A 57,671-nucleotide genomic window follows, 5' to 3' on the forward strand; every position below is an offset into this window, starting at 1 on the left:
GGGCGTCTTCTCGCCGAACGTGCTCGCGCTCCACGACGGCTGGGAGCGTTTCGAACAGGTCGCCGTCACCCTGCGGCGTACGCCGCTGCCCCGCGACCGGACGGCGTGAGGTTCGGGCATGCCTGATCTTCTCTGTTGGCGAACTCTCTGCTGGCGGACGTCCCGGGCCGCCTGCCCGCTCGCGGGATGTCCGCGGCGCCACTCAGGTACGCCTGCCGGCGACGCCTCGCCGATCCCCTCGGGTGCGCCGTGGTGATCGCCCCGGCCGTGCCGGGTGGGAGGGTTGCCCACGCCGTCCGCCGTCCGCCGCTGCTGTGGCTGATGATCGTGATGGTCGGCGTGGTGCCGTGGTTCGTCGAGGCGCTCCGGCTGCCGTCCGAGCCCGACCGGGTGGTCCTGCGCTCGGTGGCGTTCACGTTCGAATGCCTCGCCGCGCTGCTCCTGGTCGGTGCGCGAGCGGGGCGTGGTTACGGGCTGGGGTTGTTCCGTCTCGGCCCCTGGTACCTGCTGTGGACCGGGATGTCGTTCGGGCTGGTGTCACTGGTCTGGCACACCCCCCAGCTGGACACTCCGCAGATCCATCTCGACGGCGTGCTGCGGGCACTCGCCCTGGCGAGCCTCGCCCTGCCGCTGTGGACCTGCGGATACCTGCTCGGCCCGGGCCGGCTGGTGACGCGCGCGGCCACCCGGTTTGCCACCGCGGCGGCGCCCGGGACCGGTACCCGGCTGCGCGACCGGAGCGTGCTGTGGATCCTGTGCGGGATCTCGGTGGCGGCCCGGGTCCTGCAGATTCTCCTGGGCCAGTATGCCTACCTGGGCGACGCGTCCCAGAAGGTCTCCGAGGCGAGTGCCTACGCCCAGCCGCTCACCCTGCTCGGCGGCCTCGGGATGTCCGCCCTGCTCATCGCCGCCGTCGATCTGGCCCGGGGCAGGGAAGACGGGGGCGGGGGGCGTCGGCGGACCTTCGTCGCCCTGCTGTCCGTCGAGATCCTCTTCGCTGTCGCCAGCGGGATGAAGGGGGTGTTCGCGACCAGCGTGTGGGGAGTGCTGATCGCGTTCTCCGTCGCCCGCGGCCGGCTTCCGATGCGGTGGATCGTCGCGGCCGCCGCCATCTTCGTCCTCGTGCTGATTCCCTACAACGCCTCCTACCGGGCCCAGGTACGCGGCCAGAGCCACACCATGGACGCTCGGTCGGCGGTGTCCATGGCGCCGACCGTGCTGGGCCGGACGCTGTCCGGGGACGCCCCCGCGGGGGAAGGCCCCGGGGAGTCACCGTTGGAGTACCTGACCTCGCGGATGCGAGGCATCGACAGTCTGGCCATCGTCGTCCAGCTGTCTCCCGACATCGTTCCCTACCGGGACATCAACGAGCTGTTCCTGGCTCCCGTCCTGACCGCCGTGCCCCGGGCGGTCTGGCCCGACAAACCGATCAGGGCCACCGGCTACGAGTTCAAACAGCAGTACCTCTCGGGGAACGCCCGGATCTACTCCGCGGCCGCTGTCTCCCCCCAGGCCGACCTCTATCTGCACGGGGGCTTGCTTCCCCTGCTGGTCGGCATGGCACTACTGGGCGCCGGTTTCCGACTGATCGACGAGGCGTGGGACCCGATGAAGGATCTACGCTACATCGTGATCTTCGTTCCGCTCTTCCTCCAACTGGTCAACTCCGAGAGCAGCGTGGGGGACCTCCTCGCGGCGTTGCCCATCCAGCTGGCCGTGCTGTTCCTGACGGCACGCTTCGCCTACGGTGGCGCCCGGCCCGCAACGAAGGGAAAAAATCTTGCTTATGGACGCCAGTGATGTTCTTTACCGAACCAAGATCTCGATCGCCGGTGCCCTGACGTCCCCGGCGGTGGGAACGGTCATCGCGGCGGCCACCCGCAACCGGGTCCCCAACCACGGGCTGCGTTTCGACGTGGCTGACCGCGACTTCACCCCGCAGGCGCGGGCGGCGCTGTTCTGGCGGCTGTACGAAGGGGCCGAGATCCGGATGATCCGCCGTCATCTCACGACCTCGGGCACCGTCGTGGAACTTGGTGCGAGTCTGGGCATCACCAGCGCGCATATCGCCTCGCGGCTGGCACCCGGCTCGCGGCTGGTGTGTGTGGAGGCCAATCCCCACCTCATCGAGGGCCTCACGCGACGCCTGGCCGCGTACGCCGGGCACATCACCCTGGACGTGGAGAACAGGGCGATCACGCAGGCCGTGGGTCCGGTGGCGTTCGCCCTCGTCGGGAACAACCTCGGTTCCCGGTTGTGGGACGACGCGTCACGGCGGACCGTCACCATTCCGGCGGCCACGCTTCGGGACCTGCTGGTACGCAAGAGGATCGCTGAGTTCGACCTCGTCAGCGACATCGAGGGTGCGGAGGCGTCGTTTCTGCTGGGGGATCCGGGCGCGCTGGACCGGTGCCGTCGAGCGGTGTTCGAGATGCACGACACGACCTTCGAGGGACGGCCCGTCACCGCGGCGGACCTGCTCGACGCCGCGCGTGGACTGGGCTTCCAGGTGGTCGACCGCCACGGAGTGGTGGTCACGCTCAGCCGGGACGGGTGAGCTCCCCCGTGCCGGCAGCCTTCTCCCGCCGGTCGACTCCCCCCGCGGGGTCCGACGGACCGATCGGCCGGTCCTGGGCCGGGCGAGGACGCGGGACGGAGCGGGCCTCGCGTGTCCACGTACTCCACCGGGACGCCCGGGGTTCCCCGGGCAGGGTCTGGTCGATGTCGGGGATGCGGGCGAGACCGTCCACGACGCCGCGCAGGCCGCAGTGGACGCGGACGATTCCGCGCCGGCGCACCAGCTCGGACACGGCGACCCGGGGCAGCACCGCCAGGAGCAGCCAGGCGGTCACCAGCGCCACCTGCCGCGGGCGGCCGTGGATGCGGGCGAACCACAGCCGGTTGCGCACCGTGTAGTAGGTGTAGCCGTTGCCGGGTACCGTCCCCCCACCGGTGTGCCAGGCCTGGGCCGGACTGACGAGGACACGCCACCCGGCCGCCCGAGCGCGCTGGCAGAGATCCACGTCCTCGTAGTACAGGAAGTACCGAACGGCCATCGGCACCTGCCGATGACACTCGGCCTTGACAAAGGTGATCGCGCCGGTGACCCACGGCACGTCATCGGCGTGGTCCGTGGGGGTCCGGCGGGCGCGCGGCACGGTGAAGACGCGGGTGAGCCCGGCGAAGCCCGGATGCAGACCGTCGGCGTTGACCAGAGTGGGTCCGACGATGCCCACGCCCGGGCGGGACAGTAGTTCCAGACAGGCGTCGACGGTGGCCGGCACGAGCTGGACGTCATTGTTGAGCAGGAGATAGCAGTCGGTGGCCGGATAGGCGTCACACGCGTGCCGGAAGCCGCCGCCGAAACCGAGGTTGCCGGGGGGGACGAGCCAGGCCGTCTCTTCCCCGAGGCCGTCGGGTCGTCCTCGCAGGTCGTTCGCCACCACGACGACCTCGCTGATCTGAGGCATCGCCGCCAGCTGCGCGGCCAGATCCATCGTCGGCCCGGTCGGCCCCCAGTGGACGATGACCGCCGTGGTCCTCATGCGCGCACCAGGGGCTCGGGAACCTGCCCGGACGCGGGTCGCGGGGTGGAGGGCGGGACGTCTGGCACGGCCAACGTGGACCAGGGTGCCGCCGTCAGGGGCCGCCGGGCCGGCGGCGGAACCTCCGCGTCGACGATGCGGTACCCGTGCCCGCGCAGCAGGTCGCCGACGGCCTCGGCGTTGCGTCCGGTGACCTCGCAGATCACGGTCGGGCGGATGTCGCCCAGAAGCCGGCGCCCACCGCTGAGGACCGCGTGCTCGGCCCCCTCCACGTCGATTTTCACGACGTCCGGTGCCGGGAAATGGGTGAGCAGGCCGTCCAGGGTGAAGGTCGGCACGAGCTGTGCCGCGCGGGTGCCGCCGGTCTGGCTGCTGCCGAATCCGTCCAGATGGCTGGTCGCGCGGTTGCGACTCGCGATGTGGAACGTGCTGATCCCCGGGGCCGCACCGACCGCGGCGGGCAGGATCTTCACCGTGGCGCGGCCATCGGTGGCCGATGATCCGCCGTGGCGTGGTGACCGTGTCTGCGACCGGCGCAACATCCCGACCAGCCAGGTGTCGGGCTCGACCGCGACGACTGTGCCGGACGACGTCGCGGCGGACGCGGCGGCGAAGGCGAACAGTCCCACGTTCGCGCCGATGTCCCAGACCACGTGGCCGGGGCGCACGACCTCGCCGACCAGGTCGGTCAGGACCGGATCGACGGCGGCGAGACTGGGGCGCAGATACTTCAGACCCGCCTCGGAAGAGACGTAGATGCGCGTCGCCTGGAAGGGAGGCGGCAGGCGGCGGGCCACCACCAGATGGTGGGTGAGCCGTTCCGCGAGAGGGCGTAGGACGGACAGGGTCGGCACGGTGTTCTCCCGTCGGGAAGTTTGTTCGGTTTCGTGGTGATTCGGTGCGACCGGGGCGGGTCAGGTCCGGGTGTGCGTCAGAGGCGGGCGGGCGACGATTCCGTGTCGCCGGAGCGCAGGTTGCCGGAGCGCGGGCCGCCGGAGCGGACTTCGTGGACGACCGTGGTGCGTACCGCGACAGGCAGCTCGGCATCGATCACGTACGCGGCGGTGTACGCCGGCACCGTACGGCTCCATCCGACCGCCCGGCGGGTGGAGCGCACCACCCACCGCCCCGGTCCGCCGGCCCGCAGGACCAGCCGCCCCTGGGAGGTGGTCACCGTGAGCGCATCCGTGGCCCCGCTCCGGGTGGCCGCGTTCCGGCTGGTCCCGATCGAGGTGGTCCCGATCGAGGTGGTACTGGTTCGCCTGGTATCGGCCGCCGCGGCGGTGACGGACACCCCGGGGGCGAAGTGGAACAGCACCTCGACGTGGTGGCGGCCCTCCCCGGTGATCCGATCGTCGACGGACAACCCACTCGGGTCGAGTCGCCACGTCCGCCAGTGCACGGGTCGCCCGGGAAGGTGGCGGTAGCCGTCATGGCCGGCGGCCAACGTCGCCACGTTTTCGTGGTGGCACATCGTGACAAGAGTGGGACGGGCCCGGCGGCCCGCCCGGAACGCGCCCCAGACCTCGGTCGAGTCGGCGTGATCGACGATGACGGTCGAGTGGGCGGCGGTACCGCGTTCGGCGTCCCGATCCGGTCCGGGGGCGTAGGTCGAGGTCCCGGTATCCACCAGGAGCGGCCGGCCGTCGTGCCAGAGCAGAAACGCGAGGGTGTCGGCGTGGGCGTGGGCCGGAAGGTCCTCGGGACAGGGCAGGCCCACGTCGGCGAGCAGATGCCACGGTCCAGCCGTCAGCACGGCGAGACCGCTGTCGACCAGCAGAAGGGCGTCGGCCCGGTCAGATGCGGGCGTCCGCGGACGGGGCACGGTCCCCACGGTCGACTGCGACGTCGAGGTGGGCATCTCGGCCAGGCGCGGTGCCGGGATCGGAACGGGACCCGGACCCTGGACTGCGATCGGCGTCGGTCTTACCGGAGCCGGGAGAAGCAGCCGCAGGGCCTCGGCGGGCACCGCGAACCCGTCGTTGAGCGTGGGAACCACGCCGTCCGGTCCGAGTACGGCCGTCAGCCAGGACCGCATCCTGCCGGCCGCGTCGAGCAGGGCGCCGGACACCACGTGGCCCGCCGCGGTGAGCAGCCCGGCGACGTCGTCGAGGTCGGCCAGCACCTGACAGTGATAGGTGGGGGAGCGCTCGTAGTGTCCACCGTCGCTGAGGACCTGCCGATCGAGCTCGCGCAGCAGCGCGTCGACCCATCGTCGGCGGCCGCGGGCGTCGTCATCGGCGACCGCCAGCCCGATCAGCGCCTTGTAGTTCTTCAGCAGGTGGTTCCCGCCGACGTCGGTCTCCAGATGAGTGCGCAGGAAGGACCGGCAGACGCCGAGGTCGGCGAGGACCGCCATCTCGGCGGGCGTTCCCCGCGCGAGCCGGGGCCACAAGGCACACAGCGTCCAGGCCCGGAGTGACACGACGTAGGGCGACCAGGCAACCGGATCGCCCAGGGCCACCGAGGTCCGCCAGGCCAGATACAGCCGGGCGAACATCGCGGGCCCCTGGACAGCCTCGGTGGTGAATGCCCATGCCCAGTCCCAGTAGTGCAGATGGTAGCGCCACAGCAGCGGAGCGTCGGCCTGCCTCCAGTCCCATCGGGCGGGGGCCGCGGCGGCGCCGGCCCCCGCGGGGGTGCCGGTCGTGGGGGTGGGGGGTACGGGGGTTCCAGTAGCGGGAGTGTTGGAGTCCCGGGGACACAGATCGCGGGAGTGACCGAGCAGGGTTAGGCGGCCCGCGACGATCTCGTCGAACATCGGCCGAGCCGGCGGGCATCTGCCGTCGAACGGCAGGAACCCGATCGGCCAGGATTCCGCTGGCGGCCTGCCGCGCAGCAGCATCTCGCCCAGGCCCGGGTGGCGACTCAGGACGGCCCGTTGCCCGCGCAGCCGGACACGGGCACCGAGCTGGACCGGTCGCAGTCCCGCGGTGGTGCGCAGGTAGCGACCGAGCGGAACCGACGCGGTCACCGGTGAACGGACCGAGTCAGTGCGCCGATCGTGAGCTCATACCAGGCGTAGTAGAGACAGAACAGCAGCCCCTGCCGCCCATCCCGCCATCCGCTCCGTAGCAGGTACATGTAGCAGAAGAGGACCGCCGGCTTGGCCGGAACCAGCGGGAAGATCACGTCCCTCGCGATGGTCCGGGTGAGCGGTCGGGTCGACCCGGTGGGCCGGCGCACCTCCTCGCGGACCCGCGCCAACCGCTCCCGGACAGCGGGCTGCGTCACGCGGCGCGCCGCCTCCAGTTCGGCGTAGCGCACGTGCTTGCGTAGCCAGGCGGCGAGTCCCTTGTGGTCCTCGTCGATCAGGTCGGCGGACAGCCGTCCGACCTCACCAGTGACCACGGCCCGTTCGCTGTAGGTGACGGCGGCGTCGAAGTACGCCACCCGCCGATCGAGCAGCCGCGCCTGCCAGCTGTTCGCGTACCACCCGCAATGCGCGATCCAGCGGCCTTCGAACACCAGCCGGCGTCGTTGGCTGTAGGCCGCGCAGTCCGCCGTCCCCAGCCGGGCGGCGATCTCGGCGGCGAGCGCGGTCGACACCCATTCGTCGCTGTCGAGGAAGTACACCCAGTCGTGGGCGATCCCCGGGTTGGTCATCGCCCACTGCCGCTGGCCGGCGAACCCACGCCAGGGCTCGTGCCAGACGGTCGCACCGATGGCGCGGGCCAGATCCGCGGTGCCGTCGGTGGAACCCGAGTCCACGACGACGACCTGTCGACACCAACCGGCGGACCTGATCGCCCGGACGATGTTTGGTGCCTCGTTGTGGGCGAGGATGATCGCGGTGACGGGAACCGATCCCGGCGCCGGCTGTGGCTGTGTCGATCCGGCGGGGGCGGCGGTGTCATAGGGGGTCGGCCAGTTCGCTCGGCGCGGGGTTCGCGTCGTTGCTGGTTCTGGCGCGGCTGGTTCTGGCGCGGCCGGTGCTGGCGTTGCCGGTTCTGGTGCGGCCGGTGGTGCCGCGGGGAACGACGGGCCCTGGCGCGGCGGGATTCGGTGGGTCTGCGTCGTCACGGTGAGCTCTCTCCTGCGTCGAGCAACCAGTCGAAGTAACGCGTCGGATCGAAGGGGTTTCCCGTCTCGGGCCGTGGTGTGAACGTGAGCGCCGTGCGCAGCGCCACGGCGAGATCATCCGCCGACTCCCGGGAGTACGGCACCAGAACCGGGCCGGCCACCTCGCGGTTGTGTGAGGTGTCGCGGGCGATGACGGGTATCCCGGCGAGCCGTGCCTCGGCGAGCGGGTAGCCGAAGGACTCCATCGTCGTCGGCTGCAGCAACGCGCCGGCATCGCGTTGGTGGGCCCGCAGCTCGGCCGGCGTCAGCCGGCCCACGAACCGCAGCGTCCGACAGTGGGACAGGCCGTGTTCGTGGGCCTCGCGATCGGTCGCGGTGACCGTGATCGCGAGGTGGGCTCCGATCTCCTCCTGAAGCCGGGTCGCGGCGGCATCGACCATGCGGAGCAAGTGCCCCATCGGTTTGAACGGCGCGAACAACACGGGACACAGAAACCGGCCCGGCGTACGGGCCTGGGGAGGGGTCGGATCGGGGGACAGCGGATGGGGCCGGACCACCAGCCTGGCGGACAGGCTAGGAAGTATGGTGAGAACCCGGTCCGCCATCGTGGTCGTCGGTACGACGACCACGTCCGCACGACGGGCGAACAGCCGCACGAGACGTGCTGTCCGTGCCACGCCGTCGGGCAGGCCGCCGGGTAGCCGCCGGGCCTCCTCCGCCGGCAGGAAGTGCAGCACGTTGCGCAGCAGGACCCACCGTTCGCCGCGGGTCGCGAGGAAGCCGACGTTGTTGAGGGCGATCGCGCGCGCGTACCGCCCAGGCCGCTCCCGGCGGGCGAGCCAGCCCGGTCCGATCCGGCGATCTCGGCCGACCAGATGGACCTGCAGGCCCGGCCGAAAACTCAGGTAACCGTCCAGTTCGGTCAGGAACCGCAATGCCCCGCCCATCCGGGCACCGGCACAGTCGACCAGGATCGGGTGGGTGCTGGACATCGGCCTCACGCCGAGACACCCCGCGGTGCGGGGTCGTCGACGAAACCGGGCTCGGATGACGGGCGGCTGCCGGGTACCGACACCGGGCGACCGTCGGGCTGCGCGGACCCGCGGATGGCCCGGGTCGTCGATCGGGTCCGGCGGGCGTAGAGGTAGCCCGACGCCGCGTCGCCCAGATGGGCAGTCGGCACCAGGTCGTTACCGAGCAGAGTGACCTCGAAGCCGTGCCGGACCAGCAGGTCGTCGAGCGTACGGGGATCGCCGAACCCGGTGTGCACCTCCATCACGATCCGACCAACCGCGTCCAGCCATCCAGGCTCGTCGAACAGGGCGAACTCGGAGCCTTCGATGTCCAGCTTGACGAGGTCGACCTGGTCGACCCCGCCAGCCTCGAACACCTCTGCCATGGTGAGGACGTCGACGTCCCCGTCCCAGTGTGTCGCGTTCCGGCGGGCCCGCGGATCGGCGAACACGCCGGCGGTCGGACCGACCAGGGCGTGGAGCAGCTGGATGTGGTTCGACACACCGTTGCCGGCGGCATGGTTGATGAAGGCGGGGGCGAACCCGCGCTGCGCCTCGACGGCAATCACATCGGCGCCCGCTCGCGCCGCGAGCACCGAGAACAGGCCCTGGTTTGCGCCGAGGTCGACGACGACCTCGCCGGCCGCCGGCGCGTACCCGGGGAGGGCGTGGTAGACCCCGCGGCAGTACATCTCGCGCGCGCCGCCGAACGCGGTGCCGGGCAACATGACCGTCACCCCGGGCAGCGGCCGGTAGGTGTGGCCGCCGGTGGCCATCGCCCGGTCGGCGGCATCCAGGTTGCCCGCCCGGCGGATGGTCGGAGCATGCCGGGCCACGGCGGCACCGAAGCGCAGCGCCGTCGGGGGACCAGCCACCCTGGCGATCCGTTGGAGGTCCTGGAGCAGCTGGGTGGCCTGGTCGATCCGGAACATCCGGGTCTCCGTTCGGTCGGGAGAGCGGCTTGGGGTCACCCGATAGGGTGATGAGGTGGCCTGCGCCGCGATACCGGCCGCGAACGGCCGCGGACGATGGTCCAGGTCGCGGCGGGCCGCGTCGATCGCGAACGCCTTGTCCTCGATGAGCCGGGCGATCTGTTCGGCCTTCAACCTTGGCGAGGACACCCGCCGCTCGTAGGCGCGGGTCACGGCGATGACGGGGCGGACCGGCACGGGCACGCAGATCACCCGCCGGCCGACGGCGGCGCCGGCCGTGATCACGACCTGCCGGAACGTCAATGCCTCCGGCCCGGCGACGTCATAGGCGCGTCCGATCGCCGCCGCGGTCGTCGTTGCGCGCAGCACGGTGCGGGCCAGGTCCTCGACGTGCACCGGCTGCTGCAGATGATGCCCCCCGCCGGGGACCGGCAGCACCGGAACGCGCCGGAGCAGCGCCAGCAGCCGGGCCATGTTCCGGTCGTCGGGACCCCCGTAGATCATCGTCGGTCGGATGATCGTCCAGTCCAGCCCGCTCGCCGCGATGGTCCCCTCGGCCGCTACCCGGATCCGCTTCGAGGGTGGATCGAGCGTGGTGAAGATCCCGGTGGTGGAAAGGAAGACGGCCCGGCGAATGCCGGCCGCACGGGCGGCGGTCACGATCGTCTCCGCATGGCCGAACCCGAGTGAGGCGATGTTGATCAGCGCCTCGCAGTTCGCCTCGCGGAACGCCGGGAGCAACGTCGCCGGATCGTCGAGGTCACCGCGCACAGTCCCCGCGCCGTGTCGGCGCAGCTTCGTCGCCGCCGCGTCGCTGCGCGCCAGCCCGACGACCCGGTGTCCGTCCGCGAGCGCCCGGTCGACCACCCGGCTTCCGAGGAAACCGGTGCCACCGGTGATGAGGAACCTCATGCGACCACGTCCGGTGCAGGTACCGGTGCAGGTACCTGCACCGGTGGGGAAAGGGTCGTCGGTGGAGGCGGCGCCGGGAACGGTGCGTTGTCGAACAGCAGCGTCTGGTACCGGCGGGCCAGATCGTCGCGATCGTAGTGGGCCTCGACGTGCGCCCGCCCGCCGCGGGCCATCCGCGCCCGGCGGTCCGGGTCCGCCGCCAGGACCAGGATCGCCTCCGCCAGCGCGGCCGAGTCCTCGGGGGGCACGACCATCTGCCCGGCGGCAAGGAGGATCCGGGCCGCCTCGCCGCGGACCGCCCCGATCACCGGGCGGCCCGCGGCGAGGAACTCGAACATCTTCGATGGGATGAACGTGTCGAACATCGGCACGTCCCGCAGTGGGACAACGCAGATGTCGGCGGTCGCGACGACGGCGGGTACCTCCTCGCGGGCAACCCCGTCGCGCAGCACCGTGTTGGCCAGTCCCAGGCTCTCGACGTGCCCGACGAGCCTGCGTTTCTCGGCCCCCTCACCGACGAAGGCGAACCGGATCGGCCGGCCGGTCACCCGGGCGGCCGCGTCGGCGATCGAGGTCAGTCCGTGCGAGATGCCGTGGGCGCCGAGGTAGAGCACGAGGGTGTCGCCGTCGGTGGCGCCCAGCCAGGCCCGGATGTCGGCCGAGGCCGCGGTCGTCGGGTGGAACCGGCGGAGGTCCACGCCGTTGGGAATCACGTGCACCTTGCGCGGCGCGATGCCTCGTCGCACGATGTCCTCCCGGAACCCCTCCGTCACCGTGACAACGGCGTCGGCGGCCCGGTAGGCGGCGAGTTCGAGGCGTTCGAGAACGCCGAGGACCCGCCGGTCGGTGAGGACGCCGAGGTGCTCGAAGATGGCCGGCCACAGGTCGCGGACCTCCACAACCAGCCGGGCGCCGCGCAGCCTGGCGAGCAGCCAGGCCGAGCCGAGGGGAAAGAAGGTCGGCGAGGACACCACCACCACGTCGGCCGGGCCGGCGGGCCGGCCGCCGAGCAGGACGCTGGTGACCATGAACGACAGATGACCGAGGGTCTTGCGGGCGATCCCCTCGTTGGGAGTGGCATAGAGCCAGGTGCGTACGACGCGGTACCCGTCGACCCGCTCGGTCCGCAGCCAGGCGCCGCGATAGGCGGCAGGGATCTTGCCCGTCGGGTGGTTCGGCATGCCGGTGAGTACGGTGACGTCGAGCCCGTTCGCCGCCCACGCGCGTGCCGTCTCCGACAACCGGGACTGGGGAGCTCCGGTCTCCGGGGGGAAGTAGTGCGTCACCAGCAGGACGCGCGACCGGACAGGAGAGGGGACCACCGACCTCGACCTCCAGTCGCCCTTTACATACTTCACCATGAGTAATGTATTGTATTCTGTGAGTGACTAAACGTAGGCGATGTCGCATCGCGTGTGTCGCGCTTCGTATCGATCTCATTGCCATCCGTCGTCGTTGTCGGCCGCCTGGCGGTCGCGGGGTACGAGCCGATCAGTGGCTTCGACCGGCATCCCCCAGTGGCCGGGTCCCGTCGGTCCGGTCTGTCCTGTCCGGGTTCGTCGGCCGGCGTTGCGACGGGATCGCCGCGACTCCGGACGCGGCCGGTGTGGGGGACGCGGCCGGTGTGGGGGACGCGGCCGGTGTGGGGGACGCGGCCGGCATGGGGGACGCGGCCGGCATGGGGGACGGGTGCGGGCGGGCGGGAACGGCGCGCGAGTGGCGGGCGGAGTCCCGTCCCGCCGCGACGCGCTGTGGAGCGTTCAGGTACCCGAGGAGCACCAGCCCGGCCGCCGTGTCGGCGAGCAGGCGAACGGGCAGTGGTCCGTCCGCGGCGAATCCCAAGGCGACGAGGACCGCCGTCAGGACGCCAACCAGCCCGGTCACCCGGGTGTGTGACCACCCGGCGGTGGTGAGTCGCTGGTAGGCATGGGTGCGGTGGGGCAGGTACCACTGTTCCTTCGCCCGCACCCGGCGTAGCAGAGTCCAGGCGGTGTCGGCCAGGTACAGCGCCGTCGGTGCCAAGGCGGTCTCCACCGGTATTCCCGCCAGGACCGCCCGCACCGCCAGGAGCGCGATCGCGGCTCCCAGCGAATAGCTGCCCACGTCCCCGAGGAAGATGCGGGCCCGAGGAAAGTTGAACGGGCCGAAACCGAGCGCCGCGGCCGCCGTGAGAGCACCGCCGGTCGTGATCGCGTCCACGTGTTGGACGGCTCCGAGCACCGTGAACGCCGCCCCGGCCAGGACCGCCGTCGTCACCGAGATGCCGTTGATGCCGTCCATGAAGTTGAAGACGTTGACGAACGCGGTGATCCAGACCGGTGCGATGATCGTGACGAGCAGGACGGTTGTGCCGCTCGGAACCGGGTCGTCGAGCACCGCCCCGCGCACCGCCGTCACCGCGACGACGGCCGCGGTGACGTGCAGGGCCAGCCGGCGCGGCGGAGCGATGCCGCTGAGGTCCTCGACGAGTCCGATCAGGCCGAACGGGGCGATGCCGATGGTCAACGACAGCAGGTCGCGGGCGTCGCCGGGCCCAGGGATGCACACCGCCAGGCCGATGCCCGCGAACAGCCCGAGGACGACTGCGATACCGCCGCCACGCGGGGTCGGGACCTGGTGCGAGGACCGCGCGGTGACCTCGTCGATCGCCGCCATCCGACGCATGCCGACGATGACGATCGGGGTCGCCGCGAGGGTGACGATGCACGCGGCGGCCGACGCTTCGAGCATGCCGTTCCTCCGGGTCTGACACTTCGAATGGGCGAGGCCGATGTTCATCGCTGAATGTAATGCATCAACTACACTGCGCAGCATGATGCGAGCGTGGGCGCCCCCGACGCCCTCACTTCCCCCGGTCGTACCGAAGACTCGGGCCGACACGCCGGTACGGGTCCGCGCGTGGGTGCGGGTCCACCTGCCGGCGCCGACCGTCGGCCGGCGCGGCGGCGCCCTGGTGGCGTGGTGAAGCAGGTGGCGTGGTGAAGCAGGTGGCGTGGTGAAGCAGGTGGTACAGGCGGCGTCCGGCGGGGCGGTGCGCGTCGTCGACGTTCCCGTGCCGGTCATCGGTCCGACCGAGGTGCTGGTGGCGACCGTTGCGACGATCGTGTCCGCCGGCACGGAACGTGCCGTTACCACGCTCGCCCGCTCCGGGCTGCTGACCAAGGCGCGGGCCCGCCCGGACCTTGTCCGCAAGGTCGCGGAGAAGGCGAGGACCGACGGTCTCATCCCGGCCGCGCGTTCGGTCCGGGACCGGCTCGGCGCCGACGTTCCCCTCGGCTACAGCGGATGTGGTCGCGTCGTCGAGGTGGGCTCCGCGGTTGACCGCATCCGCCCCGGTGACCTCGTCGCCACGGGTGGGGCCGGGCGCGCCAACCACGCCGAGTTCCAGGCCGTTCCCGGGTTGCTCTGCGCCCGGGTGCCGGGCGGGGTCGACCCGGGGGCGGCGGCGTTCGCCACGATCGGCTCTATCGCCCTGCACGGGCTGCGCCTGGCGGAGGTGGGCCCCGGGGCGAAGGTGGTGGTCGTCGGGCTGGGGCTGGTCGGTCAGCTCGCAGCCCGGCTCGCGCTCGCCAGCGGATGTGACGTCGCCGGCATCGACCTTGCCGATCTGCCGCTGGTCACCGCCGAGGCGAGCGGTGTCCGTGCGCTGCGGGAGTCCGGCGAGGCCACCACCGCCGCGGTCCGCGCATGGAGCCGGGGCCGTGGTGCCGACGCGGTCCTCATCTGCGCCGCTGGTCGCTCGGCGGAACCGGTCATGCGGGCCACCGCGCTGGCCCGGGACCGGGCGCAGTTGGTCGTGGTGGGTGACGTCGGACTGGGCCTGCTTCGCGCGCCGTTCTACGACAAGGAGCTGACGCTGCGCTTCGCCCGCTCCTACGGACCGGGCCGGTACGAGCGTGGCTACGAGGAGTGGGGGGTTGACTACCCGGCCGGGCAGGTCCGCTGGACCGAGGGACGCAACCAGGAGGCCGTGCTCGACCTGCTCGCGGCCGACCGGCTGCGAGTTGATGATCTTGTCACCCACGCCTTTCCGATCGACGCGGCGCCGCGTGCCTACGAGATCGTCGCCACCCGCAGCGAGCCGTACCTGGGGATCCGTTTCGACTACCCGGCGTCGGCTGCCTCCGAACGGGTCGGGTCCGAACGGGTCGGGTCCGAACGGGTCGGGTCCGCGGTGGCCGGGGCTGCACTGGCGCACAGCGCGGGCCCGACCCGGGACCGGTCGGTCAGCCCGCGGCCGCGGGTGCCCCGCCAGCGATCCGCCCCAGCGGGACGTCGGGGCAGCCGGGTCGGCTGGATCGGGGCCGGGACGTTCTCCGGATCGGTTCTGCTGCCCGCCTTCCGGGCGGCCGGGTTTGACCAGTTGGTCACGGTGGCCTCCGCCGGTGGCCGGTCGGCCAGGGCCTTCGCGGACCGGCACGGGTTCGCCGGGGCGGTGGCCGGCGCCGACGCCGTGCTGGACGACGACGACGTCGACGTGGTCGTCATCGCGACGCCGCATGCGACGCATGCCGACCTCGCCGCCCGGGCCCTGGAACGCGGTCGGCACGTATGGTGCGAGAAGCCGCTCGCGCTGAGCCTCGACGAGCTCAACCGGGTGGAGAAGGCGGCGGCGACCGGCGGCGGGGTGCTTGTCGTCGGATACAACCGGCGTTTTTCCCCGGCGGTCACCGCAGCTCGCGCGGCGCTGGCCGACCGGGATGGTCCTCTCACGTTGAGCTATCGGATCGCCGCCGGGCCGGTGCCGGCCGACCACTGGTACAACGACCGGGTCCAGGGTGGCCGGCTGCTCGGTGAGGTCTGCCATTTCGTCGACACCTGTGCCGCGCTCGCCGGCAGCGAGGTGGACACGGTGACGGCGCTCGCCGGGCGGGAGGCCGAGCTGTTGCTTGCTCCCGATGTGGCGGTCACGCTCCGGCATGCCGACGGTTCCCTGTCTGCCATCTCCTACAGTTCCGCCCGTCCCCGCGGAGTGCGTAAGGAGCACCTCGAGGCGCTGGCGGGCAGCCGGCACGTCCGCATCGACGACTACCGCGAACTGGTGATCGATGGACGTTCCACCTGGAAGGGGCCGCAGGACAAGGGGCATCACGCCGCCGCGGCGGCCTTCCTGCGGATGTGCCGCGGCAGCGACACCGGTGTCACCGCGGAGCTGCTCGCCTCGAGCCGGGCGACCCTCGCGGCCGCTGACGCGCTCGGTGCCGAGGTACCGCGAAGCCCGGCCCGGCTGGGTTCCTGAATAGCTGGGAACCCGGCCGAAGATTTTTTCGACGAAAGGATTCGACGTGCCTCGCGCGCTGATTACCGGGATTACCGGTCAGGACGGGTTGTATCTGGGTGAGTTGCTGACCGCGAAGGGTTATGAGGTGTTCGGGTTGGTGCGGGGGCAGTCGAACCCGAAGGTGGCGACGGTGGAGCGGCTGGTGCCGGGGGTGGTGTTGTTGGAGGGGGATCTGACGGATCTTCCGTCGTTGATCGGGGCGGTGGAGATCTCGCAGCCGGACGAGGTGTACAACCTGGGGGCGATCTCGTTCGTGGGGTTGTCGTGGAAGCAGGCGGAGCTGACCGGGGAGACGACGGGGATGGGGGTGCTGCGGGTTCTGGAGGCGTTGCGGATCGCGGGTGGTAACGACATGTCGGGGGTGCGGTTCTATCAGGCGTCGTCGTCGGAGATGTTCGGGAAGGTGCGGGAGACGCCGCAGCGGGAGTCGACGCCGTTTCATCCGCGGTCGCCGTACGGGGTGGCGAAGACGTTTGGTCACTATCTGACGGTGAATTATCGGGAGTCGTACGGGGCGTTCGCGTGTTCGGGGTTGTTGTTTAATCACGAGTCGCCGCGGCGGGGGATCGAGTTCGTGACCCGGAAGATCTCGCGGGCGGTGGCGCGGATTTCGTTGGGGTTGCAGGACTCGTTGTCGTTGGGGAATCTGGAGTCGCGGCGGGACTGGGGTTTCGCGGGGGATTACGTGGAGGCGATGTGGCGGATGCTGCAGCAGGACGCGCCGGACGATTATGTGGTGGCGACCGGGGAGACGCACAGTATCCGGGAGTTGTTGGATGTGGCGTTCGGGCGGGTGGGGATCTCGGACTGGTCGGGGTTCGTGCGGCAGGATCCCCGGTTTTTCCGGCCGGCTGAGGTGGATGTGCTGGTGGGGGATTCGTCGAAGGCGCGGGAGGTGTTGGGGTGGAAGCCGCGGGTGGGGTTCGAGGAGTTGGTGGCGATGATGGTGGACGCCGACGTCGCCACCGAGACGGAATCGGCCGCGCGCGACGGGCTCGCGGCCCCCGCCGGGCGGGCTGGGGCGGCCCGTCCCGCCGGGCCTACCGTCGTCGACCAGCCGCGCGGCGGATCGGATCGTTCCGGGGTCCGCTCGTGACCGGCGTACCTGCGGGTGGTGAGCCCGTCGCCGGTGTACCGGTGGATGGTCTGCCCGCGCCGCGGGCTCCACTCGCGGCCGCGCGCCGCCGGTCCGGACCGGTCCCGATGCTCGCCGAGTCCGGGCTCGCGCCGAGGCCGCACGCGGTGGTCGTGGCCGGGGCGCGGCCGAACTTCATCAAGATCAAGCCGATTCTGGACGCCCTCGACGCGGAGGGTTTCCGGACCACGCTCGTGCACACCGGACAGCACTATGACGAGGCGATGAGCGAGGTGTTCTTCGCCGATCTCGGGCTGCGCCCCCCTGACCATCACCTCGCGGCCGGATCGGGCTCCCACGCCGTGCAGACGGCCGCGGTCATGACGTCGTTCGAGCCGTTGCTCGACCGGCTTGCCCCGGAGATCGTCGTCGTGGTCGGCGATGTCAACTCAACTCTGGCCTGTGCGCTCGTCGCGGCGAAGGCGGGCGTGCCCGTTGCCCACGTGGAGGCGGGACTGCGTAGCGGTGACCGGTCCATGCCCGAGGAGATCAACCGTGTTGTCACCGACCACGTGTGCGACCAGCTGTTCGCGACCTCACCGGACGCGGTGGAGCATCTGTACCGGGAGGGCCTGCCCCCCCGGGCGGTCCATCTCGTCGGCAACGTCATGGTGGACACCCTCCTGGCGTGCCGGGACGAGGCGCTGGGCCGGCCGACGCTGACCGAGCTCGGCCTGCACCCGGGCGGGTACGGCCTGGTGACCATGCACCGGCCCGCCAACGTCGACGATCCGGACGTGCTCGCCGGGCTGCTCGGGGCGCTCGGGGAGATCGCGGTGCGCTGCCCGCTGGTCTTCCCGGCGCATCCCCGTACGGCGGCGCGGCTGGCCGGGATGCTCCCTCCGGGGGTTCGGCTGCTCGGACCCGTGGGCTATCTCGACTCCCTGGCGTTGCAGGCCGGGGCGCGTCTCGTGCTCACCGATTCCGGCGGCGTGCAGGAGGAGTCCACCGTGCTGGGAGTACCATGCCTGACGCTCCGTGACTCGACGGAACGTCCATTGACTGTTACCGAGGGTACCAACCGGGTGGTGGGTCGGGACCGGAGGGTGGTGGTCACGGCCGCGTTCGACACCCTGGAGCGGCCGCCTGCGCCCCGGCGTCCGGCCTTGTGGGACGGCCACGCCGCCCGCCGCATCGCGCGAATTCTGGCCCGGGTGGTCGCCCCCCCGCCGGAACCGGGCCGTCCGGGCGCACCGGATCCGGCGATCCGTCCGCCGACCCAGGACACAGCTAGCCACCTACCTCTCTCTATGTAAACAATCTGACACACTATGTGTATGACTTCGAAGAAGCTGGTGGTCGTCGGGCAGGGATACGTCGGTCTCCCGCTCGCGATGCGGGCGGTCGATGTGGGTTGGCGGGTCGTCGGGGTGGACGTGGACGAGAGCCGTGTCGCCCGGCTGGCCGCCGCGCGGTCCTACGTCGAGGACATCCCCGACAGGCAGCTCGTGGCAGCGTTGGGGTCGGGCCGGTACGAGCCGACGTCGGACTACGCCCGCGCCGCGGCGTTCGACGTCGCGGTGATCACTGTCCCTACCCCGTTGCGGGAGGGGGCTCCCGACCTGTCCTACATCGTGGGCGCGGCGCGCAGCCTCGCGCCGCTGGTCCGGCCGGGCGTGACCGTGATCCTGGAGTCGACGACCTATCCGGGGACGACCGAGGAGCTGTTCGCCCCGCTGCTCACCGAGGGTTCCGGTCTGCACCCTGGTATCGACTTCCATCTCGGCTACTCGCCGGAGCGGATCGATCCGGGTAACCGGGTGTGGAACCTGGTGAACACCCCCAAGGTCGTCTCCGGGGTGCACGAGGACTCCCTGGCGGCCGTGAGCGCCTTCTACGACACCGTGGTCGAGCGGACGGTTCCGGTCGGCTCGACCCGGACCGCCGAACTCACCAAACTGCTGGAGAACACCTTCCGGCATGTCAACATCGCGCTGGTGAACGAACTGGCGATGTTCGCGCACGAACTCGGCGTCGACGTGTGGGAGGCGATCGACGCGGCCTCCACCAAGCCGTTCGGGTATCTGCGGTTCACTCCCGGCCCGGGGGTCGGCGGCCACTGCCTGCCCATCGACCCGTCGTACCTGTCCTGGCGGGTGCGCCGCAGCCTCGGCCGCAGCTTCCGATTCGTCGAGCTCGCCAACGACATCAACGACCACATGCCTGACCACGTGGTGCGGCGGGTCACCGAGATGCTCAACACCCGGCGACGGTCGGTCGCGGGCAGCCGCATCCTGCTGCTGGGACTCGCCTACAAGAAGAACACCGGGGATGCGCGCGAGTCGCCCGCGACGCGGGTGGCCACCCTGCTCGCCGACCTCGGTGCCCACGTGCGAGCGGCGGACCCGCACGTCGACGCGGCCCGGCTGCCGCCCCGGGTGACCCTGGTGGAGGTGGATGCGGGAGAGCTTGCGGCCGCGGATCTGGTGGTGCTCCTGGTCGACCACGACGCCTTCGACCGTGACCAGGTGGCACGGCATGCCTGTGCGGTCCTCGACACCCGGCACTGGCTGCCCACGCACGACCGGGGCCGCCGGCCGGTGGCGGCAGGCGGGGGACACCCGCTGATACCGGCGCAGGTCGCGCGGCACGACGAGCTTGCGTTCGCCGTGGAACCCCTGTGACCCCCTCCCACCTTCTGACGCCATCCCACCCTCGCGGCGTCCCGCATCTTCCCGTATCTTCTCGTATCTTTATGTAGTTGAATGATAACTGAAAATTATCGTCATCGAGAGGGTGCGGGCGGAGGGGCGGGTGCCATGCGGGTCGTCGCCACCGACGCGTGGTTCCATCACCGGCCGAGTGGGTGGCGGCGCCGGGGCCCGATAACGGTGCTGAAGGTGCTGAACCGGATGGAGCGCTCCGGCATTCATCCGGGGGCCGTGAACCTGCTCCGCCGCCTCGACCAGGACGAGTTCCGGCTGTTGTTCGCGGTGACGTCCGGCGCGGCAGGAGCGTTCGACGGTGAGATCCGGGCGCTCGGCGGCGAGGTGTACCACTGCCGGGCCGACTGGCGCTTTCCATGGTCCTTCCTGAGGCTGCTGCGCCAGGTACGCCCGGACGTGGTGCAGGCGGAGGTGGTGCAGGCGGACGTGACGATCCTCTCCGGGGTGGTCCTCGCGCTGGCCCGGCTCGGGGGGGTTCGGCGCCGCGTCGCCTACCTCGCCGATGCCCCGGACCGGCACGGCGACAGCCTGGGCGGCCGGGTGCGGCGGATCGTCGGCCGGTTGCTGCTCGACCGGTTCGCCACCCATCTGGTCGCGGTGAGCGAGGCGGTGATGCGGGGTCTGTGGCGGGAGAACTGGCGGCTCGACTCCCGTTGCCGCGTCATCTACCACGGCGTCGAGCTGGAACCGGTCGGCGTCGCCATCGCGGCCCGCCGCCGCGCGGAGGAACTCGCCGAGGACGATCAGGAGCTTGTCACCATCGTCCACGTTGCCTGCCCGGATTCGGCGAAGAGCCGGGACCGGGCCGTGGAGATTCTCGCGGCGCTGCGGGGGCGGTCTGTGAACGCCCGGCTCCTCTTCGTGGGTCGTCAGGATGCCGCCGAGACGGCCCGGCTGGTCGCGCTGGCGTCTCGACGTGGCGTCGCTGACCACGTCGAGTTCATCGGCGAGGTTCTTGAGATCCCACGCCTGCTGGTCGCGGCCTCGCTGCTGCTGGTCACCTCCCGCCACGAGGGCCTGACCGGCATCGTGCTCGAGGCCTGCGCGGTCGGGACGCCCGTGCTCTGCGCGGACCTGCCCGGGGTCGACGAGATCGCCCGGCTGCTCCCCGGCGTGACGATCCTGCCGCTGCGTATCTCCGACGCGGTCTGGGCCGACACCGCCGAGATGCTCACCGCCGTTCCCCCGACCATTGATCAGCGCCGGGAGGCGATGCGTCTGCTGCGCCGGTCCCCGTTCACGATGGAGCACTGGCAACGCGACATCACGGCGGTGTGGTCGTAGCCGGCGTCCCCGCCCGTCCGGGTACCGCCACCGTCCGGCCACGACCAGGAAGGACGACCGCCCACGATGAAGATAGTCACCTTGCTCGAGGCGGGGGACGGCCCGCGGTGGCCCGTCGCGCACGCCGTAGCCGAAAGGGAGAGCGGGGACCGCGTCATCGTCCTGATGCCCCCGCCCGACCACGTCGACAGTCCACTGGCCCGGGAGTTGACCGCGGGCGGCGTGGAGGTCGTCGCGAGCCCCGTGCCGCACCGGGGAGCGTCGATCCGCCGTCAGGCCGGTGGGATTCTCCGGCTGCGGGCGGAGCTGGCCGCGCTCGGGGCGGACGTCGTCCACTACCACCACTACGCCTCGGCGGTGGCCGCCCGCCTCGCCACCGTGGGCACCACGATCACCCGCGTGTACATGGTCGCGAACCCTCTGCACCTGGACCACCCGCTGATCCGGCCGGTCGAGCGGGTGCTCTGTCGGCTCGATCACCTGCTGATCGCGCCGACCTCCGACGTCCGGTGCCGCTACGCCGCGCTCGGCCAGCCGGTGCGCCGCCTGCGCACCGTGTCCTACGGCGTGGATCTGGACCGGTTCACGCCGGCGGACGACCGGGAGCGCCGGGCGGTCCGGACGGATCTCGATCTGCCCGAGAACGGGTTCGTGGCGGTGCGGGTGGCGCACTTCCACCCGCCCGGTCGTCTTGTCCATCCGGGCCGGGGGGTGGCGGGCCACGAGGTACTGCTGGCGGCCTGGTCGCGGTTCGTCGAGCTGGGCGGTCGCGGCACCCTGATCCTCGTTGACGGGGCTCCCGAGGGCGGGGAGGACGTCGCCGGTCGGCGCAACGAGGCCGCGGTCCGTTACCGCGAGCGGGTCCGGGTCTGGGCCGGGGCGCTTCCCGGCGCGGCGGCGGTGCGCTGGGTGCACGGTGTCCGCGACGTGCGGCCGTACTACGCCGCCGCCGATGTGAACGTGGTGTCCTCCTGGGTGGAGGACTACGGCGCCATCGGGGTGGCGTCGGCCTGCGGGGTACCGACCGTGGCGACGCGGGTCGGGGCGATCAGCGAGCTGGTGGACGACGAGACCGGCTGGCTGGTGGCACCCGGCGACGCGGTGGCGGTGGCGGAGTGTCTCACCGACGCCGCGGCCGGCCGGCGGACACCCGCCGCGCGCGACCGAGGCTTCGCCGCGCGGGCACGGGCCGAGAAGCTGCTGGATCGCCGGTCGTTGAGCCAGGACGTCGTCGCTGCCCTGCACGAGGCCGTGCGCGGCGCGCGGTCGTGGCACGCGTGCTCCGGCCCGGGCCGGAGCGTGCCGGGATGCACCGGGGACCGAAAGAACGAGTTCACCCGCAGGTGGGGTGATTATTGCCGAACATTCCGCCGTTGTGGGCAGGGGCCGCCGGCAGCTTCCGCTACTGTTAGCAGTGTTAAGTAATTGCTGGAGTCGGGCGTGACGACCTTGTTCGGGAGGCCCTGGCGGTTCCCGCCGACCCGGAGGGTCGGCGGGGTCACAGCGTCGCGGGCGCGGTGCGAGACGCGCCGGAATGCCAGGATGGGACGGAGCTGGCCGAGGCAGGCAGGCGCCGGATGCGTGCCCACCCGGGGCCGTGGGTCCGGTGTCACCATGGTGCGGCCAGCCGGGCGGGGCCATGGGAGCGAGCCCCGCCGCTCGCGGGTGGCGGGCGGCGGGCGACGAGGAGGAGAACGATGGACACCTTCGGCAGTACCGGATCGCTCGTGGTGGGTGATCGCACCTACACGATCAGGCGGCTGGACGCGGTGCCCGGGGCCGATCGACTCCCCTACAGCCTCAAGGTGCTGTTGGAGAACCTTCTGCGTACCGAGGACGGCGCGAACATCACCGCGGACCACGTCCGGGCGCTGGCGAACTGGGATCCCTCGGCCGCCCCCAGCCAGGAGATCCAGTTCACGCCCGCCCGCGTCATCATGCAGGACTTCACCGGTGTGCCGTGTGTGGTGGACCTTGCCGCCATGCGGGAGGCGATGGCCGCCCTCGGCGGCGACCCATCGAAGATCAATCCGCTGGCCCCCGCCGAGCTCGTGATCGACCACTCGATCATCGCCGACCACTTCGGCCGGCCGGACGCGTTCGAGCTCAACGCGGCGCTGGAGTTCGGCCGCAACCGGGAGCGTTACCAGTTCCTGCGCTGGGGTCAGGAGGCGTTCGACAACTTCACCGTCGTCCCGCCGAACACCGGCATCGTGCACCAGGTCAACCTGGAGCACCTCGCCCGGGTCGTCTTCACGAAGCAGACGGCCGATGGGACGCTGGCCTACCCCGACACCCTCGTGGGCACGGACAGCCACACCACGATGATCAACGGTCTCGGCGTGCTCGGCTGGGGCGTCGGCGGCATCGAGGCCGAGGCCGCCATGCTCGGCCAGCCGGTGAGCATGCTTATCCCCACTGTGGTGGGCTTCAAGCTGACCGGCGAGCTGCCGACGGGCACCACCGCGACCGACATGGTGCTCGTCATTACCGAGATGCTGCGTCGGCACGGCGTCGTCGGCCGGTTCGTCGAGTTCTACGGCGACGGCGTGACGAACGTCCCGCTGGCGAACCGGGCGACCATCGGCAATATGAGCCCCGAGTACGGCTCCACCTGCGCGATCTTCCCGATCGACGCGGAGACACTGAACTACCTCAGGCTGACCGGCCGTCCCGCGGAGCTGGTGGCGTTGGTCGAGGCGTACGCCAAGGAGCAGGGCCTCTGGCACGACCCGAGCCGCGAGGCCGCTTACACGACCACCCTTGAGCTGGACCTGTCCACCGTCGAGCCGTCGCTTGCCGGGCCCAAGCGCCCGCAGGACCGGGTGCCGCTGGCGAGCGCGAAGCAGGCCTTCCGGGCGGCGTTGGTCGACTACGCCCAGCCCCTGGTGCTCACGAACGGCGGCGCGGACGAGGCGGATGCCGAGTCCTTCCCGGCCTCCGACCCGGCGGCCGCATTCGCCGACAAGCCCTCCGACGCCCCGATCTCGGTGAACGCCGTGGTCGGGGACGTCGCCGCCCGCCCGTCCAACCCGACGGCGGTCACCCTCGCCGACGGCACGGGCGTCGAGATCGACCACGGCGCCGTCGCCGTCGCGGCCATCACCTCCTGCACCAACACGTCCAACCCGCAGGTCATGATCGGCGCTGCCCTGCTGGCCCGCAACGCCGTCGAGAAGGGGCTCACCCGCAAGCCGTGGGTGAAGACCACCCTCGCGCCGGGCTCGAAGGTGGTCATGGACTACTACGAGCGGGCGGGGCTCGTGCCCTACCTGGACAAGGTCGGCTTCAACCTGGTCGGGTTCGGCTGCACCACCTGCATCGGTAACTCCGGGCCGCTGCCGGAGGAGATCAGTGCCGCGGTGAACGACGCGGACCTGGCGGTGGTCAGCGTGCTGTCGGGCAACCGCAACTTCGAGGGCCGGATCAACCCCGACATCAAGATGAACTACCTGGCGTCCCCGCCGCTGGTGGTCGCCTACGCGCTGGCCGGCACCATGGACATCAACCTCGACACCGACCCGCTGGGCACCGGCACCGGCGGGGAGCCCGTCTACCTGCGTGACATCTGGCCGAGCGAGGCCGAGGTCGCCGCGGTCGTCGGCGACGCCATCCAGTCCGAGATGTACGAGTCCGACTACGCCGACCTGTCCGGTGACGAGCGCTGGCGTTCGCTGCCGCTCGGTGATGGCGGGGAGGTGTCGCGGACGTTCGCCTGGGCGCCCGACTCCACCTACGTCCGGCACCCTCCGTACTTCGAGGGGATGGCGGCGAAGCCGGAGGCCCGGACCGACATCATCGACGCCCGGGTGCTGGCGGTGCTCGGCGACTCGGTCACCACCGACCACATCTCCCCGGCTGGTTCGATCAAGAAGGACTCGCCTGCCGGCCGCTACCTCACCGAGCACGGGGTCGCGCCCGCCGACTTCAACTCCTACGGGTCGCGGCGCGGCAACCACGAGGTGATGATCCGCGGCACGTTCGCCAACATCCGGTTGCGCAACCGGCTGGCGCCGGGCACCGAGGGCGGCGTCACCCGGCACCTGCCAGACGGCGAGCAGCTGGCCATCTACGACGCCGCGCAGAAATACGCCGCCGAGGGTGTGCCGCTGGTGATCCTGGCTGGTAAGGAGTACGGCTCGGGTTCCTCCCGGGACTGGGCGGCGAAGGGTACCTCGCTGCTCGGCGTGCGGGCGGTCATCGCCGAGTCCTACGAGCGCATCCACCGGTCGAATCTGATCGGTATGGGCGTGCTGCCGCTGCAGTTCCCCGCCGGCGAGTCGGTGGAGTCGCTCGGCCTGACCGGGGAGGAGACGTTCACCATCACGGGCCTCGCCGAGGTGGACGAGAGGACCCCGCCCATCACGGTACGTGCCGGCGACAAGACCTTCGAGGCGGTCGTGCGGATCGACACCCCCGGCGAGGCGGAGTACTACCGCCACGGCGGGATCCTGCTGTACGTCCTGCGCTCGTTGCTGTAGCCCACGACCAATGATCCGGGGCCGGCGGGTTCGCTCCCTGCCGGCCCCGCCCGCCGGTCCGCATGCCGCGCGCCCCCGTTCCCGTTTCCCGGACTGAGAAGCGACACGCCGTCAGCGGTATCAGTTGGGGAGGAACACCGTCATGCCCGGACAGTGGGACGCCACCGTCAAGTCGGTCTACGCCGTCGACAGTGGTACCTCGGGATCCGCTCCCGCGGCGGTCTCAGTCGGGCGCTCGTCGCAGCCGGAATCGACGACGTCGTGCCCTGGCCGTGAGCGGGGCCGGTGGTGGGCTCGCCCGGTCGGGGACCTCAGTCGCGGTCGGCGGGGGGATCCTCGGCGAGCAGGGCGGTCAGCGCCGGGAACAGGGCCGGCGGGGCGGCGACGGTGAGATCTTCGCCCGCCGGGCGGCCGTGCAGCCCACCGACCCGCAGCCCGGCCTCCACCGCCACCAGGCCGCCGGCGGCCTGGTCCCAGGGCTTCAGCCCACGCTCGTAGTAGGCGTCGACGAGGCCGCCGGCCGCCGCGCACAGGTCCAGCGAGGCCGCACCCATCCGACGGAGGTCGCGCACCCGGGGCACCACCCGGCTGGCGACAGCGGCCTGCGCGGCCCGGCGGGACGCCGTGTAGCCGAAACCCGTTGCGACGAGGGCGCCGGCCAGCGTCGTCACCGTGGAGCCGGTCAGCGGTTCCCCGTCCCGGTACGATCCGCCGCCCCGCGTGGCGGTGTAGGTCGCGCCCAGCGCCGGGGCGTGCACAACCCCGGCGACGACCTCCCCGTCGACCTCGGCGGCGATCGAGACCGCCCAGTTGGGCAGCCGGTAGAGGAAGTTCACCGTCCCGTCGAGCGGGTCGACGATCCAGCGCACCCCGGTCGTGCCGGCGGAGTCCGAACCCTCCTCGCCGAGCAGTCCGTCGCCGGGGCGCAGTTCGGCGAGCCGCCGGGCGACGAGCGCCTCGGAGGCGCGGTCGAGAGCGGTCACGACGTCGGTGGGAGACGACTTCGTCGTCTCCGCGGCCACGGTGCCCTCCCGGCCCCGCGCGAGCAGGTCACCCGCCGCACGGGCGATCGTCAGCGCAATGGCGAGCAGTTCGTCCGGGTCTGGCAGGTCGCTCATCGTCCGGCGCTCCAGGGATCGGCACGAAGTGGGGATCGGCACGGGAGTACGGTCCGTTCAACGGTTCATCCTGCCAAGACGGCCGGTCGTGTACTCCCCATGGAACGTGAGAGGTGTCACGTCCGTCGACCTCTTCCGCTTCCCGTTTCCGTTCCGTTCCGGCTCCGGCTCCGGCCCAGGGGCGCCTGCCCGGGCCGGAACCTCGCCGGTCCGCCGACCGGGGGACCTCGGCGGTCGATGACCACGATCGAGGCGCCCGTAGGATCGTTACTTGTGGTTGCGACAGACGGTACGGAACGGTCCACCCGCGCGGTCCCGGCGAAGCCGAGCCTGGACGGCATCGAGGCGCGCTGGTCGACGGTATGGCAGGACGAGGGCACCTACGCGTTCGACCGGACGGTCGACCGCGGGCAGGTCTACTCCATCGACACCCCGCCGCCGACCGTCAGCGGTTCCCTGCACGTGGGGCACGTCTTCTCGTACACCCACACCGACCTGATCGCCCGCTACCAGCGGATGCGGGGTCGCGAGGTCTTCTACCCGATGGGCTTCGACGACAACGGGCTGCCGACCGAGCGCCGGGTCCAGAACTACTTCGCTGTCCGCTGCGAGCCGTCGCTGCCCTACGACCCGGGTTTCACTCCGCCGGACAAGCCCGGCAAGGAGCAGGTCCCGATCTCGCGACGCAACTTCGTCGAGCTCTGCGAGCGGCTGACCCTGGAGGACGAGAAGGGCTTCGAGCAGCTCTGGCGCAGGCTGGGGCTCTCCGTCGACTGGTCGTACACCTACGCGACGATCGACGCCCGGTCGCGGACCGTTGCGCAGCGGGCCTTTCTGCGCAACCTCGCTCGGGGGGAGGCCTATCTTGCCGAGGCCCCGACGCTGTGGGACGTCACCTTCCGTACCGCGGTGGCCCAGGCCGAGCTGGAGGACCGGGACCGCCCCGGCGCGTACCACAGCCTGGCCTTCCCCCGGTCGGGCGTCTCCGCCCCGAGCAGCGGGCTGGACCCGGCGGGCTCCGGGGATCTGGCGGGCTCCGGGGATCTGGCGGACCCGATTGTCATCGAGACGACCCGTCCCGAGCTGCTGCCCGCCTGCGTCGCCCTGGTCGCCCATCCGGACGACCCGCGTTACCAGTCGTTGTTCGGCGCCACGGTGCGGACCCCGCTGTTCGACGTTGAGGTCCCGGTGGTCGCGCACCGGTTGGCCGACCCCGAAAAGGGATCCGGCATCGCGATGATCTGCACCTTCGGCGACCTCACCGACGTGACGTGGTGGCGCGAGCTGCGGCTGCCGGCGCGTGCGGTGATCGGCCGTGACGGCCGGTTCATCCCGGACCCACCGGGCGCCGTCACCTCCGCGGCCGGCCGGGAGCGGTACGCCGAGCTCGCCGGAAAGACCGTGCACAGCGCCCGGGCGCGGATCGTCGAACTGCTCGCCGGGTCCGGCGCGCTGCTCGGCGATCCGCGGCCGATCACCCATCCGGTCAAGTTCTACGAGAAGGGCGACCGGCCGCTGGAGATCGTGACGACCCGCCAGTGGTACCTCCGCAACGGCGGGCGGGACGAGCCGCTGCGGGCCGCGCTGCGTGGACGCGGCCAGGAGCTGCGCTGGTACCCGGACTACATGAAGGTCCGCTACGAGAACTGGGTCGACGGCCTCAACGGCGACTGGCTGATCAGCCGGCAGCGGTTCTTCGGCGTGCCGTTCCCGGTGTGGTACCCGCTGGACGCCGCCGGTGCGCCGCGGTATGACGCGCCGATCGTGCCCGACGAGGCCTCGCTGCCGGTCGACCCGTCCAGCGACGTCCCGCCCGGGTACGCCGCCGAGCAGCGGGGCGTGCCCGGCGGGTTTGCCGCCGACCCCGACGTGATGGACACCTGGGCGACGTCTTCGCTCACCCCACTGATCGCCAGCGGCTGGGAGCACGATACCGATCTGTTCTCCCGGGTCTTCCCGATGGACCTGCGTCCGCAGGCGCACGAGATCATCCGGACCTGGTTGTTCTCGACGGTGGTGCGCACCCACGCCGAGTTCGACGTGCTGCCCTGGTCGAACGCGGCGATCTCCGGTTGGATCCTCGACCCGGACCGTAAGAAGATGTCGAAGTCCAAGGGCAACGTGGTGACCCCGATGGGCCTGCTCGAGGAGCATGGGTCGGACGCGGTCCGTTATTGGGCGGCGTCCGGGCGGCCGGGTACCGACACCGCCTTCGATGTCGGCCAGATGAAGAACGGCCGCCGGCTCGCCATCAAGATCCTCAACGCCAGCCGGTTCGCGCTCGGTCTTGCCGTGACCCCCGACGCCGGGGTCTCCGACGCCGAGGTCTCCGACGCCGAGGCGGCCCCCGCCCCGGCCAGTGAACCGCTGGACCGTGCCCTGCTGGCCGCCTTGGCCGACGTGGTCGACGCCGCCACCGCGGCCTTCGACGGCTACGACTACGCCCGGGCCCTCGAGGTCACCGAGTCGTTCTTCTGGCGGTTCTGTGACGACTACGTCGAGCTTGTGAAGGGCCGGGCGTACGGCTCCTCCGGGGCGGCGGGCGCGGCCTCCGCGCACACCACGCTCTCGGTGGCCCTGTCAGCGCTGCTCCGGCTGTTCGCCCCGGTCCTGCCGTTCGTCACCGAGGAGGTCTGGTCCTGGTGGCGTCCCGGTTCGGTGCACCGGGCGAGCTGGCCGGACGCCGCCGAGATCCGCAAGCTCGCCGAGGGCGCCCGCGTGGAGCTCCTCGGTGCCGTCGGGGCGGCGCTGTCCGGTGTCCGCCGGGCCAAGTCCGAGGCGAAGGTGTCGCAGAAGGCCGAGGTCGCGAGCGTCCGGATCAGCGGCGAGGCCGACCTCGTCGCCCTCGTCGAGTCGGTGGCCGCGGACCTGCGCAGCGCCGGCAGCATCCGGGAGCTCACGCTGAGCCCGACCGGCGGCGAGATCGCCGTCGCCGTCGAACTGGCCTGAACACCGGGCACAGCCGGGATCAGATGCCGGCAAGACGCCTGGCCGAGGGCCGCAGATACACGAACCAGGTCACCACGAAGCACAGCGCGTAGAAGGCGATGAAGGAGATGTACGCCGCGTTGCCGGTCCGGTAGCTCAGGAACGACTGCCGGAAGGCCAGGTTCACCAGCACCCCGCCGAACGCGCCGATCGCGCCGGCCAGGCCGATGAGGGCTCCGGACAGCCGCCGGGCCGAGTGCTGCGCCGCGACCGGGTCGCCACCGGCGTCGATGCTGGCCTGGGCCTTCGCCCGGAAGATCGCCGGGATCATCTTGTACGTCGACCCGTTCCCGACGCCACTGAAGACGAACAGCGCGATGAACCCGACCAGGAACAGAGGAAGCGACTCCGTCAGCGAGGCGACGAGCACGATCGCGGCCGCGGCCGCCATCGCCACGAAGTTGACGAAGGTGACCTTCGCTCCGCCGACGCGGTCCGCCAGGATGCCGCCGGCCGGGCGGATCAGCGAGCCGAGCAGCGGACCGAGGAAGGTCAGGTAGGCGGCCTTGATCGGGGTGCTGAACTGGTCGTGGAACTGCACCTGGAGCACCTGGCCGAACGCGAAGCCGAACCCGATGAACGACCCGAACGTGCCGATGTAGAGCAGCGATATCACCCAGGTGTGACCGTCACGGGCGACGTCGCGCATCGCCCCCCGGTCGTTCTTCGCGCTCGACAGGTTGTCCATGAACAGCGCCGCGCCGAGCGTCACCAGGACGATCAGCGGGATGTAGACGGCAAGGACGACCCGGGGGTGGTCCTTGCCGGCGGTGGCGAGGACGAGCAGGCCGACAAGCTGGATCGCGGCCACCCCCAGGTTTCCGCCGCCGGCGTTCAGCCCCAGGGCCCAGCCCTTCAGCCGCTCCGGGTAGTAAGCGTTGATGTTGGTCATCGAGGAGGCGAAGTTACCGCCTCCGACCCCCGCGACCGCGGCGACGATCAGCAGGGTGGGGTAGGAGACGCCGGGGGAGAGAACGACGGCCGCGAGGATCGTCGGCACGAGGAGCAACGCCGCGCTGAAGATGGTCCAGTTACGCCCCCCGAACCGGGCGACGGCGAAGGTGTAGGGGATCCGCAGCGCACTGCCGACGAGCGCGGGCAGCGAGGTCAACAGGAACTTGCCGGCCGGGTCGATGTGGTAGGCCGGTCCGAGGAACAGGACCGTCACCGCCCACAGCGACCAGATCGAGAACCCGATGTGCTCGGCCAGGATCGAGAAGATCAGGTTTCGGCGGGCGATGCGGGAACCGCCGTTGTTCCAGAAGGTGCGGTCCTCGGGCCGCCAGTCGTCGATCCAGTGGCCGCGTCGGGACGGACCGGTCACGGTGCCGGTAGTCGGGACGCCTTCCAGCGTGGCGCTCATAGATGATCCTCCGAGGTGCGGGTGATGCCACGACGGTAGGAACGCGCCGTTACGTGGCGCGGCGTCGGCTGTGACACTCTCTGAGACATCCGCTCACCTGGGTGGGGACCCAACGGTGAGACCTCGGGCGCACCGGCCGTCGGGCCGTCGGCGGACCCGCCGGGAGGGCTGGGCGAGGCGTGGGTGGCCCGGCGGTCGACCGGTCAGTCGATCCGGCGTAGCTGCTCGCGGTAGTGCTTGCCGTTCGCCACGTAGATCGCGGCCCCGGCGGCGAGGGCACCCGGGGCGACGGAGTCCGGCAGGATCTTCGCCGGCACGCCGAGCGCCCTCGCGCCCGGCGGCACGACCGTGCCGCCCACGACGACCGCGCCCGCGCCGACCAGCGCGCCCCGGCCGATCCGGACCCGGTGGAGTACCACCGAACCGGAACCGACCAGGGCGCCGTCCTCGACGACACAACCCTCCAGGTGAGCCAGATGCCCGACGGTGCAGTCGTCGCCCACTACCGTGGTGAGCTCCTCGGTGGCGTGGATCACCGTGCCGTCCTGGATGGACGTGCGGGCACCGATCTCGATCGTCCCGTAGTCGCCACGCAGCACCGCGCCCGGCCACACCGTGGACTCGGGCCCGATCGTCACCGTGCCGATGACCGTCGCGTCCGGATGGACGTAGGCCGTGGGATCGATGGTGGGGACGGCGTCCCCCAGGGCGTACACGGCCATCCGAGCCTCCCGCTGATCGCGACGCCGCCGATCCGGACGGCGCACCGGTTGATCCCATCGTGCCTGGAAAGGAGCAGCCGGGTACCCCGGAGAGCGGCTCGTGGTCGGTGCTCGTCGGTCACGCGTTCAGTCCTCGGATGCCGTCCACTCCTCGGAGAAGGAGGTCTTCGGGTGGAGCATGCCGGGCGGCGGTGAACCCGTCGCCCGGGCCCATCCGCGCGCGGCCGCGCGCTCGGCCGCCAACCGGCCGATCCCGATCGCGAGACCCGAGATCGCCGCCCAGGCGACGGCCTCCGTCCAGGCGGTGTCCGGGTCCGCCGGGTTGGCCGGCGGGTCGGACTTGCGTACCTTGCGGTACAGGGCGTTCACGACTCGGCTCGCGGCCATGCCCGCGAGCGCGGTCGCCCCTCCGCCGACGATCTTCCATCCCAGCTTTGACGCTGCTTTCGCCACCCCACACCTCTCGTTCCTCGGCGAGGACCATGTCGGTCCGCCCGCCCCCTGCTTACCCCGACCGGCCTGCTTGGCCCCTCGGATCGTCTTGGCCTCTCGGATCATCTGCTATCCGATCACGCCGGGATACGCCCGCCGGAGTCCGGGGCTTGCTGCGGCCCGTCGGACCGGCAGGCCGATGGCGGGACGAGGGCCATGGCCTAGCGTGGGGGTCACGCCCGGACCGGGCACCCTCGACCAGGAGAGCCATGACCGCCACCGATCCGACGACGCCCACCGCCCCGCCCACCGCCCCGCCTCCCGCGTCCGCGGTGCCACTCGCCGTGCAGCCCGCGCCCGCCGTACCGGGTCGGGTGGAGATCCTCGTCCGCCGGTCGGACCGCGAGCTGGCGCTGCCGGCGTACGCCCAGCCGTCGGACGCGGGGGCGGACCTGGTGACGGCCCAGGACGTGACGCTCGGCCCGGGGGAGCGGGCGACGGTCGGAACCGGTCTGAGCATCGCCCTGCCGGCCGGGTACGCGGCGTTCGTCCATCCGCGCAGTGGCCTGGCCGCGCGGCACGGCCTGTCCGTGGTCAACGCCCCGGGAACGGTGGACGCCGGTTACCGTGGAGAAATCAAAGTCGTTCTGATCAATACCGACCGATCTGACACGATCATCCTGCATCGGGGCGACCGGATCGCCCAGCTGGTCGTGCAGCGCGTGGAGCACGCCGTGTTCCGGGAGGTCGATGAGCTGCCGGCCTCGGTGCGCGGAAGCGGCGGGTTCGGCTCCACGGGGGGTTTCGGGTCCGCCGGGGGGGCAGGAAAGGAGACCACCGGTGTTCGGACGAGGACGTAGGGAGTTCGACCGTCGCGGGGCCTCCGAGATGGACGTCCCCGAGAAGGTCACCTCGCGGGGCTCGTCGGAGCCCGATGGTCCCTACGACATCGCGCAGGCACCCGATGACGACGTGCATCGCCTCGATCTCGGGTCGTTGCGGATTCCGGCGCTCGACGGCATGCAGGTGCAGTTCCAGGTCGAGGAGTCGACCGGCAAGCCGCTGACGGTGCTGGTGACCGACGGGCGCAGCGCGATGGAGCTCTCCGTCTTCGCGGCGCCGAAGAGCCGGGGCCTGTGGGACGAGGTGCGGGCCGAGATCCTGGAGACCATTCAGGGGGGCGGTGGGTCGGAGGCGGACGGTCGCTACGGCCCCGAACTGCGGATGAGCTTGCCGACCGGGCGGCCGGGCGAGACCGTGCCGGGCCGGATGATCGGTGTGGACGGTCCGCGCTGGTTTCTGCGGGCGGTGGTGACTGGCGCGGCCGGACAGGATCCGGCGGCCGGCCCCCTCCTGGACGCCGCGTTGCGCAATCTGATCATTTCTCGTGGTGACGGCGCGATGCCGGTGCGGGATCCGTTGCCCCTGAGGCTGCCTAAAGAGATCACCGATCACCCCGATCACCCCGATGGTTCCGGCGGACCGGTCGCCTCGGCGACCAGCGGACGGCCCGAGATGCCCGTGCGCGGTGCGCGTATAGCCGAGATCCGCTGACCGCCCTGTGCCCGGGGTCCCCGCATTGCGCCGAAGGCGCCCGATGGTTCTCCCAGGAGGGTCACCGGAGGTGATTCGACGGAGACCCCGTACGGCGCCCTGTGCCCGGGGTCCCCGCATTGCGCCGAAGGCGCCCGATGGTTCTCCCAGGAGGGTCACCGGAGGTGATTCGACGGAGACCCCGTACGGCGCCCTGTGCCCGGGGTCCCCGCATTGCGCCGAAGGCGCCATGCGGGGCGGGCACATTGAGTACCGGTCATGCGTTGCATGAGACGTGTTGAACGTGCTGGACGTGCTCGAGCCGCAGTTGCTTGCGCCGAGTCGCCGGCGAGCCGGATCGGAGGAGCCGTGGGCGAGTCACGCGGCTGGTTGGGGCGCAAGCTCCACAGACTGACAGCAGGGACGAGCGAGCTCGACGCCGAGGACCTCCAGGCGGCCTCGGCGGCGGCGGGTGCCGCCCCGATGAGCGGCTGTCGTGACCGGGACGAGATCTGCGTCGCGGGTACCATCCAGGCCGTGACGGTACGTGCGCGGTCGGGTGCACCGGCCCTGGAGGTCGACATCTACGACGGTAGCGGCACCGTCACGTTGGTCTTCCTCGGCCGCCGGGACATCCCGGGCCTGCGGGCTGGCGCGTCGGTCAAGGCCTCCGGGCGCGTTACCGTGCAGGAGAACCGTCCGATCATCTTCAACCCGCGTTACGAACTACTCCCCGTTCCGTCGGCGAGCGCCTAGGTCGGCGGGTCCGCCCAACCCGACGGGATCCCAACCAGACATGCCACGTACGCCATCTCCCGACACGCCGCCGATGACGATGTCCGAGGCCATCGGCGGCCCACGGGGGATCATCGACAGCTCCGTGCCCACCGTGGCGTTCGTGACGGTGAACGCCGAGGCCGGACTGACCGCCGGCATCGCGGTCGCCATTGCCACGGCGGCCGCTCTGCTGGCGCTGCGCATCGTGCGCCGTGAGCCGACCCAGCAGACCTTCTCGGGGTTGTTCGCCGTGGCGGTCGCCGCATTCGTGGCCTCTCGTACCGGGAATGCGAAGGGGTTCTTCCTGCCCAGCATCGCGAAGAACGCGCTCTGGGGGGTGGTGGCCCTGCTGTCGATCGTCCTGCGCCGGCCGGTGGCGGGGTATCTCATGGCCGGTCTGGACAGCCGCTATGCGAGCTGGCAGCGGGTACCCTGCCAGCGGCGGGCCGCGGTGTGGGCGACGGTGGTCTGGATCGCTGTGTTCGGTGTGCGGTTCGTCGTGCAGGGGGTGCTCTACCTCGCCGACCAGCCCGGCTGGCTGGCCGCGGCCAACATCGCCCTGGGACTTCCGCTGTTCGGTGTCGCGGTGTTGGCCAGCTTCGCCATCGTCCGCCGGATCGCACCGCTGCCCCCCGCCGCCACCGACTCGACGGTCGTGGCCGGCGAGGTGCTGGCCGAGGACGCCCCGCGCGGCGAGCCCCCGCGCGGCGAGCGGCGGCCTGCCGGCTGACCGCCTCCGCATCGCCAGCCTGTCGCGCGTCAGCCCGGCGCGCCCGCGCCTGCCGGCGCCTGACCGAGCAGCACAGCGAGCTTCTCCTCGGCCTCGGCATTTGTCGTGACCGCGAGAATCTCGTCGCCGTCTTCCAACGTGGCGTCGGGCGAGGGAACGACCGCCCGTCCGTCACGCAGGATCACCACCAAGGCGCTGTCCGCCGGCAGGGTGATCTCGCTGAGCCGCTGGCCGATCACCGGCGCGTTCTCGGCCAGCGTCAGCTCGACGAGGGATGCATCGCTCTGCCGGAACCGCATCAGCTGGACGAGGTCGCCGACGCTGACGGCCTCCTCGACCAGAGCCGTGATTAGGCGCGGCGCGGACACCGCCACGTCCACCCCCCACGACTCGGTGAACAGCCACTCGTTCTTGGGATGGTTGACCCGCGCCACTACCCGGGGCACGCCGAACTCGGTCTTCGCGAGCAACGAGACGACGAGGTTCACCTTGTCGTCCCCGGTGGCGGCCACCAGGACGGTGTACTCATTCAGCCCGGCCGCGTCGAGTTGGGACAGCTCGCAGGCGTCCGCGAGCAGCCACCGGGCCTCCGGTAGCGCGTCGGTCCGGATCTTCTGCGGATCCCGCTCGATGATGAGCACCTCGGAGCCGTTCTCCAGCAGTTCGGCGGCGATGGACCGGCCGACCTTGCCCGCCCCCGCGATCACCACCCGGCGCACGCTCATCGCTTCTCCTCTTCGCGCGGCATCGTCTACCCGGATCTACCCGGATCTGCCCAGATCTGCCCGGATCTACCCGGAGTCCTTGCCGTCCGGCCCGGTGCGCAGCACCGTGTCCGCCTCGGAGGCGTGCGCCTTCGTCACCGCCACGTGCACCACGTCACCGTCCTGGACGAGGGTGCGGGCATCGGGCAGGACACCCTCGCCGAACCGGGTCACGCAGGCCACCCGTACCCCGGCGGACTCCTCCAACTCCCGGATCCGGCGGCCCACCCAGGCGGGTCCGGGTGGGATAGCGGCCAGCAGCACCGAGCCCGACGGGTCGGACCACTGCGGCGTGACAGCGTCGGGTAGGAGCCGGTCGAGGATCTGGTCCCGGGTCCAGCGCACCGTGGCGACGGTGGGGATACCGAGCCGCTCGTAGACCTCGGCCCGGCGGGGATCGTAGATCCGCGCGACGACCCGCTCGACCCCGAACATCTCGCGGGCCACCCGGGCGGCGATGATGTTCGAATTGTCCCCGCTGGAGACGGCGGCGAACGCGGCGGCCTGCTCGATGCCCGCCTCGATGAGGGTGTCGCGGTCGAAGCCCATCCCGGTGACCCGCAGACCGGTAAAATCCTGCGGTAGCCGCCCAAACGCGGCGGGGTTCTGGTCGATGATTGCCACTGAGTGGCCGAACCGTTCGACGCTGCGGGCAAGCGCGGAGCCGACTCGGCCGCAGCCGAGGATCACGACGTGCACAAGGGTTGAGGGTAGTCCGATCCGGGCTGACCGGCGCAGGTCACGTGGCCGGATCTCCGGATACGGAGTATCTGTGTGCCACGTCACACTGATACTGAACTGCGTGGCTGGCGTCGGTAGCATCGCCGCGTGGCGCTCACGGACCGCCTCAAGCGCGGTTTCGTCGGTCGACCGATCGGGAGCGACCGGCTTGGGGAGACATTGCTCCCTAAACGCATCGCTTTGCCCGTCTTCGCGAGCGATGCCCTTTCCTCGGTGTCGTACGCGACCGAGGAGATCCTGCTTGTCCTGTCGCTGGGTGGGCTGGCCTTCTACCACATCTCGCCCTGGCTTGCTGGAGCCGTCGCCATCCTGATGCTGACGGTGGTGGCGTCCTACCGGCAGAACGTGCACGCCTACCCGAGCGGCGGCGGCGACTACGAGGTCGTCTCGGTCAACCTGGGCCCGCGGGCCGGCCTGCTGGTGGCCAGTTCCCTGCTGGTTGACTACGTCCTCACGGTCGCGGTGTCGGTGTCGGCCGGTGTCGCGAACCTGACGTCCGCTATCACCGGGCTCGCCGCGCACAAGGTGCTCCTCGCGGTCGTCATCGTCGTCCTACTGACGATAATGAACCTGCGTGGGGTGCGCGAGTCCGGCACGGCGTTCGCCATCCCGACCTACGGCTTCGTGCTCGGCATCTTCGTAATGATCGTCACCGGGCTGGTCCAGGCGGCCGTCGGTCATCCGCCGCGGGCCGAGAGTGCTGGGTACCAGGTGGTCGCCGAGCGTGACTACGCGGGATTCGCCCTGGTGTTCCTGGTGTTGCGGGCGTTCGCCTCGGGATGCACGGCGCTCACCGGGGTCGAGGCGATCAGTAACGGGGTGCCCGCGTTCCGGAAGCCCAAGAGCCGCAACGCCGCGACCACCCTGCTGATGCTGGGGCTTATCGCAGTCACGATGTTCGGCGGCGTCACCGCGCTGGCTCTGATCTCCGACGTGCATGTCGCTGAGCACACCGGGGACCTGATCGGCGCCAGTGGTGAGCAGCGGACCGTGATCGCCCAGGTCGCCGCCGCCGTCTTCGGGGACGGATCGCCCGGCTTCGGCTACATCGCCGTCGTCACCGCTCTCATCCTGATGCTGGCGGCGAACACCGCCTTCAACGGCTTCCCGGTGCTGGGTTCGATCCTCGCCCGCGACGGCTACCTGCCGCGTCAGCTATACACCCGCGGTGACCGACTGGCCTACTCCAACGGGATCGTGCTGCTCGCCGGCTTCGCGATCCTGCTGATCGTCGTGTTTGACGCGCAGGTCACCGCCCTGATCCAGCTCTACATCCTCGGGGTCTTCATCTCGTTCACCCTCAGCCAGACCGGGATGGTGCGGCACTGGGCACGCATCCTGCGCTCGGACGACCCGGCGGCGTCCGATCCGGCCGCCCGCCGGCGGATCCGCCGGTCTCAGGCGATCAACTTCTTCGGCGCCTGCCTCACCGGCACCGTGCTGATCCTCGTGCTGGTCACGAAGTTCACCCACGGTGCCTGGATCGTCTGTCTGGCTATCCCGATCATCTTTCTCGGGATGCGGGGGATCAGGGCTCACTACGACCGGGTCGCGGTCGAACTCACCCCGGAACCCGGGCCGCCGACCCTGCCCTCCCGGATCCACGCCGTCGTCCTCGTCAGTAAGATCCATGCCCCGACACTGCGGGCCCTGGCCTACGCCAAGGCGTCGCGGCCGCACAGCCTCGTCGCGGTCACGGTCGCCGTCGACCAGGCGGAGGCCGATCGGCTCCGCAAGGCGTGGACGGAGCGGGGGATCACCGTCGATCTCGTGGTGCTGGCCTCCCCCTACCGGGAGGTGACCCGCCCGGTGCTGGACTACGTCGCCCGGATCAGGCGGGAGAGCCCCCGCGACGTCGTCGCCGTCTACGTCCCGGAGTACGTCGTCGGTCACTGGTGGGAGCATCTCCTGCACAACCAGAGCGCGCTGCGGCTCAAGGCCCGGCTGCTCTTCCAGCCCAGCGTCATGGTCACCAGCGTGCCCTGGCAGCTCGCCTCGTCCAGGCTGGCCGAGCAGCGGTTCGAACGAACCGGGGCGGGCGCGGTGCGACAGGGCCGGGCCACGCTTCCCGGCCCGTTGGAGCGGAAGCGGTGAGTCGACAGCGTCGGCCCGCGCGATCGCGCGTCTTCGGGGGCACCGCACGGCAGGCCCGCGTGCCGGGGATCGCGGTCGGCTCGCTGCTCGACCTCGACGTCGGGCCGGTGGCCCACGGCGGCTTCTGCGTCGCCCGCTCGGGCGGTCGGGTGGTGTTCGTCCGCCATGCCCTGCCCGGCGAACGGATTCGTGCCCGAGTTACCGACGCCTCCCACGAGCGGTACTGGCGGGCGGACGCGGTCGCCGTCCTGACGCCCTCGCCGGACCGGGTGGTCGCGCCCTGCCCGCACGCCGGTCCAGGGTTGTGCGGGGGGTGCGACTGGCAGCATGCCGGCCTCGCGGCGCAGCGGCGCGGTAAGGCCGAGGTCGTGGCCGACGCCCTTCGGCGGTTCGGCGGCCTCGACGCCCGGGTCAGCCCCGCGCACGCCGGGTCCGGCCTAGGGACGGCGGCCGAGGCCGGACCCGGCGCCGAGCCGGCGCTGGAGGTGCTGGTCGAGGCGGTGCCCGTCGGCGGTCCGGAGCGGCTGACCGGATCCGACCGGCCCGGTGGCGCCGACGACGGACTGGCGTGGCGGACCCGGATGCGCTTCGCGGTGACGGCCGGCGGCGAGGTCGGGCTGCGGGCGAGCCGCTCGCACGAGGTGGTGGCGACGCCGGACTGCCGCATCGCCCACCCCCTCGTCCTCGCGGCGCTCGCCGGCCGGCGGTTTCCTGGGGCCGACGCCGTCGAGGTCGCGGCCAGCCCGGCGACCGGGCAGGTGGCCGTGGCGGTGCATCCCGCCGGTGCCGGGACGGTCGTCAACGACGAGCACGCCGGGACCGGCGAGGATCCCGGGGAGGTCGGAGCCCCCGGGGAGGTCGTCGAGGTGGTGGGGGGGCGGAGGTTCCGGCTCGGGCCGGAGGTGTTCTGGCAGGTCCATCCGGCGGCTCCCGGCGTGCTGGTGGACGCGGTCCGCGAGGCCCTGCGTCCCCGAGCCGGGGAGACCGCGCTCGACCTGTATGCCGGGACGGGCCTGTTCGCGGCGTTCCTCGCGGAGGATGTCGGCGCCGCTGGCCGCGTCATCGCGCTGGAGTCCGACGCCGCGTCGGTCGCGGCCGCGGCGAACAACCTCGCCGATCTGCCATGGGTCTCGCTGCGGGCGTTGCGGGTGACGCCGGCTACCGTTCGTGGGGTGGTCGGTACGGGCGGGCCGGCCGGCCGGGTCGATCTCGCGGTGCTCGACCCGCCGCGCACCGGGGCGGGCCCGGCGGTGGTGGCCGCGCTGCTCGCCCATCGCCCCCGCGCGGTCGCCTACGTCGCCTGCGATCCTGTCGCGCTGGGTCGGGACCTCGCCGCCGCGGCGGCCGCGGGCTACGACCTCGTCGTGTTGCGCGCCTTCGACCTGTTTCCGATGACCGCCCACGTCGAGTGCGTGGCACTGCTCGAGCCGCGCGGCGCGGACCGGAATCCGAACCTGGTGTGATTGCGTCGGTACCAGAAGTGTCGCCGGAAGGCCGTGGACTCCACTTCCGGCCGCTCCCGACACGACCTGGTCGTGCCGGCGTGTCGCCCGCGCGCCACGCCGACAGAGTGTGTGCATCCGCGTACTCGGATCCGGACCAATAGTGGACAACCGGGGAGGTGGATTCTACCGCGATCAGGCCTATTGCCTGACGGTCTACGAGGAACTCACATGTCGGGTGCCCGTCTGCAAGGGGCCAGACGGGCTGCGTAGACTTTGCCGGACCCGGACCGATCCCCTTTCGGGAGAGGGAGTTCACGCCGTGTCGCTTCTGTCCACGATCAGTAGTCCGCAGGACGTCAAGCGCCTCGACCACGAGGAGCTCGCCACCCTGGCGGCCGAGATCCGTGATTTCCTCATTCACGCAGTCGCGCGTACGGGAGGTCACCTCGGGCCGAATCTGGGGGCTGTCGAGCTGACGTTGGCAATACATCGTGTGTTTGATTCGCCATTCGACCGCATCCTTTGGGACACCGGCCATCAGTCCTATGTGCACAAGATTCTGACCGGCCGGGCGGACGATTTCTCCGGGCTGCGCCAGCGGGGTGGCCTTTCCGGCTACCCCAGCCGGGCCGAGTCCGAGCACGACATCATCGAGAATTCGCACGCCTCGACCGCCCTGTCCTACGCCGACGGGCTGTCGCGTGCCTACGCGCTGCGTGGTGAGGACCGGGCCGTCGTCGCCGTCGTCGGTGACGGCGCCCTGACCGGCGGGATGTGCTGGGAGGCGCTGAACAACATCGCCGCCGACGACCGGCCCGTCGTCATCGTCGTCAACGACAACGGCCGCTCCTACGCACCGACGATCGGCGGCCTCGCCGACCACCTCGCCGCGCTGCGGCTGGCGCCCGAGTACGAGCAGGTCCTCGACGTCGTCAAGCAGGTCCTCGGCCGCACCCCGCTGGTCGGCCCCCCGCTGTTCGACGCGCTGCACGGCATCAAGAAGGGCATCAAAGACGTCGTCCAGCCGCAGGGCATGTTCGAGGACCTCGGCCTGAAGTACGTCGGCCCGGTCGACGGCCACGACGTCGTCGCGGTCGAGTCGGCCCTGCGCCGGGCTCGGGATTTCGGCGGGCCCGTCATCGTCCACTGCGTGACCCGCAAGGGCTTCGGCTACCCGCCGGCGGAGCAGGACGACGCCGACAACTTCCACGGCGTCGGCATCATCGACCCGGCGACCGGCAAGCCGGTGTCGACGTCGAAGACCATCAGCTGGACGAGCATCTTCTCGGACGAGATCGTGCAGATCGGTTCCGAGCGGCCCGACGTCGTCACGCTGACCGCCGCGATGCTCCAGCCGGTTGGTCTCGGCGCCTTCGCCAAGGCCTACCCGGACCGGGTGTTCGACGTCGGTATCGCCGAGCAGCACGCCGTCACCTCGGCCGCCGGGCTCGCGATGGGTGGGCTCAAGCCCGTCGTGTGTCTCTACGCCACGTTCCTCAACCGCGCGTTCGACCAGGTCCTGATGGACGTCGCCCTGCACCGCCAGCCCGTGACGTTCGTGCTCGATCGGGCCGGCATCACCGGGGAGGACGGGGCGTCGCACAACGGCATGTGGGACCTGTCGTTCCTGCAGGTCGTCCCGGGGCTCGCGATCGCCGCCCCGCGGGACGCGCCGACCCTGCGGGCGGAGCTGCGTGAGGCCGTGGGTGACACCGACGGCCCGACCGTCGTGCGTTTCCCCAAGGGCAAGGTCGCCGTGGACGTGCCGGCGATTGACACGGTCGGCGGGGTGGACGTGCTCTACCGTTCGCCGAAGGTGGCCCAGCGCCGCGAGGTGCTGCTGGTCTCCATCGGCGCGATGGCCGCCACCTGCCTGGAGGTCGCGGAGCGGGTCGCGAGCCAGGGCATCGGCATCACCGTTGTCGACCCGCGGTGGGTCAAGCCACTGGACCCGGCGCTGATCGATCTTGCCCGCGCCCACGACCTCGTCGTCACCGTCGAGGATAACGGCCGGGTCGGCGGGGTCGGGGCGGCGCTGGCCCAGCTGCTGCGCGACGCCGACGTTGACGTGCCCCTGCGGGACTTCGGCATCGCCCAGCGCTTCCTCGACCACGGCAAGCGGGACGAGGTCATGGCCGAGGTCGGGCTTGCCCCGCAGGACCTCGCCCGCAAGGTCGTCGAGGCCGTCGCGAAGCGCCAGCCGGCGATCGAGGACGACCCGACCTCGCCCGGCGAAGCGGCCCCGGCGGGCGAGCGGGCCGGCGAGGCCATCGGCGACCAGCGCTGACCGCGGCGCGCTGACCCCGGTGCTCTGACTCGGGTGCGCTGATCCCGGTGCTCTGACTCGGGTGCGCTGATCCCGGACGCACCCGGGTGCCGCCCGGTCATCGGGGTCCGACGGGCAAGGACCCGCCACCGTGTCGGGATCCGCCACCGTGTCGGGATCCGCCACCGTGTCGGGATCCGCCACCGTGTCGGGATCCGCCACCGTGTCGGGCCGCCACCGTGTCGGGGCCCGGCGCGGTGGCGGCCCGACCGCCGTCCTAGGCTGACCAGGTGGGTGAGCACACCGTGTCGGCGCGCCAGGGCGCCGCCTCCCGCCGCCGGGCTGGGCACGGCCCACGCTGGTGGGCCGTGCGTGGTGCGCTTCTGGTGGCCCTCGGGCTACTGGTTCTCGCCATGGTCAGCCAGTGGAACGAGATCGAGGAGTCCGTCCGCTCGCTCACCGTGGGCGGCGTGGTGGCCTCGGGTGTGGTCACCGTGCTTGCCGTCGGTACCACCGTGTTGTCCTGGCGGGCGTTGCTGGGGGGGTTGGGCGCCGCGCTTCCCCTGCGGGCCGCCGTGCGGATCTTCTTCGTCGGGCAGATCGGCAAATATATCCCGGGCAGCGTGTGGCCGGTGCTCGCGCAGATGGAGCTCTCCCGCGACCACGGCGTCTCCCGGCCGAAGGCGGCTTCGGCGAGCCTGGTCGTGTTGGCGCTCGCGGTGCCGAGCGGGGGGCTCGCCGCGGCGGTCACCCTGCCGTTCGTCTCCGCGCAGGCGCTCGCCGACTACTGGTGGGCGCTGGCGGTCGTGCCCGTCTTCGTCGTCGTGCTCTGTCCCCCGGTGCTGTCCCGCCTGCTGGCGCTGGCATTCCGGCTGCTGCGCCGCCCACCGCTGACCGAACCGCTGCCCCCGCGGGCCGTCGCCGCCGGAGCCGGCTGGTTGCTGCTCAGCTTCTGCTGCTACGGGGTGGCGACCTGGCTGCTCGTCCGGGATCTGCATCCGGCGGTCGGTGGCGGCCGGCTGTTGCTGCTCTCCCTCGGGGCCTATGCCCTGGCCTGGACCGCCGGATTTCTGGTACTGGTGCTGCCCGCCGGGGCGGGGGTGCGGGAGGCGGTGCTGGTGCTGGCGCTGGCGCCGGCGGTCGCCAGCGGGCCGGCGACCCTGGTCGCGTTGGTGGCGCGGCTTCTCGCCACGATCGCCGACCTGGTCTGGGCGCTCGTCGGTGTCGCCCTACGGCAGCGGGGTGCTCGGCTGTTGTGTACTGATGATGCGATGCAGGAGCGAATGTGAGGAAAGTGGGAGGAGGGTGGGGGGTGCACCATGACCCGCAACGGCCACCCGGGTGGCCCCCGCCCGTCCCGCCGATCTCGTGGGGCGGCCCCGGGTGGCCGGGCGGGCCGCCGGCACCCCGCCGTAGTCGGGCCCGGTGGCTGATCCCGCTCGTCCTCGTGCTCGCCCTCCTGACCGGCGCGGGCGGAACCGGTCTGTTCCTGCTCCTCCGCTCCACCGACGGCCCTGCCAACGCCGTCCGCGCCTACCTGATGGAGGTCAGGGACTCGCGCTACGAGGCCGCTTACGTCCGCCTCTGCCCGTCGGTCCAGGAACGCCGCCCAGCGTCCGAGTTCGCCATCATCATGCGGGCTCTGGACGATGTCCAGGGCGGTATCGCCTCGTTCGCCGTGCGAAGAGTGCAGATCCACCGGTCCGTGGGTTCCCCGACGGTCCGGGAGGTTCAGGTCGACGTCCGGCGCGGCAGCGCCGCGGCGAGCCACGAGACGTACCAGGTGGGAAAGGAATCCGGAAGCTACTGCCTGCTGACGCCCGGCGCCCCGTTCTCCTTGGACCCGTCGCTGCCCCCGGATCTTCAGCAGCCGGGCCCGTTCGATGATTCCCCCGGCGATGGCCGACGCGGCGGTGGCGACGACGAGCCACCGGTCCGCACGGCCTGACCGGCGCCGATGGTCAGGGCGGCCGATTGGATCAGCGCAGGGTGGCGACCCCCGGCGGGGCGAAGCGCTGCCCGGTGACGGCCTCGCTGATGCCGCTACGGTCCAGGTAGGGCGTGATGCCGCCGAGGTGGAACGGCCAGCCGGCGCCGAGGATCATGCACAGGTCGATGTCGGCGGCCTCCGCGACGATCTTCTCGGTCAGCATCAGATGGATCTCCTCGGCGAGCGCCCGCAGCGCCGCCTCGCGTACCTCGTCCCCGGTCAGCGGGGTGGCGGCCGGGGACGGCGTGAAGATGAGCGCGGCGGCGTCCGGGTCGACGGTCTGGACGCCGTCCGGGCCCGTGGTGTAGACGCCGCTCCGGCCCGCCTCGACCAGCCGGGCGAGAGCCGTCGGCCGCCGGAACCGGTCCGGGAACGCCGCGTGCAGTGTCTCCGCGACGTGCAGGGCGACCGGCGGCCCGACGAGGGCGAGCAGGGTCATCGGGGACATCGGCAGCCCCAGCGGATCGAGGGCGTGGTCGGCCTCCTCGAGCGGCGTACCGCCCTCTGTCGCGCCGAGCACCTCCCCGAGGAACCGCGTCAGCAGCCGGTTGACGACGAACGCCGGGGCATCGGCGACCAGGACCGCGTTCTTCTTCAGGTTCTTCGCCACGGCCAGCGTCGTCGCGATGGTGGCGTCGTCGCTGCGGGCAGCGCGGACCACCTCGACCAGGGGGAGGACCGACACCGGATTGAAGAAGTGCAGCCCGGCTACCCGTTCGGGATGATCGAGCCCAGCGGCCATCTCGGTGACCGACAGCGCCGAGGTGTTCGTCAGGAGCACGGCCGTGGGCGCCACGACGGCCTCGAGCTCCGCGAGCACGGTCCGCTTGACGGCCAGGTTCTCGAAGACGGCCTCGATGACGAGGTCCGCGTCCGCGAAGGCGTCCTTGGTCAGGGATCCGGTGACGTTCGCCTTGTAGCGGTTCGCCTGGTCGGGGGTGATGCGGTGGCGCAGCAGGAGGTTGTCGACCTCCTGGTGGACCCCCGCGACCCCGGCGTCGAGCCGGGCCTGGTCGATGTCGGTGAGCACCACCGGCACCTCGAGCCGGTGCGCGAACACGAGGGCGAGCTGGCTTGCCATGAGGCCGGCGCCGACCACCCCGACCTTCGTCACGGGCCGGGCCAGCGCCGGGTCCGGCCCGCCCACCGGCCGCTTCGCCCGCTTCTGCACGAGGTCGAAGGAGTACAGGCTGGCGGCGAGTTCGTCGCTGACGGACAGATCGGCGAGGGCCTCGGTCTCGGCCGCGTACCCGGTGGCGCGGTCGGCGGTCTCGGCGAGCGCGAGGAGGTCCAACGCCCGGTAGGCGGCCGGCGCGGCCCCGTGCAGCTTCGCGTCGGCGAGCGTCCGGCCCCGTGCGATCGCCTCCGCCCAGCCCGCCCCCCGCTCGACCGGCGCGCGGGCGGCCACCGGGTCGACATCGCCGCGCAGCACCTGGCCCACCCAGCGCAGCGCCTCCGCCAGGAAGTCCGCCGGCTCCAGCAGCACGTCCCCGAGACCCAGCTCGAACGCCTGCCGGCCGCGCAGCATGCGGTTCTGGCTGAGCGCGTTGCCGATGACGACGGACACCGCCCGTTCGGCGCCGATGAGGTTGGGCAGCAGCTGGGTGCCGCCCCAGCCCGGGACGAGGCCGAGGAAGACCTCTGGGAAGGCGAGTGCGGGAATGCCGGCGGACAGCGCCCGGTAGTCGCAGTGCAGGGCCAGCTCCAGCCCGCCGCCCAGCGCCGCCCCGTTGACGAGGGCGAAGGTCGGGACCTTCCGGTCACCCAGGCGACCCTCACCCACCCGGGCGAAGGCCTCGTGCCCGAGGCGGCCGAGCGCCGCGAGCGAGGGGCGGATCCGCTCCGGGTCGGTGAGCGATGAGCGGAAGGACAGGTCCGCACCCACGCTGAAGATGAACGGCTTGCCGGTGACGGCGATCGCGGCGACCGGCGGGTCGTGCGCCTCGATCTCGTCGACGGCGGCGAGCAGGGACCGCAGGCCGGCCGGGCCGAAGGTGTTCGGCCGGGTGTGGTCATGACCGTTGTCGAGGGTGATCAGGGCGACGGGCCCGGCCACCTCGGGCAGCCGCGCGTAGCGGACGTGGGCGGCCGTGACGACCTCGCCCGGGAAGGACAGGGTCACCTCGTCGATGGTCATGGATCTCCCCTCGGTTCCGCCGCGGGCCCGGTCGTGTCGGACGGGTCGTCCCGGGTCGGTCGTCGTGCCTGCTCGGTCGTCGTGCCTGCTCGGTCGTCGTACCTGCTCAGTTGGCCGCGGCGTGGTGCGGATTCGCCCAGATCGTGGTGGCGCCCATGCCGAGACCCACGCACATCGCCGTCATGCCATAGCGCACCTCGGGATGCTCGGCGAACTGCCGGGCGAGCTGGGTCATCAGGCGCACCCCGCTGGACGCCAGTGGGTGACCGAACGCGATGGCCCCGCCGTACGGGTTGACCCGGGGATCGTCCTCGGCGATGCCGAAGTGGTCGAGGAAGGCCAGGACCTGCACGGCGAAGGCCTCGTTCAGCTCGAACAGGCCGATGTCGTCGATGGTCAGGCCGGTGCGGGCCAGCGCCTTCTCCGTCGACGGGATCGGCCCGACGCCCATCACCTCGGGGGGGACTCCGGCGAACGCGAAACCCACCAGGCTCATCTTCGCCGGCAGGCTTAGCTCGGCCGCCACCTCGGCGGCGGCGAGCAGGCAGCCGGTGGCGCCGTCGTTGAGCCCGGCGGAGTTGCCCGCGGTCACCCGCCCGTGCGGCCGGAACGGCGTGCGCAGCCCGGCGAGCCCCGCCTGCGTGGTGTCCGGTCGCGGCGGCTCGTCGACGGTGACGAACTCCCAGCCCGTCTCGACGTGCCGGGCGGCCACCGGGACGAGGTCGGGCTGGATCTGACCGTTCGCGTACGCCTTGGCGACCTTCTCCTGGGAGGCCAGAGCGAAGGCGTCCGCCCGCGATTTGGTGATCTTGGGGTACCGGTCGTGCAGGTTCTCGGCGGTCGAGCCCATCACCAGCGCGGAGGTGTCCACGAGCCGTTCGGCGACGAACCGGGGGTTGAGGTCGGCGCCTTCGCCCATCGGGTGGCGGCCCATGTGTTCCACCCCGCCGGCCACGGCCACGTCGTAGGCGCCGACGGCGATCGACGAGGCCGTCGTGGTCACCGCCGTGACGGCGCCTGCGCACATCCGGTCGATCGCGAAGCCCGGCACCGTTTCCGGCAACCCGGACAGGATGGCGGCGACCCGGCCGATGGTCAGGCCTTGATCGCCGATCTGGGTGGTGGCCGCGATCGCCACCTCGTCGATCCGCTCGGGGGGGAGGGAAGGATTGCGTCGCAGCAGCTCCCGGATCACCCGCACGATCAGATCGTCGGCACGGGTCTCGGCGTAGACGCCCTTGGCCTTCCCGAACGGGGTTCGGACCCCGTCGACGAACACGACGTCGCGTACGAAGTTTCTGGATGATCCGAACACGGGACCTCCCGACCCGCGGCCGCCACCGACCGCCGGTTCGTCGCCGTCGAACGTCGGCCGTTGTCCGAAACCCGGTTCCAGGGCCTGGACAGCCAGCCGGCACCGGCGCGGATACCGCCGGCACGGCTAGCCTACGGCAGCGGTTACCAGCCGGTAGACATCCCGGAGCCATGGATGCCGGATGCCCGGGGAGGCCGATGCCGTGATGCGCCGGTCCGTCCCTGGCCCACGACCCGCGGATCCGGTCGTCAGCCCGCCGGCTCGGCTGCCGGTTCGGCCGGTTCGGCCGGTTCCGTCGGTTCGGCCGGCGGCTCGGCGAGGACGGTGAGCAGGGGAGCGGCCGTCAGCTTGATCTGCCAGGGGCGTGCCCCGCCGGTCCGCAGCGCCCCGGCGACGGCCGTGTCCGTCAGGGGATTCGGCGGGGACCAGGCGAGCCGCCGGGACAACGCGGGCTCGAGGAGGTTTTCCACCGGCATCGTGTGGGCGGCGGCGAGGGCGGCCAGCGCGGCCCGCACCCGGGCCAGCCGCGACGCGGCCACCGGGTCGCGCTCGGCCCAGCGGTTGGGCGGCGGCAGACCGTCGCCGCCCGGTCCGGCCGGGGCGGGCAGCTCCTCCTCGGGCAGTGCGGCGGCGCCACGCAGGGCGTCGAGCCAGACGTTCGCGGTGCGGCGGATCCGTGGTCCGGAGAAGATGGGCAGCCGGACCAGCGCGGCCGCGTCGGTGGGGGCGTTCAGCACGGCGTCCATGATCGCGCTGTCCGGGAGGACGCGACCCGGCGCGACGTCACGGGTACGAGCTAGCCGGTCCCGGGCGGTCCACATCGCCCGGACCGCCGCCAGCTGGCGGCGGGACCGGGCTCGGTGGATCCCGCTCGTCCGGCGCCACGGCTCGGCCCGTGGCTCGCGTGGCGGGGCCGCGACGATCGCGGCGAACTCCTGCCGGGCAAACTCGATCTTGTTCTGTTCGATCAGCTCCGCCTCGAGCGCGTCGCGCAACTCCACCAGCAGCTCGACGTCGAGTGCCGCGTAGCGCAGCCACGGCTCGGGAAGCGGGCGGGTCGACCAGTCCGCGGCCGAATGGCCCTTCTCCAGCCCGTAGCCCAGCACCCGTTCGACCATTATCCCCAGCCCGACCCGTTCGTAGCCCAGCAACCGGCCGGCGAGCTCCGTGTCGAACAGCAGACTCGGCCGCAGACCGAGCTCGGACAGGCACGGAAGGTCCTGGCTGGCGGCGTGCAGCACCCATTCGACCCCGCCCACCGCGTCCTGGATGACGCTCAGATCCTCGAGCGCGATCGGATCGAGGAGCAGCGAGCCCGTGCCCCGCCGTCGGATCTGGACGAGGTAGGCCCGCTGGCTGTACCGGTAACCGGACGCACGTTCGGCGTCGAACGCGACCGGCCCGATGCCGGCCGCGAGGCGTTCCGCCGCCGCGGCGAGTTCCGCGGTGTCAACGATGACGGGGGGTACCCCGTCCGCAGGGATGAGCAGCGGGATGGGCTCATGAGCACCGGTGCTGGGCTGTACCTCCACCTCTGCGCTGACACCCCCGCTGACCTGCTGTGTTGATTCAGGAACCGTCGACGTCACGATCGGTGATCGTACGTCTGAATCCTGACGGAGGTAGCCGTGTCCTACAGCGAATCGCGTTATTTATACGCTTTGTAACGACGTGGTAATGGGAGGTGTGCGCGGTGGAAGGTCGGCCGCGGCGCGCGGTGGGTGGTGCGGTGCTGTCCGTCCGGCGGGCCGGTGTGACGCGGTCAACTCCGGCGAGTTGGTAGCGTGATGACTCCGGACAGTTGTGGGGGAAGCCCGGCCATGGCCGCGAGCAGGTCCCCGAACGCGAGCAGGTGGGCGACCGTCGCCGAGGCGCTCCAAGGCAGCCGGCCCTGCGTGTCCGGCCCCGCGGGGCCGCGGTCGGATGCGAGGGCGGTCTCCGCCCAGTCGGGTGACCAGGAGCAGCGCAGCTCCACGTCGAAACTGTCCCCGTCGGCCGCGAGCACACCGAAGCGTTGTGACGCGGTGGCCGTGACCGTGCCGCCCAGGGCGCGCACGCCCGCGCCGTGCGCCTCCAATGATTCCCGCAGCCACGACCAGGCGACCTCGGCGAGCAGGGGATCGCCGGCGATCTCCCGGTCGATGCTCGCGCGGGCGTAGCAGACGATGCGGGCCGTGCCCTGCCAGGCCGGCTGTCCCTGGGGATCCATGAGCAGGATGAGCCGGCCGGCCGCGGTGTCGGCCTCGTCCCCGGTCAGCCCGCCGGCCAGAGCGAAGGAGAACGGCGCGACCCGGGTGGGTGCCGCCACCTCGTGCACCGCCACCTCCGGGCGTAGCCGCGCGATCCCCGCGCGCAGGGCGTCGGTGACCGCGAGGAAGATCGGAGGGCTCGCCTCGGATGACTGCGCGACCCCCATGACGGCAACGGTAGGACGTCGGTCGTGATCATGCTGGCCAGACGCCGGAGCGTACGGGTTCGGTCCCGTTGCGTGCGGGCGGGAACCGGTGAGCCGGTGTCCGGAGTACCCCGGCTGAGGGGCGGAACTGTGCAGGCTCACGCCGGGATCCGCGCGGCGGCACGATCGCGGCCGCGGAGATCTCGGACTGCGGGGGTCTCGCGCACGGGCCTCGGCCGGGTCGTCGGCCGCTCCGCGGGGGCCGGCCCGACCAGCACCGCGGTGCCACAGGAGGTGCAGGCCCACTCCGGGCAGTCGTCACCGTGCCCGTCGGAGCACGGAGGTTGCTCGAAGATGCGCTCGTCGCGGCATGCGATGCAGACGAGAACGATGTGATCCTCGGCGCTCATCCGGACCTGTTCCACTCGACCACCACTCCCCGCGCACGTCTGCCCGTGATGCGTCCCGTTGGATCGTGGTGGGCGCATAACCACGGATCGCGCGCCATTCGCCACGGCCGGAGGGAGAGGAACGCGGGATGACGCGCACCCTCTACCCCAATTCCGACCGGACTGACGGTGCCACGGGACGAGCGGATGTCCGTGCATTCTCTCCGGCGTGTCGCGTGAGCCCGTCTCGGGGCGGTGCGGGGCGGATCGCCCGGTCTGTGGGCCGGTGGGGTCGGGCCGGCCCCAGGCTCAGCCCGCCTGGCCGGCCGGCTTCGAGGTGGGGCGTGCCGGCTCCGCGTTGCCCAGCCGGACGGCGTCGCCGCGCAGCCAGTGCCGCTCGACGAAGAACGGGGCGACAGGCAGCACCGCGGCGATCAGCGCGAGTACGGTCCGCTTACGGCGCCAGCGCCCGACCATCGAGAGGTAGCCGATGAGGGCGCAATAGGTGAGGAAGAGCACGCCGTGGATCGGGCCGAGGATCCGCACGCCGATCGGGTAGCCGGCACCGTATTTGATCGCGGTCGCGACGAGCAGCAGAAGGAAGGACGACGCCTCGGCGAGCGAGACGACGCGGGCCAGGGCAAGGGGCTGGAAGGCGCCGCTCGGGGCACGACCGGTCATCGGTGACTCCTCGTCGTAGCAGATGGCGTCGTAGCAGACGGTGTAGTAGCAGACGGTGTAGTAGCAGACGGCGTAGCAGATGACACTGAGGTGTTCCACTGTTCGGGCGCCTTGGCGCTCCGGGACCCGGGACGCGCCGTGGCCGTGCCACGGCGACCGCGGGATTCGTCACGTCCGCTCGATCGTTCGTCCCCGTCCGCCGAGCGCCGCCTCGACGGGCGGGAGCGCCCGACACCGGCTGAACCTGGAAGTTCTTCTACTCAGAGTAGAAGATAGCGGATGTGCAACGTTCCGGTTCGTACTCCCCGGTCCTCGCCGCTGGGAGCCGTCAGGCCCGTGTGGTGGCCCATCCCGCTACGGCCGTCCTCCCACACCTCCCACAGGCGTGCAACGATCGACCCATGCCTGTCCTCCACGTTGACGCGCGACCCGGATCCGGGCCGGGTGGCGTCTCGCCCCCGCCGAGCGGTGCAGCGCTCGCCCGGCGGCCCGGCCTGGCCGACACCGCGCCCTTCCTGCGTGCCTGTCGACGGGAGCACCCCGGGACCACGCCGGTGTGGTTCATGCGTCAGGCCGGGCGGGTCCTGCCCGAGTACCGGGCCCTGCGCGCGGGAGTCGCCATGCTCGACTCCTGCCGGGACGCCGAGATGATCACGGAGATCACGCTCCAGCCGGTACGCCGGTTCCGGCCGGACGCGGCGATCTTCTTCTCCGACATCGTGGTGCCCCTGGTCGCGATCGGCCTCGACATCGACATCGTCGCCGGGATCGGACCGGTGGTGGCCGAGCCCGTGCGGGACGCCGTCGGGCTCGCCGCGTTGCGTGCACTGGAGCCGGACGACGTTCCCTACGTGGCCGACGCGGTCCGGTTCCTGCTGGCCGAGCTGGGTTCAACCCCGCTGATCGGGTTCGCCGGGGCGCCGTTCACCCTCGCGAGCTACCTCATCGAGGGCGGACCGAGTCGCGACCACGCCCGCACCAAGGCGTTGATGTACAGCGAACCGAAGCTCTGGCACGCCCTGCTGGCCCGGCTCGCCGACATCACCACCGCCTTCCTGCGCGTCCAGGTGGATGCCGGTGTTGACGCGCTGCAGCTGTTCGACTCCTGGGCCGGGGCGCTGGACGAGGCGGACTACCGTCGCTACGTCGCGCCGCACAGCGCTCGGGTGCTGGCGGCCTTCGCCGGTGAGGTGCCGCGCATCCACTTCGGTGTGAACACCGGTGAGCTGCTCGCCGCGATGGGCCAGGCGGGTGCGGACGTCGTCGGCGTCGACTGGCGGGTCCCTCTCGACGAGGCCGCCCGGCGGATCGGGCCCGGTCATGCCGTGCAGGGAAACCTCGACCCGACCGCGGTCTTCGCCCCCGAACCGGTGCTCGCCGCCAAGGTGCGCGACGTCTGCGCCCGCGGGGCCGAGGCAGAGGGGCACGTGTTCAACCTCGGCCACGGGGTGCTGCCGCAGACCGATCCGGGCGTGCTCGCGCACGTCGCCGACCTTGTCCACGGCGGATGATCCACGGCGGATGATCCGCCTTCATCGGGCCGGTTCACTGGCACCGGCCCGATGGTGAAAGCTGGCGGGCGGCACCACTCAACGTGAAGGGCGGCAGGAACGTGCGGGTTGTGATCGTCGGTGGGGGTATCGCCGGGCTCTCGGCCGCCCGCGCCTTGGCCGGGCACGCCGAAGTGACCGTCCTCGATGCGGCGGACCGGGTCGGTGGCAAGCTGCGTACCACCCCGATCGAGGGTCTGGACGTCGAAGAGGGCGCGGAGTCCTTCCTCGCCCGGGTTCCCGACGGACTCCGCCTGGCCCGGCAGATCGGGCTCGGGCACGAGATCGTGCATCCGGCCACGACGTCAGCCTCACTGTGGATCCGCGGCCGGCTGCATCCCATCCCCCCGAACACCCTGCTCGGAGTGCCGACCGACGTCCTCGGCCTGCTCCGCTCGCGGGTGCTGTCCCCGTGGGGGCTGGTGCGGGCCGCCGCCGACCTGGTGCTGCCGCGGACGCGTTTCGCCGACGATCCGACCGTCGGTCGCTACGTCGGCACGCGGGTCGGGCGCGAAGTCGTCGACCTGCTGGTGGATCCGCTGCTCGGGGGGGTGTATGCGGGCCGGGCCGACGCGCTGTCGCTGCGGGCGACCGTGCCCCAGCTCGTCCCCATCTTCGCCGAGGACCGCTCGCTGCTCCTCGGCGCGCACCGGGTGCGGGCCCGTACCGGACCCGCGACGACGACCTCGACGGCGCCGCTGTTCGCCACGCTTCGGGGGGGGCTGGGCTCCTTCGCGGCGCGAGTGGCGGCGCAGTCCGGCGCCACCGTGCGCACCGGGGTGCTCGTCCGCTCGATCGCGAAGACCGCGGGCGGCTGGCAGGTCAACTGTGACCGGGTGGGCGGCGCGGACGCCCTCGGGCCGTTCCAGGCCGACGCCGTGATCCTCGCGGTGCCTGCCGGGGTGGCCCGCGCCCTGCTGGCGCCGCTGGCCCCGCATGCCTCCGCCCCGCTTGCCGGCGTGCCCTACGCCTCGGTCGGCCTGGTGACGCTGGTCTACCGGGACGCCGCGCCGCCACCCGGCAGCGGATTCCTCGTGCCCGCCCGGGCGGGCACCGCGGTGAAGGCGGCCACCTTCCTGTCCGCCAAGTGGCCGCACCTGGGCTCCGACCGGCTCACGGTGGTGCGGGCGAGCATCGGCCGCGCCGGTGCCGAACAGGACCTGCAGCGCGGGGATGTGGAGCTCGCCGGGGTGGCGGCGGCGGAGATCGCGCAGATCACCGGCCTGTCCGGTCGGCCGGTAGCGACCCGGGTGAGTCGCTGGGGCGGGGCGCTCCCGCAGTACCTGCCGGGTCATCTCAACCGGATCGCCGCGGTGCGCCGGGGGCTTCCAGCGGGGATCGCCCTCGCCGGCGCGGGATACGACGGTGTAGGCATCCCGGCCTGCATCCGGTCGGGGGAGACCGCCGCGCACGCGGTGCTGAGGGCTACCCGGACGGCGCAGGGCAGTCCGGCCGATCCGGTGGGCCCGGGAATCTGATCACGTGCACCGGCCCGGACCGCGTCCGGCCGCCGGTGAAGGAGGCTGGGAATGTCGGAGTCTACGAAATCGGCCCGCGAACTCAACGCGGAGCTGCTCTACACGGGATGGTCGGTCTTCGCGGCCGACCGTCCGCTACCCGCCGAGCGGACCCCGCTGATCGACGAGGCGACCGCCCTGCTCGACGGGGCGCTGGCCAAGGACGTCTACACCCGCGGTGTCTACGAGATCTCGGGCTACCGGGCCGATGCGGACCTGATGGTCTGGTGGACGAGCCCGGACCCGGACCTGCTGCAGGAGACCTACCAGCGGTTCCGGCGGACGGCCCTGGGCGGGCACCTGCGTCCGGTGTGGTCGGCGGTCGGCCTGCACCGGCCGGCGGAGTTCAACCAGAACCACATCCCCGCCTTCGTCCGGCGGGAGGACCCCCGCGGTTATCTCTGCGTCTACCCGTTCAACCGCTCGCTGGAGTGGTACCTGCTGCCGGACTATGAACGGCGCGGGATGCTAGCCGAGCACGGGATCATGGGCCGGGAGTACGAGGACGTCCGGGCCAACACGGTGGCTTCGTTCGGACTGGGCGACTACGAGTGGCTGCTCGCCTTCGAGGCGGATGAGCTGCACCGGATCGTCGACTGCATCCGGCACCTTCGGGCCAGCGCGGCGCGACGGCACACCAGGCTGGAGACGCCGTTCTACACCGGTGCCCGCAAGCCGCTGGCGGACGTCGTCACCGCCCTGCCCTGAGGCGGCTGGCTGCCGGGTAGACCGGCGGAGGACCGGGACGGCAGCCGGCGCCTGCCTGGGCGCCCCCACCCGTCCGGCAGGCGCCGACCGTCCCGTGACTGTGCTCACCGGCCTCACCCGGGCGGCATCACTCCAGGTGACATCAATCCCGGGGACATCACCCCGGCGATATCACGTCGGCGACGTCGCACGGGGCGCGCCGGATCGCACAGCCCCACCCCCCGGCGCCCGCGGGGGCGGGCAGCCGACGGATCCCGAGTCGAGACCCGCGATCCATAACGCAGAGTAGCATTATCGCCGCTGTTTGTGTGCGCAGTGTATGCGTCAGGCGTCCGTGGGTCGATGGTGTCCGTCATGTCCGCATCGGTGGGCGGACTTGGAAGGTTCGTCGACTCGGAAGGTTCGTCATGGCGGTCGCTGCCCGACGACCGCATCTCTGTTACTGTGAGTCGCCATAAACGCACGGATCACGCCATCGCCACGGTCGGCGGTCGGGGCGCCACGCCGCCATCGCCTGGCCGGGCCGCTGGTAAATCGTCTTGGCGCAGCCGGTAACGTTGCCCCCGTGACCACGGAGCGCCACCCGTGTCGGCGTCCGGTACTCCAGTTCGCTCCGGTGTGTGCCGACACACTCCAGCGGGACCTGGATGATGCGTGCGTTCGGCTCGTCGTTCGGGATGGCCCACAGTCAGTGGCGGGGGGAAGATCGCTGGAGGTCCGGTCGATGTACCACCGAGGGATGAATTCGTGGCTGTCTGAGCGAGGGGTGCCGCGGGCCGCCGAACGGGGAGGACGATGACACCTCCGGGCCCGCTCGGATCCTCGTTCGGGCTCGGGCACGTGCCGGCGCCACTGGGCCAGTCCATTCGGCCGGGTCCGGTCGGTGTCGTCAACGCGCACCGTCGCGGTGCTGGGGGGGACCACGAGTGACGGAGACGGTGTCCGGCGGCACGCGCGCGACCGCTGGGTCGAACTTCGTTCCGCGCACCCGCGGCGGGCAGGGGATGCCGTTCCCGCCGGACGCGCCGGCGGGAACGGCCGGCCGGCCCGCCGGCGCACCGCCGAGCCGCACGGCCACCGGGCCCGGCGGGCGGCACAGCGCGGGGAGGGTGAGCCCGGCCGCCGTCGAGACGGGCGGCTACCGCGCTCAGGTGACCTGGGAACGGCGTTACGTCCGGCTGCTTGTCCTGTTCGACGCGGCCGCCTGCGTGGTGGCAGCGGGGCTCGCGTATTTCGTGCGATTCGGCGACCTGGTCGACTTCGGCACCCAGCCGGTGTCCTCCAAGCCGTACATCCTCATGACGGTTCTGCTGCCGCTCGCCTGGGTGCTGGCGATGTCCCTGAACCGGGCCTACGAGAGCCGGTTCCTCGGTGGCGGGTCGGAGGAGTTCCGGCGGGTGGTCAACACGGCGGCCCGGTTCACCGCGGCGGTGGCCATCGCCTCGTACGCGACGAAGGCGGAGATCGCCCGTAGTTACGTGCTGATCGCCTTCCCGGCCGCGACCCTGTTCTCCATGGTGGGTCGGGTCGTCGGCCGCGGCCTCCTACACCGGATGCGCCGGGCGGGCCGCTGCCTGCACCGGGTGCTCGTGGTCGGGGCCGGGGAGTCGGCTGCCACCCTGGTCCGGCTGGCCCAGCGGGATCCGACGTCGGGTTGGGCGGTCGTCGGTGTCGTGCTCGACCGCTCGCCCGGCCGGCACAGTCACGACTCCCCGGAACGCAGTGGGTTCGACCTGCTCGGGGTGCCGATCGTCGGCACCTCGGAAACCCTGCACACGGCCATCCGGGCGACGTACGCCACCACGGTTGCCATCAGTCCGCAGATGGACGGCGAGACGTTGCGCCGGGTGCTGTGGACGCTGGAGGGCAGCGACGTCGACGTGCTGGTCTCCTCGGCGCTGACCGACGTGACCGGGCCGCGGATCTCGATTCGTCCGGTGGCCGGGCTGCCGCTGCTGCACATCGAGGAGCCGGAGCTCACCGGTACCCGTCGGGTGATGAAGATGGTCTTCGACCGGTGCGTGGCCGGAACGATCATCCTGCTGTTCTCCCCGCTGCTGCTCGGTCTCGGGCTCGCGGTGCGCCTGACCAGCCGCGGCCCGGCGTTGTTCAAGCAGATCCGGGTGGGGCGGGGTGGTGAGCACTTCACGATGTACAAGTTCCGGTCGATGTACGTCGACGCGGAGGCGCGCAAGGCGGAGCTGGAGTCGCGCAACGAGCGGGCCGAGGGGCTGCTGTTCAAGATGCGTGACGACCCGCGGATCACCAAGGTCGGGAAGTTCCTGCGCAAGTGGTCGCTCGACGAGCTGCCGCAGTTGTTCAACGTGCTGGGCGGCACGATGTCGCTGGTGGGGCCGCGTCCGCCGCTGCCGTCGGAGGTCGCCCGCTACGAGGACGACGTGCACCGCCGGCTGATGGTGAAGCCGGGGCTGACCGGCCTGTGGCAGATCAGCGGCCGGTCGGACCTCGAATGGGACGAGTCGGTCCGTCTCGACCTGCGCTACGTCGAGAACTGGTCACTGGCGATGGACTTCGTCATCCTCTGGCGCACCGTGTTCGCCGTGCTGCGTCGCGAGGGGGCGTATTAGGGGGCCCGCATGATCAGCTAGTCAGCCAGCCGGCGTGGCGTAGGTGGTCGATGATCCGGTCCACGGCGTCCTCGGCGGAGAGCTCCGCGGTGTTCACCGTGACGTCGGCGTCGGTCGGCGTCTCGTACGGATCGGACACGCCGGTGAAGGCGGGCA

Annotated in this window: 45 protein-coding genes (2 of these 45 running past the window's edge); 24 read left to right on the forward strand and 21 right to left on the reverse strand. The window is 71.6% G+C overall.

Features of this window, described 5'->3' with window-relative positions:
- The 3 genes in view from FRANCCI3_RS06485 to FRANCCI3_RS06495 are tightly spaced (at most 26 nt apart) and all read left to right on the forward strand, a layout consistent with a single transcriptional unit that may run on beyond the window.
- A protein-coding gene (locus FRANCCI3_RS06485) for a methyltransferase FkbM (RefSeq protein ID WP_011435738.1) crosses the window boundary here: on the forward strand, window positions 1-109 show its final stretch. 782 nt of this gene lie to the left of the window's left edge; 109 of the gene's 891 nt are visible here — the last part of the coding sequence; the start codon falls outside the window, past its left edge; its stop codon occupies window positions 107-109.
- Window positions 110-135: 26 nt separating this feature from the next.
- Complete coding sequence (locus FRANCCI3_RS06490) at window positions 136-1,800, forward strand: hypothetical protein (protein ID WP_049760858.1); 1,665 nt, start codon at window positions 136-138, stop codon at window positions 1,798-1,800.
- Window positions 1,787-2,557: an FkbM family methyltransferase gene (locus FRANCCI3_RS06495; RefSeq protein WP_023840571.1), complete on the forward strand. Its 771-nt coding sequence runs from the start codon at window positions 1,787-1,789 to the stop codon at window positions 2,555-2,557. Before FRANCCI3_RS06490 ends, FRANCCI3_RS06495 begins: the two co-directional genes overlap by 14 nt.
- On the opposite strand, the gene FRANCCI3_RS06500 is transcribed toward FRANCCI3_RS06495, so the two are convergent.
- From FRANCCI3_RS06500 to FRANCCI3_RS06535, 8 genes are all read right to left on the reverse strand, one after another.
- Window positions 2,541-3,545, reverse strand: coding sequence for a glycosyltransferase (locus tag FRANCCI3_RS06500; protein ID WP_011435741.1), 1,005 nt, complete (start codon window positions 3,543-3,545; stop codon window positions 2,541-2,543). The two genes, FRANCCI3_RS06495 and FRANCCI3_RS06500, sit on opposite strands and share 17 nt — an antisense overlap.
- Window positions 3,542-4,399: an FkbM family methyltransferase gene (locus tag FRANCCI3_RS06505; protein WP_011435742.1), complete on the reverse strand. Its 858-nt coding sequence runs from the start codon at window positions 4,397-4,399 to the stop codon at window positions 3,542-3,544. The genes FRANCCI3_RS06500 and FRANCCI3_RS06505 overlap by 4 nt, the downstream gene beginning before the upstream one ends.
- A 77-nt stretch (window positions 4,400-4,476) precedes the next feature.
- On the reverse strand, window positions 4,477-6,519 hold the full coding sequence (locus FRANCCI3_RS06510) for a heparinase II/III family protein (RefSeq protein ID WP_011435743.1): 2,043 nt from the start codon (window positions 6,517-6,519) through the stop codon (window positions 4,477-4,479).
- Window positions 6,516-7,568, reverse strand: coding sequence for a glycosyltransferase family 2 protein (locus FRANCCI3_RS06515; RefSeq protein ID WP_011435744.1), 1,053 nt, complete (start codon window positions 7,566-7,568; stop codon window positions 6,516-6,518). Before FRANCCI3_RS06515 ends, FRANCCI3_RS06510 begins: the two co-directional genes overlap by 4 nt.
- Window positions 7,565-8,560, reverse strand: coding sequence for a glycosyltransferase (locus tag FRANCCI3_RS06520; protein ID WP_023840573.1), 996 nt, complete (start codon window positions 8,558-8,560; stop codon window positions 7,565-7,567). The genes FRANCCI3_RS06515 and FRANCCI3_RS06520 overlap by 4 nt, the downstream gene beginning before the upstream one ends.
- A gap of 5 nt (window positions 8,561-8,565) precedes the next feature.
- Window positions 8,566-10,425, reverse strand: coding sequence for an FkbM family methyltransferase (locus tag FRANCCI3_RS23255; RefSeq protein ID WP_011435746.1), 1,860 nt, complete (start codon window positions 10,423-10,425; stop codon window positions 8,566-8,568).
- Entirely contained in the window at window positions 10,422-11,747 is a 1,326-nt protein-coding gene (locus tag FRANCCI3_RS06530) for a glycosyltransferase family 4 protein (RefSeq protein WP_011435747.1), read from the reverse strand. Before FRANCCI3_RS06530 ends, FRANCCI3_RS23255 begins: the two co-directional genes overlap by 4 nt.
- A 169-nt stretch (window positions 11,748-11,916) precedes the next feature.
- A complete protein-coding gene (locus tag FRANCCI3_RS06535; RefSeq protein WP_023840574.1) occupies window positions 11,917-13,155 on the reverse strand; it encodes an MraY family glycosyltransferase in 1,239 nt (412 codons plus the stop codon).
- 265 nt (window positions 13,156-13,420) lie between these two features.
- On the opposite strand from FRANCCI3_RS06535, the gene FRANCCI3_RS06540 reads away from it, so the two are divergent.
- The 7 genes from FRANCCI3_RS06540 to FRANCCI3_RS06570 all read left to right on the forward strand — a co-directional run bounded on the left by FRANCCI3_RS06540 (window position 13,421) and on the right by FRANCCI3_RS06570 (window position 25,272).
- Window positions 13,421-15,664 (forward strand): bi-domain-containing oxidoreductase, encoded by a 2,244-nt coding sequence (locus tag FRANCCI3_RS06540; protein WP_011435749.1) that lies wholly within the window; start codon window positions 13,421-13,423, stop codon window positions 15,662-15,664.
- A gap of 46 nt (window positions 15,665-15,710) precedes the next feature.
- Window positions 15,711-16,802 carry a GDP-mannose 4,6-dehydratase gene (locus tag FRANCCI3_RS06545; protein ID WP_011435750.1) on the forward strand — a complete coding sequence of 364 codons (1,092 nt, stop codon included), beginning with the start codon at window positions 15,711-15,713 and terminating at the stop codon, window positions 16,800-16,802.
- Window positions 16,803-16,909: 107 nt separating this feature from the next.
- Complete coding sequence (wecB, locus tag FRANCCI3_RS06550; protein WP_011435751.1) at window positions 16,910-18,097, forward strand: non-hydrolyzing UDP-N-acetylglucosamine 2-epimerase; 1,188 nt, start codon at window positions 16,910-16,912, stop codon at window positions 18,095-18,097.
- 21 nt (window positions 18,098-18,118) lie between these two features.
- Window positions 18,119-19,465: a nucleotide sugar dehydrogenase gene (locus tag FRANCCI3_RS06555; RefSeq protein ID WP_035958200.1), complete on the forward strand. Its 1,347-nt coding sequence runs from the start codon at window positions 18,119-18,121 to the stop codon at window positions 19,463-19,465.
- A gap of 135 nt (window positions 19,466-19,600) precedes the next feature.
- A complete protein-coding gene (locus FRANCCI3_RS06560; protein WP_011435753.1) occupies window positions 19,601-20,791 on the forward strand; it encodes a glycosyltransferase in 1,191 nt (396 codons plus the stop codon).
- Between the two features lie 66 nt (window positions 20,792-20,857).
- Window positions 20,858-22,216: a glycosyltransferase gene (locus FRANCCI3_RS06565; protein ID WP_011435754.1), complete on the forward strand. Its 1,359-nt coding sequence runs from the start codon at window positions 20,858-20,860 to the stop codon at window positions 22,214-22,216.
- 272 nt (window positions 22,217-22,488) lie between these two features.
- Window positions 22,489-25,272: an aconitate hydratase gene (locus FRANCCI3_RS06570; protein ID WP_011435755.1), complete on the forward strand. Its 2,784-nt coding sequence runs from the start codon at window positions 22,489-22,491 to the stop codon at window positions 25,270-25,272.
- 311 nt (window positions 25,273-25,583) lie between these two features.
- Here FRANCCI3_RS06570 and FRANCCI3_RS06575 read toward each other — a convergent pair whose 3' ends face one another.
- Window positions 25,584-26,390 carry an inositol monophosphatase family protein gene (locus FRANCCI3_RS06575; protein ID WP_011435756.1) on the reverse strand — a complete coding sequence of 269 codons (807 nt, stop codon included), beginning with the start codon at window positions 26,388-26,390 and terminating at the stop codon, window positions 25,584-25,586.
- 273 nt (window positions 26,391-26,663) lie between these two features.
- Between FRANCCI3_RS06575 and valS the strand changes: the two genes are divergently transcribed.
- Window positions 26,664-29,339 (forward strand): valine--tRNA ligase, encoded by a 2,676-nt coding sequence (valS, locus tag FRANCCI3_RS06580; RefSeq protein ID WP_041257817.1) that lies wholly within the window; start codon window positions 26,664-26,666, stop codon window positions 29,337-29,339.
- Window positions 29,340-29,358: 19 nt separating this feature from the next.
- Here the strand turns inward: valS and FRANCCI3_RS06585 are convergent, their stop codons facing one another.
- The 3 genes from FRANCCI3_RS06585 to FRANCCI3_RS06595 all read right to left on the reverse strand — a co-directional run bounded on the left by FRANCCI3_RS06585 (window position 29,359) and on the right by FRANCCI3_RS06595 (window position 31,916).
- Complete coding sequence (locus FRANCCI3_RS06585) at window positions 29,359-30,741, reverse strand: nitrate/nitrite transporter (protein ID WP_011435758.1); 1,383 nt, start codon at window positions 30,739-30,741, stop codon at window positions 29,359-29,361.
- A gap of 203 nt (window positions 30,742-30,944) precedes the next feature.
- Complete coding sequence (locus FRANCCI3_RS06590) at window positions 30,945-31,463, reverse strand: gamma carbonic anhydrase family protein (RefSeq protein WP_023841686.1); 519 nt, start codon at window positions 31,461-31,463, stop codon at window positions 30,945-30,947.
- Between the two features lie 126 nt (window positions 31,464-31,589).
- Window positions 31,590-31,916, reverse strand: a complete 327-nt coding sequence (locus FRANCCI3_RS06595; protein ID WP_011435760.1) for a DUF4235 domain-containing protein — start codon at window positions 31,914-31,916, stop codon at window positions 31,590-31,592.
- A gap of 248 nt (window positions 31,917-32,164) precedes the next feature.
- Here FRANCCI3_RS06595 and dut point away from each other — a divergent pair, with 248 nt between their 5' ends.
- The 4 genes from dut (at window position 32,165) to FRANCCI3_RS06615 (ending at window position 34,935) form a co-directional block, all read left to right on the forward strand.
- The gene (dut, locus tag FRANCCI3_RS06600; RefSeq protein ID WP_011435761.1) at window positions 32,165-32,755 is read left to right on the forward strand and encodes a dUTP diphosphatase; all 591 of its coding nucleotides are present in this window, start codon (window positions 32,165-32,167) and stop codon (window positions 32,753-32,755) included.
- Window positions 32,736-33,449 (forward strand): DUF3710 domain-containing protein, encoded by a 714-nt coding sequence (locus FRANCCI3_RS06605; RefSeq protein ID WP_011435762.1) that lies wholly within the window; start codon window positions 32,736-32,738, stop codon window positions 33,447-33,449. Before dut ends, FRANCCI3_RS06605 begins: the two co-directional genes overlap by 20 nt.
- Window positions 33,450-33,797: 348 nt before the next feature.
- Entirely contained in the window at window positions 33,798-34,184 is a 387-nt protein-coding gene (locus tag FRANCCI3_RS06610) for an OB-fold nucleic acid binding domain-containing protein (RefSeq protein WP_011435763.1), read from the forward strand.
- A gap of 40 nt (window positions 34,185-34,224) precedes the next feature.
- On the forward strand, window positions 34,225-34,935 hold the full coding sequence (locus tag FRANCCI3_RS06615; RefSeq protein ID WP_011435764.1) for a DUF3159 domain-containing protein: 711 nt from the start codon (window positions 34,225-34,227) through the stop codon (window positions 34,933-34,935).
- A gap of 29 nt (window positions 34,936-34,964) precedes the next feature.
- Here the strand turns inward: FRANCCI3_RS06615 and FRANCCI3_RS06620 are convergent, their stop codons facing one another.
- Entirely contained in the window at window positions 34,965-35,696 is a 732-nt protein-coding gene (locus FRANCCI3_RS06620) for a potassium channel family protein (protein WP_255353887.1), read from the reverse strand.
- A 30-nt stretch (window positions 35,697-35,726) separates the two neighbouring features.
- Window positions 35,727-36,398, reverse strand: coding sequence for a potassium channel family protein (locus FRANCCI3_RS06625; protein WP_035908790.1), 672 nt, complete (start codon window positions 36,396-36,398; stop codon window positions 35,727-35,729).
- Between the two features lie 129 nt (window positions 36,399-36,527).
- Here FRANCCI3_RS06625 and FRANCCI3_RS06630 point away from each other — a divergent pair, with 129 nt between their 5' ends.
- From FRANCCI3_RS06630 to FRANCCI3_RS06650, 5 genes are all read left to right on the forward strand, one after another.
- Entirely contained in the window at window positions 36,528-38,534 is a 2,007-nt protein-coding gene (locus FRANCCI3_RS06630; protein ID WP_011435767.1) for an APC family permease, read from the forward strand.
- Window positions 38,531-39,997 (forward strand): class I SAM-dependent RNA methyltransferase, encoded by a 1,467-nt coding sequence (locus FRANCCI3_RS06635; protein WP_011435768.1) that lies wholly within the window; start codon window positions 38,531-38,533, stop codon window positions 39,995-39,997. Before FRANCCI3_RS06630 ends, FRANCCI3_RS06635 begins: the two co-directional genes overlap by 4 nt.
- A gap of 301 nt (window positions 39,998-40,298) precedes the next feature.
- Window positions 40,299-42,266 carry a 1-deoxy-D-xylulose-5-phosphate synthase gene (dxs, locus tag FRANCCI3_RS06640; RefSeq protein ID WP_011435769.1) on the forward strand — a complete coding sequence of 656 codons (1,968 nt, stop codon included), beginning with the start codon at window positions 40,299-40,301 and terminating at the stop codon, window positions 42,264-42,266.
- Window positions 42,267-42,535: 269 nt separating this feature from the next.
- Window positions 42,536-43,534: a lysylphosphatidylglycerol synthase domain-containing protein gene (locus FRANCCI3_RS06645; protein WP_023841682.1), complete on the forward strand. Its 999-nt coding sequence runs from the start codon at window positions 42,536-42,538 to the stop codon at window positions 43,532-43,534.
- 23 nt (window positions 43,535-43,557) lie between these two features.
- Window positions 43,558-44,193 (forward strand): hypothetical protein, encoded by a 636-nt coding sequence (locus FRANCCI3_RS06650; RefSeq protein WP_023841681.1) that lies wholly within the window; start codon window positions 43,558-43,560, stop codon window positions 44,191-44,193.
- A gap of 31 nt (window positions 44,194-44,224) precedes the next feature.
- Here FRANCCI3_RS06650 and FRANCCI3_RS06655 read toward each other — a convergent pair whose 3' ends face one another.
- The 6 genes from FRANCCI3_RS06655 to FRANCCI3_RS06680 all read right to left on the reverse strand — a co-directional run bounded on the left by FRANCCI3_RS06655 (window position 44,225) and on the right by FRANCCI3_RS06680 (window position 51,251).
- Window positions 44,225-46,372 carry a 3-hydroxyacyl-CoA dehydrogenase NAD-binding domain-containing protein gene (locus FRANCCI3_RS06655; RefSeq protein ID WP_011435772.1) on the reverse strand — a complete coding sequence of 716 codons (2,148 nt, stop codon included), beginning with the start codon at window positions 46,370-46,372 and terminating at the stop codon, window positions 44,225-44,227.
- Between the two features lie 106 nt (window positions 46,373-46,478).
- Window positions 46,479-47,687: a thiolase family protein gene (locus tag FRANCCI3_RS06660; protein WP_011435773.1), complete on the reverse strand. Its 1,209-nt coding sequence runs from the start codon at window positions 47,685-47,687 to the stop codon at window positions 46,479-46,481.
- 248 nt (window positions 47,688-47,935) lie between these two features.
- Window positions 47,936-49,276, reverse strand: a complete 1,341-nt coding sequence (locus tag FRANCCI3_RS06665; protein WP_049760860.1) for an HRDC domain-containing protein — start codon at window positions 49,274-49,276, stop codon at window positions 47,936-47,938.
- Between the two features lie 173 nt (window positions 49,277-49,449).
- Entirely contained in the window at window positions 49,450-50,103 is a 654-nt protein-coding gene (locus tag FRANCCI3_RS06670) for a DUF3000 domain-containing protein (protein WP_011435775.1), read from the reverse strand.
- Window positions 50,104-50,240: 137 nt separating this feature from the next.
- A complete protein-coding gene (locus FRANCCI3_RS06675; protein ID WP_023841679.1) occupies window positions 50,241-50,492 on the reverse strand; it encodes a hypothetical protein in 252 nt (83 codons plus the stop codon).
- Between the two features lie 288 nt (window positions 50,493-50,780).
- Window positions 50,781-51,251: a DUF3817 domain-containing protein gene (locus FRANCCI3_RS06680; protein WP_011435776.1), complete on the reverse strand. Its 471-nt coding sequence runs from the start codon at window positions 51,249-51,251 to the stop codon at window positions 50,781-50,783.
- A 302-nt stretch (window positions 51,252-51,553) separates the two neighbouring features.
- On the opposite strand from FRANCCI3_RS06680, the gene hemE reads away from it, so the two are divergent.
- The 4 genes from hemE (at window position 51,554) to FRANCCI3_RS06700 (ending at window position 57,515) form a co-directional block, all read left to right on the forward strand.
- Window positions 51,554-52,663, forward strand: a complete 1,110-nt coding sequence (gene hemE / locus FRANCCI3_RS06685) for a uroporphyrinogen decarboxylase (protein ID WP_011435777.1) — start codon at window positions 51,554-51,556, stop codon at window positions 52,661-52,663.
- Window positions 52,664-52,764: 101 nt separating this feature from the next.
- Window positions 52,765-54,180 carry a protoporphyrinogen oxidase gene (gene hemG, locus FRANCCI3_RS06690; protein ID WP_011435778.1) on the forward strand — a complete coding sequence of 472 codons (1,416 nt, stop codon included), beginning with the start codon at window positions 52,765-52,767 and terminating at the stop codon, window positions 54,178-54,180.
- Window positions 54,181-54,231: 51 nt separating this feature from the next.
- Complete coding sequence (gene hemQ / locus FRANCCI3_RS06695) at window positions 54,232-54,927, forward strand: hydrogen peroxide-dependent heme synthase (protein WP_011435779.1); 696 nt, start codon at window positions 54,232-54,234, stop codon at window positions 54,925-54,927.
- A 926-nt stretch (window positions 54,928-55,853) separates the two neighbouring features.
- Window positions 55,854-57,515: a sugar transferase gene (locus FRANCCI3_RS06700; protein ID WP_011435781.1), complete on the forward strand. Its 1,662-nt coding sequence runs from the start codon at window positions 55,854-55,856 to the stop codon at window positions 57,513-57,515.
- Window positions 57,516-57,528: 13 nt separating this feature from the next.
- On the opposite strand, the gene cysC is transcribed toward FRANCCI3_RS06700, so the two are convergent.
- A protein-coding gene (gene cysC / locus FRANCCI3_RS06705; RefSeq protein ID WP_035958213.1) for an adenylyl-sulfate kinase crosses the window boundary here: on the reverse strand, window positions 57,529-57,671 show its 3' end. 1,744 nt of this gene lie beyond the right edge of the window; 143 of the gene's 1,887 nt are visible here — the last part of the coding sequence; its start codon lies beyond the right edge, outside the window; its stop codon occupies window positions 57,529-57,531.

Source organism: Frankia casuarinae (genome assembly GCF_000013345.1).
Lineage (GTDB): Bacteria > Actinomycetota > Actinomycetes > Frankiales > Frankiaceae > Frankia > Frankia casuarinae.

Bases quoted from the DNA above. Each gene is read 5' to 3' on its own strand.
- FRANCCI3_RS06495 (WP_023840571.1), top strand. From the start codon at position 1,787: ATGGACGCCAGTGATGTTCTTTACCGAACCAAGATCTCGATCGCCGGT.
- FRANCCI3_RS06500 (WP_011435741.1), bottom strand. From the start codon at position 3,545: ATGAGGACCACGGCGGTCATCGTCCACTGGGGGCCGACCGGGCCGACG.
- FRANCCI3_RS06520 (WP_023840573.1), bottom strand. From the start codon at position 8,560: ATGTCCAGCACCCACCCGATCCTGGTCGACTGTGCCGGTGCCCGGATG.
- FRANCCI3_RS23255 (WP_011435746.1), bottom strand. From the start codon at position 10,425: ATGAGGTTCCTCATCACCGGTGGCACCGGTTTCCTCGGAAGCCGGGTG.
- FRANCCI3_RS06535 (WP_023840574.1), bottom strand. From the start codon at position 13,155: ATGCTCGAAGCGTCGGCCGCCGCGTGCATCGTCACCCTCGCGGCGACC.
- wecB (WP_011435751.1), top strand. From the start codon at position 16,910: ATGCTCGCCGAGTCCGGGCTCGCGCCGAGGCCGCACGCGGTGGTCGTG.
- FRANCCI3_RS06555 (WP_035958200.1), top strand. From the start codon at position 18,119: ATGACTTCGAAGAAGCTGGTGGTCGTCGGGCAGGGATACGTCGGTCTC.
- FRANCCI3_RS06560 (WP_011435753.1), top strand. From the start codon at position 19,601: ATGCGGGTCGTCGCCACCGACGCGTGGTTCCATCACCGGCCGAGTGGG.
- FRANCCI3_RS06565 (WP_011435754.1), top strand. From the start codon at position 20,858: ATGAAGATAGTCACCTTGCTCGAGGCGGGGGACGGCCCGCGGTGGCCC.
- FRANCCI3_RS06570 (WP_011435755.1), top strand. From the start codon at position 22,489: ATGGACACCTTCGGCAGTACCGGATCGCTCGTGGTGGGTGATCGCACC.
- FRANCCI3_RS06575 (WP_011435756.1), bottom strand. From the start codon at position 26,390: ATGAGCGACCTGCCAGACCCGGACGAACTGCTCGCCATTGCGCTGACG.
- FRANCCI3_RS06585 (WP_011435758.1), bottom strand. From the start codon at position 30,741: ATGAGCGCCACGCTGGAAGGCGTCCCGACTACCGGCACCGTGACCGGT.
- FRANCCI3_RS06590 (WP_023841686.1), bottom strand. From the start codon at position 31,463: ATGGCCGTGTACGCCCTGGGGGACGCCGTCCCCACCATCGATCCCACG.
- dut (WP_011435761.1), top strand. From the start codon at position 32,165: ATGACCGCCACCGATCCGACGACGCCCACCGCCCCGCCCACCGCCCCG.
- FRANCCI3_RS06615 (WP_011435764.1), top strand. From the start codon at position 34,225: ATGCCACGTACGCCATCTCCCGACACGCCGCCGATGACGATGTCCGAG.
- FRANCCI3_RS06655 (WP_011435772.1), bottom strand. From the start codon at position 46,372: ATGACCATCGACGAGGTGACCCTGTCCTTCCCGGGCGAGGTCGTCACG.
- FRANCCI3_RS06670 (WP_011435775.1), bottom strand. From the start codon at position 50,103: ATGGGGGTCGCGCAGTCATCCGAGGCGAGCCCTCCGATCTTCCTCGCG.
- FRANCCI3_RS06675 (WP_023841679.1), bottom strand. From the start codon at position 50,492: ATGAGCGCCGAGGATCACATCGTTCTCGTCTGCATCGCATGCCGCGAC.
- hemE (WP_011435777.1), top strand. From the start codon at position 51,554: ATGCCTGTCCTCCACGTTGACGCGCGACCCGGATCCGGGCCGGGTGGC.
- hemQ (WP_011435779.1), top strand. From the start codon at position 54,232: ATGTCGGAGTCTACGAAATCGGCCCGCGAACTCAACGCGGAGCTGCTC.